The 44,603-nt window shown below is 69.3% G+C and carries 42 protein-coding genes, 1 tRNA gene and 1 pseudogene; 25 read left to right on the forward strand and 19 right to left on the reverse strand.

Features of this window, described 5'->3' with window-relative positions:
- The 3 genes from ON31_RS30605 to ON31_RS30615 form a co-directional block, all read right to left on the reverse strand.
- The coding region (locus tag ON31_RS30605; RefSeq protein WP_039818663.1) for an AMP-binding protein at window positions 1-789 on the reverse strand (789 nt) is incomplete at its 3' end.
- The gene (locus tag ON31_RS30610) at window positions 789-1,541 is read right to left on the reverse strand and encodes a 3-hydroxybutyrate dehydrogenase (RefSeq protein WP_039818632.1); all 753 of its coding nucleotides are present in this window, start codon (window positions 1,539-1,541) and stop codon (window positions 789-791) included. The genes ON31_RS30610 and ON31_RS30605, both read right to left, overlap by 1 nt.
- A 5-nt stretch (window positions 1,542-1,546) precedes the next feature.
- On the reverse strand, window positions 1,547-2,932 hold the full coding sequence (locus ON31_RS30615; RefSeq protein WP_039818633.1) for an MFS transporter: 1,386 nt from the start codon (window positions 2,930-2,932) through the stop codon (window positions 1,547-1,549).
- A 139-nt stretch (window positions 2,933-3,071) separates the two neighbouring features.
- Here ON31_RS30615 and ON31_RS30620 point away from each other — a divergent pair, with 139 nt between their 5' ends.
- The 4 genes from ON31_RS30620 (at window position 3,072) to ON31_RS30635 (ending at window position 5,365) form a co-directional block, all read left to right on the forward strand.
- Entirely contained in the window at window positions 3,072-4,001 is a 930-nt protein-coding gene (locus tag ON31_RS30620; protein ID WP_051038005.1) for a LysR family transcriptional regulator, read from the forward strand.
- 47 nt (window positions 4,002-4,048) lie between these two features.
- Entirely contained in the window at window positions 4,049-4,738 is a 690-nt protein-coding gene (locus ON31_RS30625; RefSeq protein ID WP_157533819.1) for a helix-turn-helix transcriptional regulator, read from the forward strand.
- 88 nt (window positions 4,739-4,826) lie between these two features.
- Window positions 4,827-5,180, forward strand: a complete 354-nt coding sequence (locus ON31_RS30630) for a DUF3703 domain-containing protein (protein ID WP_039818636.1) — start codon at window positions 4,827-4,829, stop codon at window positions 5,178-5,180.
- Between the two features lie 108 nt (window positions 5,181-5,288).
- Window positions 5,289-5,365, forward strand: a tRNA-Pro gene (locus ON31_RS30635).
- A gap of 244 nt (window positions 5,366-5,609) precedes the next feature.
- Here ON31_RS30635 and ON31_RS36015 read toward each other — a convergent pair.
- Entirely contained in the window at window positions 5,610-6,563 is a 954-nt protein-coding gene (locus tag ON31_RS36015) for an alpha/beta hydrolase (protein ID WP_147287207.1), read from the reverse strand.
- Between the two features lie 411 nt (window positions 6,564-6,974).
- Here ON31_RS36015 and ON31_RS30645 point away from each other — a divergent pair, with 411 nt between their 5' ends.
- On the forward strand, window positions 6,975-8,021 hold the full coding sequence (locus ON31_RS30645; RefSeq protein WP_081592859.1) for an SAM-dependent methyltransferase: 1,047 nt from the start codon (window positions 6,975-6,977) through the stop codon (window positions 8,019-8,021).
- Complete coding sequence (locus ON31_RS30650) at window positions 8,018-9,064, forward strand: terpene synthase family protein (protein ID WP_039818637.1); 1,047 nt, start codon at window positions 8,018-8,020, stop codon at window positions 9,062-9,064. Before ON31_RS30645 ends, ON31_RS30650 begins: the two co-directional genes overlap by 4 nt.
- 68 nt (window positions 9,065-9,132) lie before the next feature.
- Here the strand turns inward: ON31_RS30650 and ON31_RS30655 are convergent, their stop codons facing one another.
- On the reverse strand, window positions 9,133-10,011 hold the full coding sequence (locus tag ON31_RS30655) for an alpha/beta fold hydrolase (protein WP_039818638.1): 879 nt from the start codon (window positions 10,009-10,011) through the stop codon (window positions 9,133-9,135).
- 214 nt (window positions 10,012-10,225) lie between these two features.
- Between ON31_RS30655 and ON31_RS30660 the strand changes: the two genes are divergently transcribed.
- Window positions 10,226-10,618 carry a hypothetical protein gene (locus ON31_RS30660; protein WP_228811101.1) on the forward strand — a complete coding sequence of 131 codons (393 nt, stop codon included), beginning with the start codon at window positions 10,226-10,228 and terminating at the stop codon, window positions 10,616-10,618.
- Window positions 10,615-11,088, forward strand: coding sequence for a MerR family transcriptional regulator (locus ON31_RS30665; RefSeq protein ID WP_051038014.1), 474 nt, complete (start codon window positions 10,615-10,617; stop codon window positions 11,086-11,088). The genes ON31_RS30660 and ON31_RS30665 overlap by 4 nt, the downstream gene beginning before the upstream one ends.
- Window positions 11,089-11,114: 26 nt before the next feature.
- Here ON31_RS30665 and ON31_RS30670 read toward each other — a convergent pair whose 3' ends face one another.
- The 3 genes from ON31_RS30670 to ON31_RS30680 form a co-directional block, all read right to left on the reverse strand.
- Window positions 11,115-12,365 (reverse strand): MFS transporter, encoded by a 1,251-nt coding sequence (locus ON31_RS30670; RefSeq protein ID WP_039818639.1) that lies wholly within the window; start codon window positions 12,363-12,365, stop codon window positions 11,115-11,117.
- A gap of 64 nt (window positions 12,366-12,429) precedes the next feature.
- Window positions 12,430-13,605 carry an NAD(P)/FAD-dependent oxidoreductase gene (locus ON31_RS30675; protein ID WP_039818640.1) on the reverse strand — a complete coding sequence of 392 codons (1,176 nt, stop codon included), beginning with the start codon at window positions 13,603-13,605 and terminating at the stop codon, window positions 12,430-12,432.
- A 50-nt stretch (window positions 13,606-13,655) separates the two neighbouring features.
- Entirely contained in the window at window positions 13,656-14,003 is a 348-nt protein-coding gene (locus ON31_RS30680) for a DsrE/DsrF/TusD sulfur relay family protein (RefSeq protein ID WP_039818641.1), read from the reverse strand.
- 120 nt (window positions 14,004-14,123) lie between these two features.
- Between ON31_RS30680 and ON31_RS30685 the strand changes: the two genes are divergently transcribed.
- Window positions 14,124-14,786 carry an ArsR/SmtB family transcription factor gene (locus ON31_RS30685; protein ID WP_039818642.1) on the forward strand — a complete coding sequence of 221 codons (663 nt, stop codon included), beginning with the start codon at window positions 14,124-14,126 and terminating at the stop codon, window positions 14,784-14,786.
- A 205-nt stretch (window positions 14,787-14,991) separates the two neighbouring features.
- On the opposite strand, the gene ON31_RS30690 is transcribed toward ON31_RS30685, so the two are convergent.
- From ON31_RS30690 to ON31_RS30720, 7 genes are all read right to left on the reverse strand, one after another.
- Complete coding sequence (locus ON31_RS30690; RefSeq protein ID WP_039818643.1) at window positions 14,992-15,195, reverse strand: hypothetical protein; 204 nt, start codon at window positions 15,193-15,195, stop codon at window positions 14,992-14,994.
- Between the two features lie 136 nt (window positions 15,196-15,331).
- A complete protein-coding gene (locus ON31_RS30695; RefSeq protein WP_039818644.1) occupies window positions 15,332-15,646 on the reverse strand; it encodes a DUF1707 SHOCT-like domain-containing protein in 315 nt (104 codons plus the stop codon).
- Window positions 15,647-15,654: 8 nt separating this feature from the next.
- A complete protein-coding gene (locus ON31_RS30700) occupies window positions 15,655-16,227 on the reverse strand; it encodes an Rv1733c family protein (RefSeq protein WP_147287208.1) in 573 nt (190 codons plus the stop codon).
- A gap of 128 nt (window positions 16,228-16,355) precedes the next feature.
- Entirely contained in the window at window positions 16,356-17,345 is a 990-nt protein-coding gene (locus ON31_RS30705) for a TerC/Alx family metal homeostasis membrane protein (protein WP_039818645.1), read from the reverse strand.
- A 259-nt stretch (window positions 17,346-17,604) separates the two neighbouring features.
- On the reverse strand, window positions 17,605-17,922 hold the full coding sequence (locus tag ON31_RS30710; RefSeq protein WP_039818646.1) for a hypothetical protein: 318 nt from the start codon (window positions 17,920-17,922) through the stop codon (window positions 17,605-17,607).
- A 27-nt stretch (window positions 17,923-17,949) separates the two neighbouring features.
- The gene (locus ON31_RS30715) at window positions 17,950-19,191 is read right to left on the reverse strand and encodes an oxygenase MpaB family protein (RefSeq protein WP_039818647.1); all 1,242 of its coding nucleotides are present in this window, start codon (window positions 19,189-19,191) and stop codon (window positions 17,950-17,952) included.
- 312 nt (window positions 19,192-19,503) lie between these two features.
- Window positions 19,504-19,758: a hypothetical protein gene (locus ON31_RS30720; RefSeq protein WP_039818648.1), complete on the reverse strand. Its 255-nt coding sequence runs from the start codon at window positions 19,756-19,758 to the stop codon at window positions 19,504-19,506.
- Between the two features lie 343 nt (window positions 19,759-20,101).
- Here ON31_RS30720 and ON31_RS30725 point away from each other — a divergent pair, with 343 nt between their 5' ends.
- Window positions 20,102-21,178: an AraC family transcriptional regulator gene (locus tag ON31_RS30725; protein WP_051038018.1), complete on the forward strand. Its 1,077-nt coding sequence runs from the start codon at window positions 20,102-20,104 to the stop codon at window positions 21,176-21,178.
- 374 nt (window positions 21,179-21,552) lie between these two features.
- Here ON31_RS30725 and ON31_RS30730 read toward each other — a convergent pair whose 3' ends face one another.
- Window positions 21,553-21,960, reverse strand: coding sequence for a hypothetical protein (locus ON31_RS30730; protein WP_039818649.1), 408 nt, complete (start codon window positions 21,958-21,960; stop codon window positions 21,553-21,555).
- Window positions 21,961-22,153: 193 nt separating this feature from the next.
- Here ON31_RS30730 and ON31_RS30735 point away from each other — a divergent pair, with 193 nt between their 5' ends.
- The gene (locus tag ON31_RS30735; RefSeq protein ID WP_039818650.1) at window positions 22,154-27,622 is read left to right on the forward strand and encodes an ATP-binding protein; all 5,469 of its coding nucleotides are present in this window, start codon (window positions 22,154-22,156) and stop codon (window positions 27,620-27,622) included.
- 66 nt (window positions 27,623-27,688) lie between these two features.
- Here ON31_RS30735 and ON31_RS30740 read toward each other — a convergent pair whose 3' ends face one another.
- Window positions 27,689-28,114, reverse strand: coding sequence for a hypothetical protein (locus ON31_RS30740; protein WP_039818651.1), 426 nt, complete (start codon window positions 28,112-28,114; stop codon window positions 27,689-27,691).
- Window positions 28,115-28,329: 215 nt separating this feature from the next.
- Here ON31_RS30740 and ON31_RS30745 point away from each other — a divergent pair, with 215 nt between their 5' ends.
- The 5 genes from ON31_RS30745 to ON31_RS30765 all read left to right on the forward strand — a co-directional run bounded on the left by ON31_RS30745 (window position 28,330) and on the right by ON31_RS30765 (window position 33,570).
- Complete coding sequence (locus ON31_RS30745) at window positions 28,330-29,598, forward strand: family 2 encapsulin nanocompartment cargo protein terpene cyclase (RefSeq protein ID WP_051038020.1); 1,269 nt, start codon at window positions 28,330-28,332, stop codon at window positions 29,596-29,598.
- Window positions 29,599-29,645: 47 nt separating this feature from the next.
- Window positions 29,646-30,356: an LLM class flavin-dependent oxidoreductase gene (locus tag ON31_RS30750; protein WP_039818652.1), complete on the forward strand. Its 711-nt coding sequence runs from the start codon at window positions 29,646-29,648 to the stop codon at window positions 30,354-30,356.
- A 216-nt stretch (window positions 30,357-30,572) separates the two neighbouring features.
- The gene (locus ON31_RS30755) at window positions 30,573-30,884 is read left to right on the forward strand and encodes a hypothetical protein (RefSeq protein WP_039818653.1); all 312 of its coding nucleotides are present in this window, start codon (window positions 30,573-30,575) and stop codon (window positions 30,882-30,884) included.
- A 197-nt stretch (window positions 30,885-31,081) separates the two neighbouring features.
- Window positions 31,082-32,911: a sensor histidine kinase gene (locus ON31_RS30760; protein WP_039818655.1), complete on the forward strand. Its 1,830-nt coding sequence runs from the start codon at window positions 31,082-31,084 to the stop codon at window positions 32,909-32,911.
- The gene (locus ON31_RS30765; RefSeq protein ID WP_039818656.1) at window positions 32,908-33,570 is read left to right on the forward strand and encodes a response regulator transcription factor; all 663 of its coding nucleotides are present in this window, start codon (window positions 32,908-32,910) and stop codon (window positions 33,568-33,570) included. The genes ON31_RS30760 and ON31_RS30765 overlap by 4 nt, the downstream gene beginning before the upstream one ends.
- On the opposite strand, the gene ON31_RS30770 is transcribed toward ON31_RS30765, so the two are convergent.
- Window positions 33,485-34,222 (reverse strand): respiratory nitrate reductase subunit gamma, encoded by a 738-nt coding sequence (locus ON31_RS30770; protein ID WP_039818657.1) that lies wholly within the window; start codon window positions 34,220-34,222, stop codon window positions 33,485-33,487. The genes ON31_RS30765 and ON31_RS30770 overlap by 86 nt on opposite strands.
- A gap of 353 nt (window positions 34,223-34,575) precedes the next feature.
- Here ON31_RS30770 and ON31_RS30775 point away from each other — a divergent pair, with 353 nt between their 5' ends.
- The 9 genes and pseudogenes from ON31_RS30775 (at window position 34,576) to ON31_RS30810 (ending at window position 43,012) form a co-directional block, all read left to right on the forward strand.
- Window positions 34,576-35,568 carry a ScbA/BarX family gamma-butyrolactone biosynthesis protein gene (locus ON31_RS30775; RefSeq protein WP_081592861.1) on the forward strand — a complete coding sequence of 331 codons (993 nt, stop codon included), beginning with the start codon at window positions 34,576-34,578 and terminating at the stop codon, window positions 35,566-35,568.
- On the forward strand, window positions 35,565-36,239 hold the full coding sequence (locus ON31_RS30780) for an HAD family hydrolase (RefSeq protein WP_039818658.1): 675 nt from the start codon (window positions 35,565-35,567) through the stop codon (window positions 36,237-36,239). Before ON31_RS30775 ends, ON31_RS30780 begins: the two co-directional genes overlap by 4 nt.
- On the forward strand, window positions 36,236-37,768 hold the full coding sequence (locus ON31_RS30785) for an MFS transporter (RefSeq protein WP_051038023.1): 1,533 nt from the start codon (window positions 36,236-36,238) through the stop codon (window positions 37,766-37,768). Before ON31_RS30780 ends, ON31_RS30785 begins: the two co-directional genes overlap by 4 nt.
- Entirely contained in the window at window positions 37,765-38,979 is a 1,215-nt protein-coding gene (locus ON31_RS30790) for a cytochrome P450 (RefSeq protein WP_039818660.1), read from the forward strand. The genes ON31_RS30785 and ON31_RS30790 overlap by 4 nt, the downstream gene beginning before the upstream one ends.
- 42 nt (window positions 38,980-39,021) lie before the next feature.
- Window positions 39,022-40,563 (forward strand): FAD-dependent monooxygenase, encoded by a 1,542-nt coding sequence (locus tag ON31_RS30795; RefSeq protein WP_051038024.1) that lies wholly within the window; start codon window positions 39,022-39,024, stop codon window positions 40,561-40,563.
- A gap of 67 nt (window positions 40,564-40,630) precedes the next feature.
- Window positions 40,631-41,485 carry a GAF domain-containing protein gene (locus ON31_RS30800; protein WP_051038025.1) on the forward strand — a complete coding sequence of 285 codons (855 nt, stop codon included), beginning with the start codon at window positions 40,631-40,633 and terminating at the stop codon, window positions 41,483-41,485.
- A gap of 24 nt (window positions 41,486-41,509) precedes the next feature.
- A pseudogene (locus ON31_RS38650) lies at window positions 41,510-42,097 on the forward strand (MFS transporter); the annotation flags it as partial.
- A gap of 85 nt (window positions 42,098-42,182) precedes the next feature.
- Entirely contained in the window at window positions 42,183-42,776 is a 594-nt protein-coding gene (locus ON31_RS38290) for an MFS transporter (RefSeq protein WP_051038026.1), read from the forward strand.
- Window positions 42,773-43,012, forward strand: a complete 240-nt coding sequence (locus tag ON31_RS30810) for a hypothetical protein (protein WP_147287223.1) — start codon at window positions 42,773-42,775, stop codon at window positions 43,010-43,012. Before ON31_RS38290 ends, ON31_RS30810 begins: the two co-directional genes overlap by 4 nt.
- Window positions 43,013-43,060: 48 nt before the next feature.
- Here the strand turns inward: ON31_RS30810 and ON31_RS30815 are convergent, their stop codons facing one another.
- Window positions 43,061-44,455 carry an MFS transporter gene (locus ON31_RS30815; protein WP_039818662.1) on the reverse strand — a complete coding sequence of 465 codons (1,395 nt, stop codon included), beginning with the start codon at window positions 44,453-44,455 and terminating at the stop codon, window positions 43,061-43,063.
- Window positions 44,456-44,603: the final 148 nt, after the last annotated feature.

Below are 44,603 nucleotides of genomic sequence, written 5' to 3' on the forward strand. Positions count from 1 at the left end.
GAGCACCCACAGGGGGTGATCGAAAGCCACCGACTCCGTGGCGAATTCGGTCGTTCCGCCCGCCGACGCGTCCGCCCACGTCATCGCCCCCGGCACGGCGTATCCGAGCCGCGACACCGCGACCGTGGCCCGCACCGTCGGCAATCCCGCTCGGAGCGCCGCGATCTCGGCCCGCCGGTCGTGGTCCTTGCCGCCGTAGCGGTAGCCGTCGGCGGTCACCAGCACGACCGGCTCCAGCTGCCCCAGCCGATCCAGCGCCGCTTGCGGGGAGTAGTCCTGTCCGCAGGCGCTCCAGATGGCACCGATACTGGCCGTGGCCAGGAAGGCGATGACCGCCTCGGGGATGTTCGGCAGGTATCCGACGACCCGGTCCCCGGCCTGGACTCCCTGCGCGCGCAGGGTGCGGGCGAAAGCGTCTGTGCGCGTGAGCAGTTCGGTCCAGCTCAGTTCTCGCACCGGCGCGTCCTCGCCGATATCGAGAATGGCGGGCCGGTCGGTGCGCGCCTGCCGCACCACCTGGTCGACGTAGTTCAGTCGCGCCTCGGGGAACCAGCGCGCGCCGGGCATGGCCGCATCGGTGAGCACCGCGCCCGGTGCCGGACCGAGGCCGAAGTAATCCCACACCGCCCGCCAGAATCCGGTGATGTCGTCCACCGACCACCGCCACAGCGAGCGGTAGTCGGGCAGATCCATGCCGGTGCGGGCGGTCACGAAGCGTGCGAAGTCGGTGATGCGCGCCGCCTCGATATCGGTGTCGCTCGGCGTCCACTGCGCCACAGCGGTATCCATCATCGCGCGCTCCATCCGCCGTCCATGGTGTAGGACGCGCCGGTGACCATGCCCGCCGCGTTCGAGGTGAGCCAGCCGACCAGCTCGGCGACCTCTTCGGGTTCGATGAGCCGTTTGACCGCGCTCTCGGTCAACAGGATCCGCTCCACCACATCCTGTTCGGGAATGCCGTGCGCGGCTGCCTGATCGGCGATCTGCTTGTCCACCAGTGGAGTTCGCACATAGCCGGGGTTGACGCAATTGCTCGTCACTCCGTGCGGCCCGCCCTCGAGCGCGGTCACCTTGGACAGTCCCTCGAGGGCGTGTTTGGCGGTGACATACGCGGATTTGTACGCCGACGCGCGAATCCCGTGCACGGACGAGATATTTACGATCCGCCCGAATCCGCGCTCGTACATGGCGGGCAGTGCCGCGCGGACGAGCAGGAACGGGGCCTCCACCATGAGCGCGAGCATGGCGCGGAAGCGCTCGGGCGGGAAGTCCACCAGGGGGCTCACGGTCTGGACACCGGCATTGTTCACCAGGATGTCCACCTCGAGCCGCAGGTCCTCGAGTGCCGTGACGTCGCCGAGGTCGACTTCCCATGCGCTGCCGCCGATATCGGCGGCCAGATCCTTGGCCGCGACGCCGTCGATATCGGCGACGGTGACCGCGGCCCCGCGCCCGGCCAGCTGCCGGGCGCAGGCCGCGCCGATCCCACTCGCACCGCCGGTCACCAGTGCGGTGCGACCGGTCAGATCGCCGGTGGGCATGCCACTCACGCGCTCACCGCCTTGGCATCGGTCGAGGCGGCCAGGCTGCGAGCATCGGCGCGGTCGAGCTCGGCCAGGTCCGCGCCCGTGGTCTCGCGGGCGAAGTACACCGCGACGAGGGTGACCGTGCAGGCCAGGGCCAGGTAGATCGCGATCGGGACCGACGAGCCGAAGCTGTCCAGCAGCTTCACCGCGATGATCGGCGCGAGCGATCCGGCGACGATCGAGGTGACCTGATAGCCGAGGGACACACCGGAATACCGCATGCGGGTCGGGAACATCTCCGCCATGATCGCGGGCTGCGCCGAGTACATGAAGGCGTGGAACACCAGGCCGAGCACGATGGCGAACAGGATGACGGCATTGTGCTCGCTGTCCATCATGGGGAAGGCGAAGAATCCCCAGGTGGCCGCGGTGGCCGCGCCCACGAAATAGACCGGGCGCCTGCCGATTCGGTCGCTGAGCCGTCCCACCATGGGGATCACCGCGAAGTGCACCGCGTGCGCGGCCAGCAGCCACCACAGGATCACCGTGGTGTCGGCCCCGACCTGCACCTTCAGATAGGTGATGGAGAAGGTGACCACCAGGTAGTACATGATGTTCTCGCCGAACCGCAGCCCCATGGCGGTGAAAACCCCACGCGGGTAACGCTTCATCACCTCGACGGCGCTGAACCCGGTGGCCTTCTCCTGCTCGGCCTGCTGCTGCGCGGCCAGGAAGATCGGCGCGTCGGTGATCTTGGTGCGGATGTAGTAGCCGATCAGCACGACCACCGCCGACAGCCAGAAGGCGACCCGCCAGCCCCAGGACAGGAACGCGGCGTCCGACAGGGTCGTGGTGAGCACCAGCAGTACGACGGTGGCGAGCATATTGCCGATCGGCACCGCCGCCTGCGGCCACGCGGACCAGAAGGCGCGGCTGCGATTTGGACTGTGCTCGGCCACCAGCAGGACCGCGCCGCCCCATTCGCCGCCGACCGCGAAGCCCTGAATGAACCGCAGCGCCACCAGCAGCGCCGGGGCCCAGTACCCGATCTGTCCGAAGGTGGGCAGGCAGCCCATCAGGAAGGTGGCCGCGCCGACCAGCAGCAGGCTCAGCTGCAACAGCTTCTTGCGTCCGTACTTGTCCCCGAAATGTCCGAAGACCACGCCGCCCAGCGGTCGTGCCGCGAAGCCCACCGCGTAGGTGACGAAGGCCGCGAGGATCGCATCGAGTTCGCTGGTGTTCTCGGAGAAGAAGACCTTGTTGAACACCAGCGTGGCCGCGGTGCCGTAGAGGAAGAACTCGTACCATTCCACGACCGTCCCGGCCATGGAGGCCGCCACCACCCTTCGGAGTCCGGTGGGGGCGGGATCGGATCCCGGCCGCGGCCCGGCTACGCCGACGCTCATCGCACTTCTCCTTACCGTTCGGCCGCATCACCCCTCATCTGTGATGCGGCCCACAAGATTTGAACTGTTCAGAGTATTCGTGCAGATTTCTTCGCCTGCAATGCCCACTTTCGCACTGGGTATCTGCAAAGATGCAGAAATGGCCGTGACCTCCGCCACTCCCCGTCCCAATGCGGATGACCTGCTCGTACTCCTGGCCGTCGGTCGCACCGGGCGCTACGTCAGCGCGGCGGAGGAGCTGGGCATCAACCACACCACCATCTCCCGCCGCATCGCCGCGCTGGAACGGGCGCTGGGCGGTCGGGTGCTGACGCGCGGTGCCGGTGGCTGGGAGTTGACCGAGCTGGGCCGGGAGGCCCTCGACGCCGCCGAATCCATCGAATCCGCGGTGCGTTCGCTCTCGCCGGACGCCCGCGGCGAACGCGTCCTCGAAGGCGTCGTCCGCCTGTCGGCCACCGACGGTTTCAGCGCCTACCTGGCCGCTCCCGCGGTGGCCGACGTCCGACGCAAACATCCCGGGGTGGCCCTGGAAATCGTCGCCGCCACCCGCCGCGCCTCACTGCAACGCTCGGGTCTGGATATCGAAGTGGTGGTGGGCAAACCGCAGGTCCGCCGCGCCGAACTCATCCGTCTCGGCGACTACGCCCTCGGCCTCTACGGCTCCCGCGCCTACCTCGCCGAACACGGCGCTCCCGCCACTCTCGACGACCTGACCGGCCAGCCCTTCGTCTACTTCATCGACTCCATGCTGCAGGTCGACGAACTGGATCTGGCCTCCAGCTTCGCCCACGGCATGCGCGAATCCATCTCCTCCACCAACGTTTTCGTCCACGTCGAAGCCACCCGCGCCGCGGCCGGACTGGGCCTGCTGCCCTGCTTCATGGCCGACCGCCACGCCGACCTGGTCCGCGTCCTCCCCGACCGGGTGGGCATCCGGCTGTCCTACTGGCTCGTCACCCGCCCCGAAGCGCTGCGCCGCCCTGAGGTCGCCGAGGTCGTCGACGCCCTGCGCGCCCGCGTGCACGCCGAACGCGACATGCTGCTCGGCACCGTATTGCCCACGCGGTGAGGGGGATTCGCGACATGTGGTCGGGGACGGTCAGGGTGCGGACCGGGGTGCTCGAGCTGAACGGGACGATCGGCACCGCGGCTCCGCACGCGCACCGCACCGTGCAGGTCGTGATCGCGCGGGCGGGGGAGTTGGTGCTGGCCGACGCGCACGGCACCGAACGTCGCGCCCGTGCGGCGCTCATCCCACCGCATCGCGAGCACGCCATCGTCTCGGGTGCGCCCGACGGCACCCTCGTGCTGGTGGACCCGGACCTCGCCGCCGGACAGCGGCTCACCGAGCTCACGGCCGATGACATCGATTCCTGGATTCGCGCCGCGAACACGGTGGTTGGTGACCCGAAGTGGTTCCGGGACGGCCGATTTCACGGACTACCGGATTCCGGCCCAGCCCCGCGACGCCATCCGTCCGTGACCCGAGCGGTCGCGCTGTCGCGCACCCGCCTCGACTCCGGTCCACTGCGCCTGTCGGACGTGGCGCGCGCGGTCGATCTGTCGGAAAGCCGTCTGTCCCACCTGTTCACCGCCGAACTGGGCCTACCGTTCAGCCCCTACATCCGCTGGCTGCGCATACTGCGCGCCATCGACCTGGTCGCGGCCGGGCACACCCTCACCGCCGCCGCCCACGGCGCGGGCTTCGCCGACAGCTCGCACCTGAATCGCGTCTGCCACCGCATGTTCGGCATCGCCCCCTCGGACTTCCGCGGCGTCCGCTGGATCGTCGAACCGATCCCGTAGCAGGTTCGTTCAAGCCCTTCCGCCGCTCCTCGGATGAGGCTGGTCGGCGACAGAACCGCTGCCCTACAGGAGGAATTCCGTGGCCCCCATGCCGCCAGCCATCCGAGCCGCCTTCGAAGCCGAACTCACCACCGCCCGCCGCACCACCGACCCCGACAGCGGATGGCGCGCCCTGGAACGCGCCCACATCCTCTCCCAACCCTGGCCCTGGCCCCACACCCGCGCCCACTGGCACATGCTTCGCCTCGCCCTGCACACCCACAACCGCCCCGAAACCCGCGGCCAACTCATCCGCCTGGCGGTAGCCGCCATCGCCTCCGCTCTCGGCCGCGTCCCCCTCGGCAACACCGGCCGCACCTCCGTCGGCCTCACCACCCCCATGCCCCTCCCCACCGACCTCGCCCGCCTCCTCACCGACGCGGGCATCACCGCCACCCGCTGACCCGCAGGAAGCCCCGCACCCGCTCTCGAACACACCGCCCTCACCCCGATTAGGTGAATCCGCCCCTCCTCGAGGTAATCTCATCCGGCACCGCGACGGCGGTAGCCACGGGCTGTGGCGCAGCTTGGTAGCGCACTTGACTGGGGGTCAAGTGGTCGCAGGTTCAAATCCTGTCAGCCCGACCAGGTCGGAGGCGGTTTCCGCCTCCGACCGGTCACGTTTTATGGACTAGTTGTGGACCGCGGCGCCTACCCCGGGTGTACCGGGGCTGACGGGCACAGAGGTAGTCAACCGGTGCGTGGAGTTCTTCGGCGCTGTCTTCGGAAGCTGTCGCCGGGCGATCGGTGAACGAGCACGAAATGGTCGAGAGACTGTTCCCCACCGTGGAGTTGATGTGGCCGACCAACTTCCTCATCGCTACCGAACATCTCATCGTGAGTCTCGACGGCCGGTGTCTGCGCTGGTGTCGAGGAGTTCCTTGAAGTCGGAATACATCCGGGTGGCCGCGGCGTCGTTCGCCGGGACCGAGTCGAGGCCGAGGAAGGAATGGATCAGCCCCGGAAAAATGTGCAGTGTCACTGCTACTCCGGCGTCGGCGAGCCGCTCGCCGTATTCCACGCACATGTCCAGCAGGGGGTCGCAGTCACCTACTCCGATCACGGCCGGTGCGACGCCGCCGAGCTGACGGGCGTGGATGGGCGAGGCGGGAAACATGCGGGCTGCGTCGGGATCGTCACGTAGGTACGCGGCGGCGGCTTGACGTACCTCGACGAGATCGAACAGATATCCAGTCGCCGCGTTGTCGTCGAGTGATCTGTAGCCGGTCAGGGTCAGGTCGATCTCCGGATAGCCGAGCAGCTGTGCGGCAACCGATCTGCCCTCATCGCGCAGCGCCAACGCGACCGCCGCAGCCAGATTCCCTCCCGCGCTGTCGCCCGCGACAGCCATCGGTCCCCCGCCGAACTCGGCGACGTGGTCCGCGATATACCGGGCAACGGTCAGGCAATCGTCGTATGCGGCTGGAAAGGGGTGCTGCGGCGGCAAGCGGTAGTCGACGGCTATCACCACTGCCTCCACGTCCCGGCATATTCGGCGGCACATCGCGTCGCACATGTCGAGATCGCCATACGCGAACGCACCGGCATGAAAGAACACGACGACCGGTGCCGTGCCGTCTGGCTCCGGCTGAAATATGCGCACCGGGACTCCGGAAACAACCGCGTCATCCGCGCTTCGGACCGTGATCGGCGGCTGCGGAGCCAGGCCCAGGACGAGTTCGCGGATATAGGCGGCCCGCTCGGCAGTTGACTGGGCACTTACCGAATTCGCCCCTGGAATACCGAGATTCTCCATCAGGGCGAGCGTGTCTGCGTCGACGTGCATGAACCCACCTCCTATCGCGGGCAAGAATCATTGACTGCCGGGGGTCGATCCTCGAACATAACTTCGTCGATGTCCGAGAATTCAGCGCTCTGTCCCTTGGCGAATTTTCGCATTTGTCGAGATATCTGCACAGCTTGGACGATGACGACCGACCGCCGCTAGCGAAGTGTGACCGGATGCACCCACGGCGTCGAGACATGACACACGGCACTACTCGGTGGGCCGCCGGAAGGTCGCCCGGTGAGGAGGCTGAAGCGGCCCTCGAGCAACGGCGCTCCGGAAGGAGTGAGGTAGCACTGTGGCTCGATCGGTCACGTTGTGGCACAACCGGTCAGGCTGTCGGGGTCGCCGTCCGCGCTAGCCTGAGACCGGTATTCGCCTCGCTTACGCTCGACGAGATCGGAACCGGTGATGACAGTGAACGGAGCGCTCGGCAAGCTCGAACCTCACGACCAGCGAAGCGAAGACCTTGCGCCATCGCGATTTTCCGGGGGCACATTGCCGGTAGCCACGCGGTATTCCCCGGCTCCGGGGTCCGGAGGCACAGCGGGCTATACGGTTGTCGACAGTCCGCGAACCAACCCGTATCGGGACAAGGTTGTTCATACCTACGACGACTCCCCGGAGATCTGGCGGCGGGTGCTGGGGGACACGTGCCTGTTCGAATGGGGTGTCTACGAAGGTGCGACGCGGGCTTTGTCGCTGGGCGAGGCCGGTGTTCGGTTCTTCGATCGACAACTCGGACTGGCCGGACTGCTGGGGGCCGACCGTCCCCGCATCGGGAGGATGCTGGATCTGGGCTGCGGGTGGGGTTTTCTCTGCTACCTGCTGGCCCGGCGGTTCCCCGAGTGCCTCCGCATTGATGCCATCAATATCAGCCCTCGCCAATTGGATTACTGCGCACGGTATCTGAGTGATCACGACCTGTTCGACCGGGTGTCGCTGTATCTGTGCGACGGTCAGGACGTGGGTCTGCTGCCCGATCCCGAGCAGCCCTACGATCTGGTGATCGTTCGTGGTGTCTATACGCATTTCCCGAACGACGTCTACGAGGCGTCGGTCTCGGCATTGGCCGAGCGGGTCGCTCCGGGCGGAATCGTCATCATCTCCGACACTCTTTTTCGCGGTGATCCGACCGGAGGGCTGGATGCCTACGTCTCGGAGATTCCCGATGAGGTCGACCGGCTCGCATGTGGCAACCGAAAGACCCCGGAGTATTTCGCCGGTGTACTGGAAGCCAACTCCTTCGAGATTCGGGACATGCGCGTTCTACCGTCCAATGGCGATGTGGCGCACTGGTTTGGGGACGTCAAAGCGAATATCGAGCGGGCATTTCCGGAGGGCGTGTCGGGGCCGGTGGAGGAGCTGCGGGTGATGGCCGACAATATGTCGGCTGCCCTCGCCAAGGATCAGGTCTCCGCCTACAGCATCGTCCTGCGGCGGAAGGGCGACCGGTGATCGCACTGCCCACCAGTTTCCACCTACCGGAGGTCGTCACCCGGCTGCCGCACGGATGTCATCGTGACTGCGCCGACTTGGACGCGCGGTCGGCCGAATTCGCCCGCCCCTACCTGCGGGCGTACTTCGGTGATGCGGACCGGACCGAACGGTACCTGCAACAGCGTATCCCGCACTACGGCTGCCTGGCCTACCCGGATACGGTCGGCGACCGTACGTTCGATCTGGTCAATCTCATGATGGGCGTGACCATCTACGACGACACCTTCAGCAAACCGGGTATCCGAGCCGACCGAGCGGCGACCGCCCGGCTGCACGAACGGTGGTGCCAGGTCTTCGATGACGATCGACCGCCCGAGGGGCCGGCGCACCGGTTCGTGCACGACGTGATGGCGGCCGCCGCGGCGCGGATGACGCCGCACCTGGCGCGCAGATCCCGACAAGCGTGGCGGGACATGGCCGACAGTCATCTCGCCGAGGCGGTGCGACGGCAGGACGGCGTCACACTCGACCCGGACCGGTACATGAGTGAACGGCTCACCAATGTCTACGGTTGGTGGATCACCACCCACGTCGAGTACGCCCTGGGCATCGACCTGGGCGAGCTTGCCGACGCACCGGAGATCCGCACCGTCCGTGCCCGGGCCATCGCACATATCGCTCTGGTCAACGACCTGTACTCCTTCGCGAAGGAGCTCGATCTCGAGGAGGCGATGAACCTCATTCTGGTTCTGCTGCACCGCGATGGCCTGACCCTGCAGCACGCCGTCGATACGCTCGTCGAGCTGATCCACCGGGCGGAAGCCGACTTCGTCGCCGCTCGCGACGCGGTCCGCGCCGGTCCGCTGGGTTCGCGGGCCGACATCCGCGCCTACCTGGACGGGATCGCCTACACCATGACGGGCAACCTGCGCTGGTCTCAGCTGTCCACCCGCTATCACGGCGATCAGCACGACGGCAGTCTCGTCACCGGTGGAACCATCTCGCTCACCCCGCGACCCACCATCTACTCGCCCTCCCGAGCAGGCCGCGTCGACCGCTGAAGTCCCATGCGGCGATTGCGCTATTTGTGCGTATCGCGCGGGCGTCATCGTCGGGCGCGCCGAACCGGTCACGCCGCCGTGTGCGTGAGGATGGCGGTGGCGAGCTCCTCGTGTACCTGCGGTGGCAGGGTGTGGCCCATGCCCGCGATCACCGTCAACCGTGCGTCCGGGATGTGTTCGGCGATGATCGCGCCGTGCCCCCGTTTTACCGGTTCCTGGCTGCCCTCGATGACGAGCGTGGGGGCTTGTACCCGATGCAGGACGCCCACCGGTTCGAAGTTCGGTTCGGCCGCTGCCGCCAGCCGGTGATTGGCTGTCGCCGACAGGTCGCGGGCGCGGTCGTGGATTCGTTCCTGGAGTGCGCGGGCCGCGTGCTCGTCGAACGGCAGCTCGGTGCCGTGCAGGACGCGCTGCTCGGCGACCATGGTGTCGATGCGGGCTTGTCGAGTCTCCGGCGGCGCGGTGGCCAGCAGCGTGCGGTAGAAGTCCACGAACTCCGGGGACGGTTCGGGCAGGCTGCCTTCGGGTTGTGGCTGGCCCAGCAGTGCGCGCATGAGGACCTGACCTTCTCCGCCGCCGAGGGGTGAGGAGCCGATGACGGTCAGTGATCGCACGCGGTCGGGCCGCTCCACGGCGATGAACTGGCCGAGCAGCCCGCCCGCCGAATGACAGACCAGGTGGGCGCTGTCCACGCCGTGTGTGTCCAGCACCCGGTACACGTCGTTCTTGATGTCGTGCCAGGTGTACGGAGTCGTCGCGAAATCGACGGTGTCCGATCTCCCGGTGTCGCGGTGGTCGTATCGGATGACGCGGCGGCCCCCGTCGACCAAGCGGTCCACGAATGCGTCCGGCCACAGGATGCCCTGCGACATCGAACCCATGATCAGCAGGATCGGCGTGCCCGACGGGGAACCGAACTCTTCACTCCAGATGTTCACGTCGCGCATGAGGCTGTTCCTCCCCGGTCGACCGTGGCGGCGCCCCGGTATCTGACCGATCAAATTGTAGTACTCCAATTGAAGTGATTAGGAATGTAGTACTACGAGCGGAGTGGTGTCAAGGGTGTACGGCGCCGCCGAGGTTGCATCCGGTACCGGGGTACGGGCTTAGCCTCGGAGGAGAGTGCTCAGCAGTGTCTTCGCGCAGTAGGAGGTGCGGGTCATGGCCGATGAATCCCCGATGCACCGGATCGGTGACATGGATAGCGGCCCGGTGGTAAGCGCTTCGGATCGGGCCTGGGTGGCGGTGGACGCGTGCACGCTGCCGTCCGAGGGGCAGTTGTCGCGGGTCGCGGAGTTCGACGCGCTCTTCCGGGACGGTGTGCGCGGTGTGGAGCGGGTGTCGCCGACCCGGTTGCGGCTGGATCTGGACAGCGCCGCCGTATCCCGGGCGCGTGAGCTGGCTGCCGTGGAGTCGGACTGCTGCTCGTTCTTCGCCTTCGAATTCACCACTGTCGGAGAAGAATCGGTGTGCATGGACATCGAGGTGCCACCCGCGCGAGTCGACGTGCTGGACGGGCTGGCCGCCCGCGCGATCGCGGGTGGGTCGGAATGACCGGGCTGCGGAGCGGTCAGGTGGCGCGTGCGGCCGGGGTGAACATTCAGACGTTGCGCTACTACGAGCGGCGCGGCCTGCTGGTCGCACCGGAACGCTCCCTGGGCGGGCATCGGATCTATCCGGAGCAGACGGTGACCGTGCTGCGGTTGATCAAGGCCGCGCAGCGGCTGGGCTTCACCCTCGTCGAGGTCGCGGATCTGTTGGCCGCCATGCGGATCGGGGGTGAGCGGCGCCCCGGGGTGGGGCTGCGCGCGCGAACCGAGGCCAAGCTGGCCGAGATCGAGGCCGAACTTGCGGAGCTCACCGCCAGGCGTGACATGCTGCGCGCGGCGGTGGCGGCCGGGTGCGATGACCTGCTGGCGTGCAGCGAATCTCCCTCCTGCCCATTGCCTTTCTCGCACGATGGCGCAGCGGAGAACACTATGGCGGCCGATGACAGCCAGGTCGGCGCGGCACGGCGGGAGTAGCTCTCATGGCCGGGCGCGGTCCGGTATCACCGGTGTCGTCGTGCGGTGAGCGCGGCGGCTGGGACGACGGCCAACGCGAGCACACCGCCGACCAGTGTCAGGGTCGGATAGCTGGTGGCGGCGACCATGAGTCCGGAGCCCATACCGCCGGTGGCGCCCGCGACGGCAATGGAGACATCCACCGCGCCTTGGGTTTTGGCGCGCGTGGCCAGCGGCACGGTGTCGGTGATGATGGCGGTGCCTGCCACGAGACCGAGATTCCACCCCAGTCCGAGCAGGGCCAGCGCCAGTGCGAGCAGGGCGACGGAGTAGCCGGGGGCCAGAGCCGCCAGCATGCCCGCCGCCAGCAGGGTCACGCCGGACGCGGCGGCGACGGGTAGGCGGCCGAAGCGGTCGACGAGCCAGCCGGTCAGCGGGGAGGGCAGGTACATGGCGCCCACGTGGATGGCGATGACCAGTCCGGCGGCGGCGGTGCCGTGTCCGTGATGGAGCATGTGCACCGGCGTCATGGTCATGATCGCCACCATGACCAGTTGGGTCAGTGCCATCACGAATCCGCCAATCGCGATGCCTGTGCCGGAGCCCTCGGTGTCGGGTAGGCCGTCGGTCGCGGTGGTGACCGGATCGCTTCCGCCCAGTTCGCGGGCCAGCAGCAGCGGATCCGGCCGCAGCCACACCGCGAGTACGAGCGCGGCCAGCGTGTACGCCAGCGCGGCGAGCAGGAACGGCCCGGCCAGATAGGGAATGCCGACCGTCTCGGCGAGACTTCCGGTGGGAGCGGCGAGATTGGGGCCGACGACACCGCCGAGCGTCGTGGCCACCAGCACGGTGGACACGGCACGGCCGCGATGGGAGGCCGTGGCCAGATCGGCTCCGGCGTAGCGGGCCTGCAAATTGGTGGCGGTGCCCGCACCGTAGACGAACAGTGCGAGGAACAGCAGGACCGGATTGTCCACGACGGCGGCGGCGATGACACCGAGACTGCCGACCGCGCCGGTGAGATACCCGGCGGCCAGCCCGGGCCGCCGCCCCCGCGCCTGCGACAACCGCCCCACCACGATGGCGGCGAGTGCGGAGCCCGCCGTGAACAGCGCACTGGGCAGCCCGGCCAGACTGGTCGACCCGAGCATGTCCTGAGCCAGCAGCGCGCCGACCGTGATCCCCGCCGCCAGCCCCGCACCGCTGAGGATCTGCGCGGACACCAGCACGGTCAGGACGCGGCGCTGCGCGAGTGCGAGATCGGGGGAGGAGGAGAGGTCGGTGGTGCTGTGCGACACGAGAGCGTTCTTTCCGAAGCGTTGTGCGCCCGGGCGCACCCTCACGGGCGTCCCGGGCGGTGGATCATGAACGGATATTCCAGCGAGCCAACCAGTCTCGCTCCTGCCGCTCCTTCTCCCGGTGGTAGGCCGTCGACGGTTCCCGCAGGCTCACCCGTGGCGCGGGCCGGGCCAGGAAATCGCCTTCGCCCTTGGCCGCGAGTTCACCGCCGAGCTCCACATAGCATGCGCCCTCGCCGGTGAAGCGGGAATCGGGTGCGTCGCAGCCGAGATAGCGCGCCACCTGATGGGCGGCCACCGTGGCCTCGGCCTCGGCGAAAACGGCCGCCTTCGGCAATGGTTTGCCATTGAGCAGCGGCAGTGCGGTGCAGTCCCCGACGGCGTACACACCGGGTGCGCTGGTGGCCAGGGTGGCGGGGTCGACGGAGATCCAGCCGCCGAGGCCGAGTCCGGTCGACGCTACCGCCGCGCCCGGTGCGTGCGGCGGCACGACCACGAGCAGATCGAAGGGTTCGGTTGTGCCATCGGTGAATTCGACCGTCCGAGTACGTGCGTCGATACCTGCGGCGGACTTGCCGCCGTGGAAACCGATGCCCCGCGCACCCATCATGTCCACCAGGGCGTTGCCGACCGCGGGTCCGGCGACCGGCATCGGGAGCGCGTCCGGAGTGAAGACATCGATGCGCACCGTACCGCTGGTGAATCTCTCACCGAGTTGGTCGGCGATCAGGAACGCCCCCTCGAACGGGGCCGCCGGGCATTTGAACGGCACCGCCGCGACCAGCACCAGCACCCGGCCGGACGTGAGGGCTTCGACCCGGTCGTGCAGGGCGACGGCCCCGTCGACGGTGTAGAACTCACCCGCCACCCCATCGCCGAGTGCCGATGCGAGACCCGGCAGCCGGTCGGAGTCCAGGTTCGCGCCCAACGCGATCACCAGGGCGTCGTAGCCGATACTTCCCGCCGGCCCGCAGTCGACGGTTCGCGCCTCGAGGTCGATGCGCTCGACGGCACCGGTGCGCAGGTCGATCCCGGGCAGTGCGGCCTCGGTGAGGCGCACGGTGATCTGCTCGGGAGTGCGCCAGCCACGCAGCACCCACAGCAGCGAGAGGCCGAGACCGCCGGTGAAGGAACGGTCGACCAGGACTATTCGATCGGTGGCGGGCAGGATCTCACGCAGTGTGGCGGCGGCGGTCAACCCGCCCACACCCGCGCCGAGCACGGCGACGGTTCTGCTCATGGCTCCTCGTTCCTCAACTGCTCGAAGGATTTGTGCTGATCGAAGGACTGTCAGACGTTGACGACCTGGTCGGCCCAGGTGGTCCACTCGGCCAGTTCCGCCATGGAGGAGCGGTGCGCACCGTCGATCAGTTGGCCCTCGCTCATGCCGCGAGCGTCCATGCACGCACCGCAGTTGCCGATCCGCCCGCCCTTCGCGGTCAGCGCGGTGGTCATCTTGGCGAGGTTGTAGAAGCCGTGGGGCACCTGCTGCCCGGCGGTGACGGAGATGACCGCGTCGGCGAAGTTGAACACGCGCACCGCGTGCCCGGCGTCGAGCATCTGCCGCGCCCAGCGGATGCCGTTGTAGGTGCGTTCGGTGCCATAGGGCGGGTCGTGCAGGACGAAGAGGTAGTTCACGGCTGCTCCCGAGTCGGTGCCGTCGCGGCCGGTTCGGCGGGCGACGAACTACAATCAGCTCTGACGTTGTTCCAAAGAACTATGGAATAATCTATTCCAAAGAGTATTGGAGAAGCAAGCGTGACTGAGCCGACCGGCCGCAAGGCGGCCCTGTTCGACGAGATCGCCCGCGTCGGCAAGGCGCTGGGCAATGGCCGCAGGCTGCAGATCCTCGACCTGCTCGCCCAGGGGGAGCGGTCCGTCGAGGCCATCGCCACCGCGACCGGCATGAACCTGACCACCGCCTCGGCGAACCTGCAGGCGCTCAAGGCGGGCGGCCTGGTGCAGGCCCGCCGGGACGGGACCCGTCAGTACTACCGGCTGGCCGGAACCGACGTCGCCCGCCTGTTCGCCCTGGTGCAGACCGTGGCAGAAGCCCATCTGGCCGATGTCGCCGCCGCCGCGGCGGCCGTGCTCGGTGCGCCCGAAGACGCCGTCACCCGCGACGAACTGATCCGCCGCCGCGAGGCCGGGGAGATCACCCTCATCGACGTGCGCCCCCACGAGGAATACCGGGCGGGCCACATCCCCGGCGCGATCAATATCCCGCTGTCCGAACTGGCCACCCGCCTCGCCGAACTCCCCGCCGACCGCGACATCGTCGCCTACTGCCGCGGGGCCTACTGCGTCATGGCACCCGACGCCGTCCACATCGCCCAGCAATCCGGACGGGAGGTCAAACGCCTCGAGGAAGGGATGCTCGAGTGGGCGTTGGCGGGCCTGCCGGTGGAACGCATGTCGTGATGGCGGGTGTCACTCCAAGGGGGGAGAACGCGGTTGAGGGCAACACGCGTGTCCGCCCATCGATGCCGCGCCGCCGGATGGTGGCGCAGAGACCGGTCGACGCCCCACCTCCGACTGCGGGGGCCATGGGTGCCCGGTCGTTGACGCGTTACCGCGTGACCACGGCAGGAGCGAGGTCGAGACGGCGGCGGGTGCGTCGGCGGGGTCAGGAAGGGCAGCCGACCGCCGCCGAGGATCCGGTGGTGAGTGCGGCGACCAATCCGGCGAGCAGCCCGGCCGCGCATTCGGCCGACCAGCTCATCGCATTGGTGGAGGCCGGTGTGACGGCGGGATCGGCGTGTGCGGCGGCACCGCTGGTCAGGGCCGCGGCGACGAACAGGACGAGAATCGGGCGAGACAGTGTGCGCATGAGTTGCTGGCCTCCGCTGTGGTCGAGCGCCGGGTACCGGTCACTTGCGGCCGGACGCTATCAGCGGCATCGGGCTGAACACAGCCCTGGATTTCCGGGGCACCGGTGTTCGGATCACCGCACCGGTCTGCCGCCGTCAGCCGCCCAGCATCGCGCCGATTCCCAGCACCGCGACCACCGCGACGAATACGAGCAGGAAGGCGGCGACGGCGACGAGAGCGCCGATGACCAAGGGGCGCAGTGGATTTCGTATCGTTGTCGGCACCGTGACGGCGGGGAGGTCGCGGGTCAGGCGGTCGAGGTCGGTACGGCGGCGGGCGTGGGCGGCGGCTTCGGCGCGGGCGGAGAACTCCTCGGGGGTCAGGGCGCCGGCCGCGAGTTGGGTGCGGAGCAGGCCGATGACCCGCTCGCGGTCGGCGTCGGTGGCGCGGAGGGAGGGGCCGATGGGCATGGACGCCCTCACTGTCTGGTCGGATGATTCAACTGTTGCCATGCGGCGGCCCAGGCGGTGTCGCGCCGGTGATCGATGGCGGCTCGCCCGGCCCAGATCAGCAGTCCGGCGGTAGACCAGACCGAGAACAGCACCACTATGCCGGCTCCGATGCCGTCGAGGACGGCGTCGCCGGTGCGCCGGGGCGGGTCGACCGGGGCGCCGTCCGTGCCGATCCACACCGGGACCTCGTCGCCGCGACCGGTGTTGAAGGGGACGGGTGCGGTGAGGGTGTGCTCACGTCCCTCCTCGCGCCACGACACGGTGGCCTGGAATCGGCGCTCCGATTTCTGGTGCGTCGGATCATCGGTGATGGTGGCGGTGACGAGAGTCCTGCCGGCGTTGTCGGCCAGAATACGGTCGCTCGTGCGACTGTAGGCTTCGGTGCCGACCGCGCCCGCGATCGGAACGACGAGCAGGCTGAGTGCCAGCAGTGTTGCGAGGGCGACGGTTTCGAAGCGCAGGGATGCGGGCATCAGAGGGTTGGCATTCCACGGTCGCATCCGCCAGAGCCGGACCGAGAGCGGCGGGTAGCCAGACATCGCAGTCACCCACTTCCGGCGAACTGGCTGTCGTCATGCACGCGCGATTGGTCGCACCTGCGATTATCCCATGGTGGCGGGTGAAAGTCAGACGATCCGTCGATGGCGCTGCGGCCGTGGGCATTCCATCAGTCGGGTTTGTCGGTGGTGTCCAGCGAACCGGTGTTCGGGGACGGGGCCGGTTCCTCCGGCAGCGGTCGGCGGATACTCACCACCACCGAGATCGTGAGTACCACTACCACCACCGCCAGGCTCACCGGTGATGGGATCTCGGGGACAGCGGGTGTGATCGTCTTGTGCGCGGCCTGGAGGATGAGCTTCACGGCGATGAATCCGAGGATGATCGCCAAACCCGTCGACAGATGGTGGAAGCGTGCGAGCATTCCGGAGAGCAGGAAGTACAGGGCGCGCAGGCCGAGAATGGCGAACGCGTTGCTGGAGTAGACGATCAGTGGTTCCTGGCTGACGGCCAGCACCGCGGGCACGCTGTCGACGGCGAAGACGATATCGGCCGCCTCGATGGCCACGACCACCACCAGCAGGGGCGTGGCGACCCACCGGCCCGCCGAGCGGACGAAGAAGTGCGCGCCCGCGTACTCGTGCTGGATCGGCATGACCCGGCGCACCAACCGCACCGCCGTGCTGCTGCCGGGGTCGAAGGCGTTGTCGTCGTCGGCGAGCAGTTTGTAGGTGCTGTAGAGCAGGATCGCGGCGAAGACGAACAGCACGGCGGTGAACTGCTGCACCACGGCGACGCCGAGGAGCAGGAAGATGCCTCGGAAGACGAGCGCGCCCAGGACGCCGAGGAACAGTACGCGGTGCTGGTACTCGCGAGGCACCTGGAAGTAGCCGAAGATCAGCGCGAATACGAAGAGATTGTCCACCGACAGGCTCTTCTCGAGCAGCCACGCGGTCGTGAAGTCCACCGACGCGGTCGGGCCGACGACGACGGCGACGAGTACCGCGAAGGCCAGTGACAGAGCGACCCAGAGAATGCTCCAGCGCAGCGCTTCCTTGAAACCGATGACATGCGGACCGCGGTGCGCGACGAGGTCGACGACGAGACCGACGACCAGGACAGTGCCGAACACCACCCACAGCCAGATGGGGACGTCCATTTTCCGCCGCTCCTCGGATGTTGGCCCGGTGTGGAGTTGGTCGCGCCGCACGGTGGAGTGGCGCCTCGCCTCGGAGAACCGGCGCGTCGCCGGGACAGCCGCGACGACGCCTAAGTGCTTTCGGTTCTCGGTGTTTCGCGTCCGACCGGTCTTGTTTCGGTACGGCCGCCCTATCGACAAATGTACCGGAGCCGGGTGCCGTGCCCGGGTCGTCCGGCTGCCACCACCGCTCTCGCCACCGGCGTCGGACGGTCGGTGTTCAGTAGACCCGGGGCGCGCAGGGGCTGGGCAAGGCCGACATGGTGGCCATATCGCAGATGGTGCCGGTCATGATGTGCAGCGGTGCGGCGACCAAGAGGGCGAGGATGCCGATGACATTGCCCTGCTGGGCGAACAGGGCGAGGGAGTCCGCCGCGGCCGAACCGGAGTCCAGGGCCGAGGAGCCGGTGCCGGTACCGTCGGCGACGGTGACCGCGGGAATCGGGGCGGGGGCTGGTTCGGCGGAGGAGTGCGCGGCGGTTGCGACGAGGGTGATAGCCGCGATCGAGGCGAAGGCGAGGTGCAGGGGGGTACGCATGGGGGAAGCTCCTGAGAATGGGGGTCGTCAGCGCGGGGGCTGGCTGAGATCGCGGTTCATGGTGGGGATTTCGATGCTGATGGGCATGCGCAGGTCGGCCAGGTAGATCAGGGCGGCCTGGCGTAGGAACTCGTCGAACATCCAGTACGCCTCCTGGGTCGGCGGGACCGCGGCGAGGACGCCCTCGCGGACGGCGATGAACGGTCCCCAGCTCACACGCAGCAGCGGATCCCAGATGGGTTCGCGGGGGATGCCCAGGCCGTCGGCGATCCGGTCGCCGAGCAGGAAGCGGGTGAACGCGCCGAGCACCGGTCGGGTGACGATGGACAGATCGAGCTGGTTGCCGAGGCCGAGCAGCCGGTCGGCGAGTTTCGTGCCCTCCGGGGTCACCGCGATGATCGGGTCGAGTACCTGCGCGGCTTGGGAATCGGCCTCCGCCCAGGAGTTGGGGATGTACTCGTCGCGGATGCCGAGCATATGCGCGGCCACCTGCCAGGAGTGCAGGAAGGCGTCGGATTCGTTGCCCGGGATCGGTACCCGCCAGGCGGTGAGGTGTTTCATGACCGTGGTCGGGAGGCTGTGCCAGGTCACCATCATGTCGTTCTGGCTGATCGGAATCTCCTCGGTGGCCATGGCTTTCCAGTGCGGCGACCGCGGCAGCAGATGCCGCACCCCGGCGTGGGCGAGCCGGGTCTTGACGCAGGTCACCACCATTTCGCCGGCGGGGGCGTAGGCATTGTGGGTGCCGATGTCGTAACCGAGTTTGGCGGTTTTGGAGATGCGGTCGCGCAGGTCGTGTCCGCCCTTGGAGTAGTAGACCGCGCGGGCCTCCTTGGGGATGACCGTGCTCATCATGCCGCTGGCCAGTCCGTACAGCACACCGAGGTAGAGGCCGCGCTTCTTGTTGAAGTCCACCGCGGTGGCCAGTTTCGCCGGGTCGGTCCAGTGCGGCAGCTGCCGGGCGTACTCCATGAAGTCGCGCAGTTCCGTCGGCAGTCCCGCGGGCAGGGGTTGTCCGTTGCGGGTCCAGGTTCGCAGCAGTTCGTTGACGCGAGGCACTTCGCCGCTGTCGATGAGACGGGCGATCACAGGATCGGCTTCGGCGTCCCAGACATACATCGGATCGGTTCCGCTCCCGGTTCCGGCCACCGACCCCTCCGGTGACCAGGTCCACGGTTGCGCCCGCGCGGGTGCGATGGCGGCCAGCGCACCGAAAGCACCTAGAGCCCCACCGGCTTTCAGCGCGAACCGCCTGTTGAGATTGTCCATGTCCACTGCTCCTCATCGAGACTTTCACAGAAGGTGAGGCACTGAAACGCTCACCGTGTCTGCGTACCATTGATGAGAGCACAGAGTGGCGGCCATCACAAGGTGGTGCCCGTGATCGGCCGGACTATCGGCCGGAGCTCGAGCTGTCCCAGTAGGTGGTGGCGGCATCGCCGGATCGCTTGTTTCCAGGTCCGGTGGGTGCGGGGTACGCGGGTGCTGGACATGGCCCCGTGACCGCAACCTCGCCGGGTCTCGCGGCCGGTCCGAAGGCGGCGTGCGCCTGGGGATTCGAGCGTTCGAACGGCGGTAGTGCTACGTCTGCCAGCGGGACGGGGGCCGCGTGTCGCGGCGCGCGTGGCGACCCGTGCCGCCGATCGAGATGCGGGGGATCGGCGGCCGGGACGGCTTCGGTGTGGGCGCGGTGTCCGGATCGATGCGGGGCAGGATCTGGGTGGGGCCGTCGAGCTCGTGGTGGAGTTGGGCGAGGAAGGCGTCGAGGCTGTCGAAGTGGGTGAGGATCGTCGACAGCAGGCGCAGGGCGCTGCCGTCGGTATCGGCCGTCGTCATACGTCTCCGCCGGAGGTTGGGCCCGGGGGTCGGGCGGTGGGGGAGTGCGCGGCCCACCGGTGGGCCGATAGGGTTGTCGCGGTTGGGTTCCGCGCCCACCGGTGGGGTTGTGCGTGCGGCATCGATCCCGCGTGTCGGTGGGACCGTGGGGGCCGCCAAGGGGCGGGCGGCCCACCGGGCATCAGGTTAGTGCGGGCGCGGTGCGCTCCGGAGCTGGTGCGCGGCCATGCTTCTGCGGATTTCGGCCAAAACCGCGGGTACGACACGCCCGGATGTTCTTGAATTAGCTACATAATTGCTGAACTGCGTCACGCTCGCTGTCCGATGGGAGATCATCTGCGGCATGCTCGTCGACTCATGGTGTGTGCGTTCGATACACAGCGCGGCGGTACTCGTCGACTACGCGGGTAACCGGTCGATGACCGCCGCGCAGGCGCTGGCCGGGACCGGGCTCGCGACCGCGGATCTGGAGGATCCGGAGGTCGAGATCGACATCGCGCAGGAGTTCCGGATCGTCGACAACATCCTCACCGCGACGGGCGACGAACCCGGTCTGGGACTGCTGGCCGGATTCTCCGTGCACCTGCCGATGCTCGGCAGCCTGGGCATCGCGTTGAGCAGCTGCTCGACCGTACGCGAGATGGCCGAATTGTGGGCCCGCTATGCCGATCTCTCCTTCGCCTACACCCGCTTCAGCCTCGCCGACGCGGGGGATCGGGTGCTGGTGCGGCTGGACTCCGAGACCGTGCCCGCGCGGGTGCGGCGTTTCGCGATCGAGCGCGATCTCGCACTGGTGCGCACGGTGCAGCGGGAGCTGTTGAGCTGGGACGTGCCCGTGGAACGGCTCGAGGTGACGCTGCCCTACGCGCCGGTGTACGAGGCGGTCGGCGTGCTGCTCGGTATCGCCGACATCGTCTACGACCGACCCGCCGACGTACTCGTCCTGCGCGGCGCGGATCTGCAGCGGCCCATGCCGCAGGCGAACGCGGTGCTGCGCCGCCAGTACGAGCGGATGTGCGAGCGGTTGGTCGAGCGCCGCCGCGCGCGCATCGGACTCGCCGGACAGGTGCGCGCCCTGCTGGTCCGGCGCGGCGGCGCGGTCGACCAGGCTGCCGTCGCCGCGGATCTGCACATGAGTGTGCGCACGCTGCGCCGCCGCCTCGCCGACGAAGGCACCACCTTCCGCGAACTGGTCTGTGAGACAACGGGAATGCTCGCCGAGGAACTGCTCGCCGCGGGCTTCACGGTCGACACCGTCGCCAACCGCCTGGGCTACGCCAGCCCGTCCGCCTTCACGGCCGCGTTCCGGGAGTGGACGGGACAGACCCCGGGCCGCTTCGCCCGCGCCGAGCAGATCGCGCCCCGCCGCAACGGCTCCGGGCCGGATAGGGCGAAAAGTCCGAATCCACACCGGGACTGAGCCCGCCACGGACCGAACCCGCCGCCGAGCCGAGAATGCCGCCGCGTCCCGCGCAGCACCCTCGCCACCGGGGAAACTCGTACCCCGCGGACCGACCTCCGACACCGAATTGTCCTCGCGGGTGACCCGGAACCCGCGCTACCGAGAATGCCGCCGCTGCCACCGAGCGCTGACCTCCGCTCGAACCGGCTGGCTGTCGCGAATGACGGCGGCGGAGTGGAACTGGTGAGGATGACACCGTCGGCCGCGTCGCCGACCAACCGGAGGGCTCGTTCGAGCCCGTGCGAATCCGGGCCGTTCGAACGCAGGGGTCCCGGCCGTGCGTAGGCGGTGCGTTCGGGTGCGGTGGCCTACCGGCCTCTCGGGGACGGAGGTCAGCGCACCGCGTCGTCGCCGTGCGGGTGCGCGGCGGCGAGTCGTTCGGCGGCGACGCGGGCGATGGTGTGGACCTGGCGGGTGCGGGCCTCCGGGTGGGCGGTGCGTTGTTCGAGGGCGGTGGTGATGCGGGTGAGTGCCGTGGTCGCGTCCTGGACGGTCTGGTTGATCAGGCTGTGGCGGGCGGTGAGGTCGCGGTGGGCGTGGACGAGGTCGGTGTGGTGGCGCCGCAGCTCGGTGATGCGGTTGAGCAGATCGGCGACCTCCCGGGTGGTGAGGGTGACGGTCGGGTGGTCCTCGCCGCGCAGGATCGCCTCGGCGGAGATTTCGGCACAGCGGGCGTGCAGTAGGTCGAGAATGTCGGTCAGGGGGTCCACCTCCCACGGTGCGGCGGGGTTGTCGGGCACCCCGTCGGTCGGTTTCGGCGCGCCGCCAGGGCGGCCCGGACGTCGTGCTCACCGTCGAGTCGGAGACGATACGCGCGGGTAACACGGACTCGCATGTACATATGTGTGGGGTAAGGGTGCAGACTACCCGGGACAGCCAGTCGCACATCTCGCCCGATCGGGCCAACGTAGTGGAGTGGGAAGGAGTCGGCGAGTGTTCAGCCGTGTCGCCATCGTGAACCGGGGTGAGGCCGCCATGCGTCTCATCCATGCTGTTCGGGACCTGGCTGCGGAGACCGGATCGACGATCGAGACCGTCGCGTTGCATACCGACGTCGATCGGAATTCGACCTTCGTACGCGAGGCCGATATCGCATACGACCTGGGTCCCGCGTCCTCCCGCCCGTATCTGGACCTGAAGGCGCTGAAGCAGGCCCTGATCGCGACGAAGGCCGACTCCGCTTGGGTCGGTTGGGGTTTCGTGGCCGAGGATCCGGCCTTCGCGGAACTGTGTGAGCAGATCGGCGTCACCTTCATCGGCCCGAGCCCCGAGGCCATGCGCAAGCTCGGCGACAAGATCGGCGCCAAGCTGATCGCCGAGGAGGTCGGCGTGCCGGTCGCGCCGTGGAGCCGCGGCGGAGTCGAGACGGTGGAGGACGCGGTCGCCGCGGCCGAGCAGATCGGCTACCCGCTGATGCTGAAGGCCACCGCCGGTGGCGGCGGGCGCGGCATCCGGAAGATCACCAGCGAGGCCGAACTCGTCGATGCCTATGAACGCACCCGGCAGGAAGCCGCGCGCGCGTTCGGCAGCGGCGTGGTCTTCCTGGAGCGCCTCGTCACCGGCGCGCGGCACGTCGAGGTGCAGGTGATCGCGGACGGTCAGGGCACCGCGTGGGCGCTGGGCGTGCGCGACTGCTCGGTGCAGCGGCGCAACCAGAAGATCATCGAGGAGTCGGCCTCGCCGGTGCTGCGGCCCGATCAGGCGGCCGAGTTGAAGGCGTCGGCGGAACGGCTGGCCGTCGCGGTGGGCTACCGCGGCGCGGCCACCGTCGAATTCCTCTACCACCCCGGCGACGAGCTGTTCGCCTTCCTCGAGGTCAATACCCGCCTGCAGGTCGAGCATCCGATCACCGAGTGCACCACCGGATTCGATCTGGTGCGCGCGCAGCTGCTGGTGGCCTCGGGCGGCAAGCTGGAGGGTGAGCCCCCGGCCGAACGCGGCCACGCCATCGAGGCGCGGCTCAACGCCGAGGATCCCGACCGCGACTTCGCGCCCGCCCCGGGCCGCATCGCCCGGCTGAATCTGCCCGCCGGACCGGGCATCCGGGTCGACACCGGGGTCAGCGAGGGCGACACCATCCCCGCCGACTTCGACTCCATGATCGCCAAGATCATCGCCTACGGCCGCAATCGTGACGAGGCGCTGGGCCGCCTGCGCCGCGCGCTGACCGAGACCCGGGTCGTCATCGAGGGCGGTGCCACCAACAAGAGTTTCGTGCTCGAGCTGCTGAACCAGCCCGAGGTGATCGACGCCAGCGCCGACACCGGCTGGATCGACCGGGTGCGCGGCGAGGGCCGCCTGGTCTCCGACCGCCACTCCGCCATCGCCCTGGCCGCGGCCGCCATCGACGCCTACGAGGAGGACGAGCGGGTCGAGCGGCACCGCCTGCTGTCCACGGCGGCGGGCGGACGCCCGCAGGTGCAGCATCAGAGCGGCCGCCCCTGCGACCTGAAGCTGCGCGGCGTCGGCTACCGGGTGCGCGTGGCCCGGATCGGCGCGCACCGCTTCCGCATCGGCATCGAGTCCGGCGGCGATATCCGCACCGCCGACGTCGATCTGGAGCGTTTCGACAGCCACGCCGGGCAGATCGTGGTGAACGGCACCCGCTATCGCCTGATCACCGGCACGCACGGGCCGATCCACCTGGTCGAACTCGACGGCGTCACGCACCGCATCAGCCGCGACGAGGGCGGTGTCGTCCGCTCGCCCGCCCCCGCGCTGGTGGTCGCCACCCCGCTGGCCGTCGGCGACGAGGTCGAGGCGGGCGCACCGGTGCTGGTGCTGGAGAGCATGAAGATGGAAACGGTGCTGCGCGCGCCGTTCCGCGCCCGGCTCAAGGAATGCGCGGTCTCGGTCGGCACCCAGGTGGAGACCGGCGCGCCGCTGCTGCGGCTGGAGCCGCTGGTCGAGGACGGCGAGGAGGCCGAGACCGGTACCGCCGCCGCGGTCGACCTGGACCTGCCCGGCGAGGCCGCGCCGGTGCTGCCGCACGAGCGGCTGGCGCGCGGCATGCAGGATCTGCGCAGCCTGCTGCTCGGTTTCGACGTCGACCCGCACGATGAACGCCGGGTGGTCGAGGACTACCTGACCGCGCGCCGGGCCGCCATCGCGGACAACCGCCGCCCGCTCGCCGAGGAACTGGAACTGCTGGAGGTCTTCGCCGATCTCGCCGAACTGAGCCACAACCGCTCCGGTGACGAGGACGGCGGCCACGGGCACGTGCACAGCGCCCGCGAGTACTTTCACAGCTATCTGCAGAGCCTGGACGCGGAGCGGGCGGGTCTGCCGGATTCCTACCGCGCCAAGCTGTCCCAGGCGCTGAGCCACTACGGCGTCACCGAGTTGGACCGGACGCCCGACCTCGAGGGTGCGGTGTTCCGCGTCTTCCTGGCCCAGCAGCGCCCGTCCGACACCGTCACCGTCATCACCACCCTGTTGCGCGAATGGCTGCGGGAGCCGGTGCCGGATCAGGCGCTGCGCGAACCGGTCGGGCTGGTGCTGGAGCGACTGGTGGTCGCCACCCAGGTGCGCTTCCCGGTGATCGCGGATCTGGCGCGCGGCGTGGTGTACGCCTGGTTCGGTCTGCCGCTGCTGCGGCGCAACCGCGCCCGCGTGTACACCAATGTGCGCAAACAGCTCAGCTACCTCGACGCGCACCCGGACACCCCGGATCGCGCCGACCGCATCGCGGAGATGGTGCGCAGCACCGAGCCGCTGGTGAAGCTGCTCGGCCAGCGTCTGGTGCGCGGCAGCGTGGACAACACCGTCATGCTCGAGGTACTGACCCGCCGCTACTACGGCAACAAGGACCTCATCGGGGTGCGCGCCGAGGAGGTCGGCGGCTGCCGCTACGTCGTCGCCGAACGCCGCGGTCTGACCCTGGTCTCGGCGGCGGTGCGCTTCGACGCGCTCGACACCGCGCTGCGCGGGCTGGCCGAGCTGTCCGGCGGCGCGGCCTCCATCGAGGCGGATATCTACCTCAGCTGGGAGAACCAGCCGGAGGACTTCGAGGCCATGGCCGCGGCGTTGCAGGAAAAGCTTGCCGCGCAATCGCTTCCGAACCAGGTGCACCGCATCACCACCACCGTCGCGGGCAGCGGCGGCGCGGTCATGCACCATCACTTCACCTTCCGGCCGTCGGCGACCGGGATGGCGGAGGAGCGGCTCATCCGCGGCCTGCACCCGTTCATCGCGCAGCGCATGCAGATGAAGCGGCTGCGCAAGTTCGACCTCACCCGGCTGCCGTCCTCGGACAACGACGAGGTGTACCTGTTCCGCGCGGTCGCCAAGGAGAACCCCTCCGACGAACGGCTCATCGCCTTCGCGCAGGTGCGCGACCTGGCCGCGCTGCGCGAGCACGACGGCCGCCTGCTGGCGCTGCCGACGGCCGAGATCGCGGTGGCCACCTGCCTGGATTCGATTCGGCGGGCGCAGGCCCAGCGGCCGTCGGCCAAGCGCTTCAACACCAACCGCATCGTCATGTACATCTGGCCTCCGGTGGATGTCACCCGCGAGGAGTTGGAGACCGTGATCGGCGGGCACGTGCTGCCGATGACGGTGGGCGCGAATCTCGAGGAGATCCTGCTCATCGCCCGGCAGCGCGATCCGCGCAGCGGTGAGCTGACCAAGGTCGCGGTCCGCATCTCCTTCGACGCCACCGGCACCCCGCAGGTGAGCGTGGGCGAACGCACCGACGAGCCGGTCGAGCCGATCGACGCGTACCGGCAGAAGGTGCTGCGCGCCAGCAGCCGCAATACCGTCTACCCGTACGAGCTGACCGGTCTGCTCGGGGAATTCACCGAGTACGACCTCGACGCCGACCACGCCCTGGTGCCGGTGGATCGGCCCAAGGGGCGCAATACCGCGGCCATGGTCGCCGGTGTGGTCACCACCCCGACCGAACTGCACCCGCAGGGCGTCACCCGCGTGGTGCTGCTCGGCGATCCGACGAAATCCCTCGGCGCGCTGTCGGAACCGGAATGCCGCCGGGTGATCGCGGCACTGGATCTGGCCGACCGGATGCGGGTGCCGCTGGAGTGGTACGCGCTGTCCTCCGGTGCGCGCATCTCCATGGAGTCGGGTACCGAGAACATGGACTGGGTGGCGGCCGCGCTCAAGCGCATCGTCGAGTTCACCCAGGACGGCGGCGAGATCAATATCGTGGTCGCGGGCATCAATGTCGGCGCGCAGCCGTACTGGAACGCCGAGGCCACCATGCTCATGCACACCAAGGGCATTCTGGTGATGACCCCGGATTCGGCCATGGTGCTCACCGGCAAGCAGTCCCTCGACTTCTCCGGCGGCGTCTCGGCCGAGGACAACTTCGGCATCGGCGGCTACGACCGCGTGATGGGTCCGAACGGGCAGGCGCAGTACTGGGTGCCGAACCTGACCGCGGCCCGCGATGTGCTCATGTCGCACTACGAGCACACCTATGTGGCCCCGGGCGAGCAGGCGCCGCGCCGGGCGCAAACCACCGACCCGGTCGACCGCGACGTCTCCTCCTTCCCGCACACGCTGGCGGGCAGCGATTTCACCACCGTGGGTGAGATCTTCTCCGCCACCGCCAATCCGGATCGCAAGAAGCCCTTCGACATTCGGACCGTCATGCGGGCGCTGGCCGACCAGGACCACCCGGTGCTGGAGCGCTGGGCCGGGATGGCCGACGCCGAGACCGCGGTGGTGCAGGACGCGCACCTGGGCGGAATTCCGGTGTGCCTGCTCGGTATCGAGTCCCGTGGTGTGCCGCGCCGCGGCTTCCCGGCCACCGACGGACCCGACACCTACACGGCGGGAACGCTGTTCCCGCGCTCGTCGAAGAAGGCCGCGCGCGCGATCAACACCGCCAGCGGGAACCGGCCGCTGGTGGTGCTGGCGAATCTGTCGGGCTTCGACGGCTCCCCGGAGTCCATGCGCAAGTTGCAGCTCGAGTACGGCGCCGAGATCGGCCGGGCGATCGTGAACTTCGACGGGCCGATCGTGTTCTGCGTCATCTCGCGGTATCACGGCGGTGCGTTCGTGGTGTTCTCCAAGGCACTCAACCCGAATATGACCGTGCTCGCCATCGAGGGCTCCTACGCCTCGGTGCTGGGCGGCGCGCCCGCCGCGGCGGTGGTGTTCTCCGGTGAGGTGAACGCCCGCACGGCGGGCGATGCGCGGGTGCGGGAATTGCAGGAGCGGGCCGCCAATGCCATCGGCGCCGATCGCGCGGCGCTGACGGCGGAACTCGACGAGCTGCGGGCCTCGGTCCGCGCGGAGAAGCTCGGCGAGGTGGCCGCGGAATTCGACGGCGTGCACGACATCCAGCGCGCCGTCGACGTCGGCTCGGTGGACGCCATCATCCGCGCCGCCGAACTGCGGCCGCGCATTATCGAGGCCATCGAGGCCGGTCTGTCCGCCTGATCACGCACCGACGGGTCCGGCACGCCGCGCGGGCGGTGTGCCGGACCTCGTCCGTTCCGGGACGGTTCAGGGGGTCGCGGCGATGGCCAGCCCGATGAGCGTGACCACCTTCCCGACCTCCAGGCCGACATACCAGTAGTGCGCCCCGGAGCGGGGGAGCGTCTCGCCCGCCAGCACGCGGTCGGAGCGGCGGGTGAGCACCGGCCGCACGATGACGAGTTGACCGAGCAGGACGACGACCGCGCCGCCGAGCCACCACCAGGTGGCCGGGGTCGGGCCCACCGCCCCGGCGGCGGCGAGCAGCAGCGCCGCGATCATCGCCTCGGCGGTGTTCAGTGCCCGGAAGACGATGCGGCCGATACCCAGGCCGAGCGGAATGGTGATGCCCGGCGCGCGGAATTTCAGCGGGGCCTCCAGGAACGAGATCGCCAGCACCATGCCGAGCCAGAGCATCGGCAGGAACCAGAGCAGGTGCTGCGCAACAGCCTTCATGATCGTCGACGCTACCCGCCGGGACGGCGCGCACCAGGGGCTTTGGTCCCGTCCTGCGGCCCGGAAGGACGATTCGATGTCGATGGGCGGTCATCCGGGTTCCGGAGAGAATCACGCAATCGTCTGCGGCGTCGGCCGCGAGGCCGGATAGTCGATGGTGTTCTCCATCTACGCATTGCCTCCACCTGATGACCCCTCGTGGCAGGAGCAGCACGATGACGACATTCGACAACGACAGCGGTGCACTCGGCGCGGGTGAACTCGGCGCGGTGCGGTCCCCGGTACTCGGTGGGCCCCGCGGGCTGGGAACCGAACTCGCCAGGATCTTCTCCACCACGCGGCCGGACGTGACACCGGCTCCACCGGAACCGAATGGGACGAACCGATGCGCGCCCGCCGGGCGGGACTCGATCGCCACCGCCGTCCCGAACCCCGCACATCTCGCGGAACGGTTGGGCGAGAGCGCGTTTCGGATACCGGTTCGGCGGCTGGCCGATGCCGAACCCTATCGCGAATTCGAATGGGGCGACGGCTCCGCGTCGCCGGTCTACTGTCCACCCGCCGCCCGCGTTGACGACAATCTGGCCGCGGCGATCGACGACCGCCTGGTGGTGTGGGCCGAATCCATCGGCTGCACCGACGATGAACTCGACAAGCTGCGCGAGACCGGCTACGGGCGGCTGGTCATGTTGACCCACACCGATTCCGACGATCCCGACCGCCTGCTGATCGCCGCCCAGATGAACACCGCGTGGTGGATGGCCGATGACTACTATGCCGACGATTCGGCGTTGGGCGCGGATCCGACCCGGCTGCCGCAGCGCCTGACCATGGCAATGGCCGCACTGGACCCGGTGCCCGACGCGGGCGAATTCAGTATGCCGCTGGAGGAGACGCTGCGCACCGACAAGGTACTGCGCGCCTTCGGTTCGGCGGTCTCGAATCTGCGCCGCCACGCGACCCCGGATCAGGTGCAGCGCGCCTGCTACGCCACCTTCTCCATGTTCGTGTCCTGGACCACCTACGCGGCGTGGCGGCACACCGGGGAGGCGCCGTCCGCGTGGGAGTATCTCGCCGCCCGCCAACATGATTCGTTCTACACCTCGATGACCTTGATCGATCCGGTGGCGGGCTACGAGGTGCCCGCGAATCTGTTCTACGACGAGCGGGTGCGCCGGGCCGCGTTCCGGGCGGGCACGGCCTGCGTGCTCGTCAATGATCTGCTCTCGGTCAAGAAGGACGCCGCCGACGCGAATCCGGTCTGCAATATGGTGTTGCAGATCGCCGCGGATCGCGGCTGCTCGCTGGCCGAGGCCACCGAGATCACCGTCGACCTGCACAATCGCACGGTGCGGGAGTTCGAGGCCGAACATCGTGCGCTGCGGGCGATTCCATCGCCCGAATTACAGCTGTTCCTTCGCGGGGTCCGGGATTGGATCGGTGGCTCGTTCGAATGGCACAACACCAATCCCCGCTATCGGTAGCGCGCTGAACAGCGCTGCGGCACAACACAATCTCCAGGAGGGCTGCGATGTCGGACGCGCGGAAATCCTTCGCGGTCGGTACCCTCGCCGGGATCAACCCGCCGCTGGGGGCGGCACGATTCGTGGTGCGCATGGCACGGCTCGGGCGGCTGGACTCGGTACTGGCCACCGATCATCTCATCAGCGTGTTCCCCAGGGCCGCTTGGGATGCCGACTTCACGCCGCAGGCGAAGTCGGTGCGCAGCCCGGATGAGCAGTTCGACTTCGCCCCGCTGCTCGCGCATCTGGCCGCGAGTGCGGGGCGGGTGCAACCCGAGGCCATCGTGCCCGCCGCGATGATCACCATGCTCACCGCCCGCACGCCCGCGGGCCTGCGCCGCATCCTGCGCGCCCCGGCCGTCCGCTACCTGGGTCTGTTCGCCCCGGCGGCGGTCTGGACCCGCTGCGGCGCGAAACACCCCTTCGGACCGGACTTCCGCGGCCTGATCGACCTGATGCCACACCACCTCACCGCGACCGACGTACGCGAGGCCATCGCCGAGGTACCCGAGGAGGTCCTGCACGAGTGGCTGGTCATCGGCACCCCCGGCGACATCCTGAACCGGCTGCGCGCCCTGGCCGACGCGGGTCTGCGCCACGCCATCGTCTTCCCCAGCTCCGCCCTGGTCTCCGCCGCCGACGCCGCCTTCGGCTACGGCGTGGTGCTCTGGCTGGCCGCCCAACTCCGCCGCGGCGCGGGTTCCCGACCGACCGGCTAGCGCGTCCCGGTGAGCTGGTGGCCCCGGACCTCTCGGTCACCGATCGGACCGCGTTGGCACGGAGCCGTCTCCGGGTGAGCACGGAGGTGGGAGGCGGTGGGGAAGGCATACCTTCGAGATGGGCGGTCGCCGACCGGGAAGGACGGATCGGCAGCGGCTTACAGTTCGCACCGAGTCGGCGAAATATGCTGCGGTGCACGATAATCGGAGGGAATCATGAAGATTCGAGCGCTGTGGACAGCGGCCGCCGTCGCGTTGATGACCGTTCTCGGGTGCGGGGTCGCCTCGGCCTTCCCGTATATCCATCCGGACCCGGTCACACCCGGAGCGCAGGGGATCGTCACCACCACCGATCCGCTGGATCAATCGTCCACCTGTCTGCTGTACGGGCTGCCCGGCGTCGGTGTCGCGACCACACCGGGCGGCGGTGTCGGCGGACCCGCTGTGCCGTTTCTGGCGCCGGGGTCGGTGAACGGGGTGTGCCTGGGGGGCGACGGCATCGCGTTTCCCAGCGGATTCGTGGGCTGACCGGGGTCGCTGACGAGATCCCACGGGTGATTCGGGCTCGCATCCGCCCGCCACGGGTGCGCAGGGGTTGCCGGGGGTCGGTCGGAGAACCGGCTCCCGGTCGCCCACCGGACCGCGGTGCATGACCACCGGCCCTGGTTTCGGGGCGGTGGACGGCGCATGCTGTGAGCGGTCGGGATGGCGCTTCGGGGTGTGCGGTGAATTGTCGGGCGGCCTTCGCCGTGGTGTTGGCGACCGCGCTGGTGGTCGGCGCGGTCGTCGTCGCGATGGACTGGTCGACGGCGGCCATGCACGATCCGGCGCGAACATTACTGCTGGGTCCGCGGGAGTCGTTCGTGGCGGCGCGGGGGCCGTACCCGCCGGTGTTCGGGGTGTGGGAGTTGGTGCTGTTCCTGGGTGCCGGAACGGCGTTCGTGGCGGCGGGCTTCATCGCGTGGCGGGCGCGGCCGCGGGAGTGGACGGGTCCGCTGATCATCGTGGCGGGCCTGCTGTGGCTGCTCGGGGGACTGCGGCGATCCAGTGATCCGGCGCTGTTCACGATCGCGGCCGTGGTGACGAACCTGTATTTGCCGGTATTGATTCAGGTGCTGCTCGGTTTTCCGACCGGTCGGCTGCGATATCGCTGGGAGCGCTGGTTCGTGGGTGCGTGCTGGGTTCTGGCCACCGTCGGGGTGGCTGCGGAATGGATGTTCTTCGATCCGCGTGCGGTGGCGACGACGCATCCGTCGACATCGGTGAATCTGTTGCTGGTGCACCATGATCCGACGATCGCCACGGTCGTTCAGCTGACCGTCGGCGGGCTGGCCGCGGTCTGCGGTCTCGTGGTGACGGTGGTGATCGCCCGGCGCTGGCGCGTCGGGTCTCCCGCCTATCGGTCGGCCTTCCTGCCGTTGGGTGCGGCCGGATTGGTGGCGATCGTGGTCACCGTCGGCATTCTGGCCTCCGCCGTGCGCTTTCCCGGATCGCAGCATGCCTGGTTGCTGGAACTGCGCTATCCGACCTCGGCGGTGCTGCCGGTCGCGGTGGCGTTCGGGGTGATCCGCTATCAGCTGGCGCGGGTGGCCGTCGGCAGCGCCGTCACCGCCATCGGCTCCGCGCCGCCCGCCGGGGCTTTCGTGACGGCCCTGCGGCGCGCGGTCCGCGACCCCACCCTCGCGCTGTGGACCTACGCAGCGGAGCACGAGTGCTTCGTGGACGCCGAGGGGCGGCGGCGCGCGCTGCCCGTCCCGGGTGGACCGCAATCGGCCACGGTGCTCGAACGCGGTGGAGTTCCGGTGGGGGCCTTGGTCTTCGACACCGCACTGCCGGCCGCCGATCCGGAGTTGCTGGCCGCCGTCCGCGCCGCCGCGGCCTTGGCGCTCGAGCACGACCGATTGCGCGCCGACCTCCAGGAGCAGCTGGGTGAGGTGCGCCGCTCCCGGGAGCGGCTCGCGACCGCCGCCGATACCGCGCGCCGTCGCGTCGAACGCGACCTGCACGACGGTGCGCAGCAGCGTCTGGTGGCCGCCGCGATTCTGCTCGGTCGGGCTCGGCGCGCGGGCGACATCACGACCCGCGACACGTTGCTCGCCGAGGGCGTCGGTGAGCTGGACACCGCGCTGGCGGAATTGCGGGAGTTCGCGCGTGGCGTCTTCCCGCCGATGCTCGCGGCGCGAGGCCTGCCCGCGGCGTTGGACTCGCTCGCGCAGCGGGCCGTCCTGCCGGTGCGTGTCACGGGCGAGCCAGCGTCCCGCCCACCGGCCGTCATCGAGGCCGCCGCGTACTTCGTCGCCGCCGAGGCGGTCACCAACGCCACCAGGTACGCGGACGCCAGAACTATCCAGATCCGTTGCGAGACAGATGATGACGAGCTTCGCCTGTGTGTCGTCGACGACGGGTGCGGCGGGGCGGTGGTGTCACCCGGCGGCGGGCTCGACGGGCTGGCCGATCGGGTGGCGGCACTCGGCGGGACCTTCGAGTTGCACAGCCCGCCCGGCGCGGGAACCACGGTGACCGCGACCTTCCCCCTGCGGAGCGTGACGGCATGACCCTCACCGTCGCCGTCGCCGACGATTCGGCCCTGCTGTGCCGTGGTATCGCGCTCCTGCTCCGCGAGGAGGGGCTCGAGGTGGTGGGTACGGCCGCGGACGCCACGGCATTGCTGCGCATCGTGGCCACCGAACATCCGGCGGTGGCAGTGGTGGATATCCGCCTCCCTCCGACGCACACCCTGGAAGGCGTGCACGCGGCCCGGGCGATCCGCACCCGCTACCCGGCCACCGCCGTCCTGCTGCTGTCGCACTACGTGGAAACCGAGCACGTGATGGATCTGTTCGCCGACAGCGCCGCCGGTCTGGGCTATCTGCTGAAGGAGCGCGTCTCCCACATCGACGAGTTCCTGGAGGCGCTGCGCCGGGTCGCGGCGGGCGGCAGCGCCATCGACCCCGGCCTCATCAGCCGCATGATGGCCCGCCCGCACCACCGCCGCCTGCCCATCGACGATCTGTCCCCCCGGGAACGAGAAGTGTTGGCGCTCATGGCCGAAGGCAAATCCAACCGCGGTATCGCGGCGGCGCTGTTCCTCGGCGAGCGCACGGTGGAGACGCACGTCGGCGCGATCTTCACCAAGTTGGCTCTCCCGCCGGGGCCCGACGACCACCGACGCGTGCTGGCGGTGCTGCGCCACCTCGACGCCGGCAAGCGGTGATCCGAGGCCGTCGCGCGGCGGCGAGGCGACCGGCCAGGTGCAGGGCCGGGATGGTGAAGATTCCGGCGAGGCGGGTGTAGGGCCAGATCGCGATCAGCACCATGATGACGAGTGCGCGGGCCTGGTAGACGGCGGGGGCGTGGTGCATGACCTCGGGGGCGGGGTGCAGTGTAGCCAGGGAACGTGCCCAGGTGAACAGGGTTTCGGCGGTGCGGTATCGGTTGTCGGTGGATCCGGTGTCGAAGGTGACCAGGATGCCCGTGGTCATGGTGGCGACCAGGACCGGCAGGGTGATGCGGTCCACCGGGGTGACGCGGGAGCGGATGTCGGCGGAGATCAGCGGCGGGACCAGGAGCAGGCCCGCGCCGGCCAGCGCCAGCGGGACGGCCACCAGTTGGAGTGCCAGGAGGATGGCGCCGAGGGAGCCCTGCGGGCGTGAATGTGGCCCGGCGGCGAGGGCTTCGGCGACTCGTACCGCGAACAGCAGGGGGACGCCGATGCGGAAGGCGCGAATACCGAAGCGCTGGGCGCGGTCCAGACGCGGGCCGTAGAGGTGGGAGCGGAAGCCGTCGTGGCGGTAGCGCCAGACATGGCCGATGACGAACGAGAGCGCGGCGGCGCAGGGTAGCCACACCCAGAGCGCGACCATCATGGCTGACGTCCTTGCTGTCCGTGTCCTGCTGTGTCGCGATCACAGTGGCATGCCGGTGGCTGCTGGAAAAGTGCCGAAAGGCCCGAGGAGCGGAACCGCGCCGAGCCGACGGCGCGACGCCGCGCATGATACGCACGCTGTCCAGAGTTGTACGTCACATGAGCACAACTTGAACACCGTCGCGGGTGCGGTAGCGTGAACGACACCGATCGCGAGTCGCTGGACGGCCCTTCTCCTGCCCTCCATGCCCGAGGCCGTTGGTTGGTTTTCCGCTGTTTCGGCTGGATGTTCGCTGCTGCCCGGCAATGGGGCCGTTGGCCGGCGCGACACCGTGAAACCACCTCGGAGCACCCATGTCCCGTGTGATCGAGCCACAACTGTCGTATTCCACCGTCGTACCTCGCGAGCATGTGCATCGCAGCGCCATCAGCGAGGTGTTCCTGACCGACATCATCTGCGAGAAGTACCCCCGGTTCCGACTGGGGATTCAGTTGCCGCGCCAGCACAGCTACTACAGCGAGCACGTGGCGGAGGCGGCGACCTACGATCCGCTGCTGCTGCTGGAATGCTCCCGGCAGGCGTCGATCCTGATCGCGCACCGCTACGTGGGCGCGGGCATGGATCAGAAGTTCATCTTCAATACCGGCAATCTACGCATTTCCCACCTGGCCGGGCTGGTGGTGCGACCGCATCCCGGGTACGGCATCCTCGACGCCACCATCGTCGAGGAGAAGCAGCGCGACGACGTCGTCATCGGCATCACCCTGGCCATCGACATCCAACTCGACGGCACCTCGGTCGCCACCATGGAGATGGCCATCCAGTGGATGCCGGGCGCGGCCTGGGACAAGGTGCGCACCCGCGGGCGGGCGGCACTGGACCTGACCGCCGCCCGCCCCTATCCGCTGGAACGCCGGGCGGCACCGGAACTGGTGGGACGGCGCAGCATCGACAATGTGGTCCTCGGCGAATTCACCGCCGACACCTCGGTGCTGGACGCGGAAATCGTGGTGGACCAACACCATCCGAGCCTGTTCGACCATCCGCTGGACCACATTCCGGGCGCGGTGATCTTCGAGGCGTTCCGGCAGACCGCGGTGGTGGCCGCGCACGAGCTCTTCGGCCTCTCCCCGCAGCGCCTGGTGCTCACCACCGTGCGAGCCACCTTCCTGCGCTTCGGCGAGCTCGAACTGGCCACCCGCGCCCGCGCGCAACCGCTGCCGGTCACCGGCGACCACACCGTCGAGTTCAGCATCGAGATGGTGCAGGGCGACGCCGTGATCACCGAGGGGTTGGTGGCGCTGCGGCGGCCGGGCCGCGCGCCGATGCCGGGGGTGCGCGCATGAGCATGGTGTATCTCGACTTCGGAGGCGTGCTCTCGCCGCCCATCACGGAGCTGTTCGAGGCGTACGAACGCAAGACCGGCATCGCCCCGGCGGCGCTGCGATGGGCCATGGCCCGTGTGGCCGCCGACCTGGGTGTGGCGCCGCTGGCCCCGATCGAACTGGCCATGCTGCCGGAGGCCGAATGGGTGGATCGACTGCACGCCGCCCTGCGCGAGCGCGATCCCGGCATCGACCTCTCCCGCAGCGAACGCGAGTTCGGCGCGCAGTGGTTCGCCGGTCACGACGTGAATCCGCCTGTGCGGCAACTGGTGTTCGACCTGCGTGCGCGCGGTCACCGGGTCGGCATCCTCACCAACAATGTGGTCGAGTGGGAGCCGGTCTGGCGGCGCATGGTCGATCTCGACGACGCGGTCGACCACATCGTGGACTCGTGCCGGGTCGGGGTGCGCAAACCGGATCCCGCCATCTTCGACCTCGCGCGGGAACGCGCCGGGGTGCCCGCCGAAGAGTGCGTGCTGGTGGACGATCTCGCCGAGAACTGTGCCGCCGCCATCGCGGCGGGCTGGCGCGCGGTGCGCTTCGTCGACGCGGCGCAGGCGATCGCGGAGCTGAACGCCCGGCTCGATGAGCGGTCGCCGGTGTCCGTGGCGGTCACGGGGGAGCGGGCATGACCGAGTCGATGGTGAAACCAGGTGTCGCGCAGCACCTTCCGGTGGAGCGGCGGGGTCTGCTGCTGGCCGCGGTGCTGGTGGCCGTGCTGGTGGTGCCCACCGGAGTCTCCGGCACCGGTGTCGCACTGCCCCGCATCGCCGAGGACCTCGGCAATGCCCCCGCCCAGCTGCAATGGGTGGTCAACGGTTTCAATCTTACCTTCGCGGCCTTCAGCCTGGTGGCCGGATCGCTCGCCGACCATCTCGGACTGCGCCGCGGTTTCCTGGTCGGCTCGGCCCTGTTCTTCCTGGCCTCGGTGGTGAGCGCGGTGGCCCCGACCATCCTGGTGCTCGATATCGCCCGCGCGCTGGCCGGGGTCGGTGCGGCCACCATCTTCGCCTGCGGCGGCGCGCTGCTGTCGTCGAAATTCGACGGAGCGGAGCGGACCCGGGTGTTCGCCCTGTTCGGCACGGTGGCCGGGGTGGGGCTCGGCTTCGGGCCGTCGATTTCCGCGGCGGCCATCGGGCTGGTCGGTTGGCCGGGCATGTTCGCGGTGAACGCGCTGCTGATCCTGCTGGCCTTCGCGCTGGCGGCGGTCTGCGGCATTCGCGACGTGGCGCACGCCGAGCGGCCGCCCATCGACTATCGGGGTGCGGCGCTGTTCGCCTCCGGTCTGGCGCTGGTGATCGCGGGCATCGTGCAGTCCAACACCTGGGGTTGGGCCGGGCCGGGCACCCTCGCGCTGCTGGTCGCCGGTGTGCTCGTGCTGGCGGGATTCGCCGCGGCGCAACGGCGTACGGCCAATCCGCTGTTGGATCTGTCCCTGCTGCGCAACCCCACCCTGGTCGGACTGCTGCTGGTGCCGGTGGCGGGTGCGGTCGGTTTCGTGGCGCTGCTGACCTACTTCCCGACCTTCCTGACCGTGGTCTGGGATATGCCGACCACCACCGTCGGCGCGGTCATGCTCATTATGACGGTGCCGGTGGTCGTCGCCCCGATCATCGCCGGACGCCTTGCCCACCAGGGTGTTTCGCCACGGGTGATCCTCACGGTGAGTGTCGCGCTGTACGTGCTGGGCGCGGCCTGGCTGACCGTGGTCGGCGTGGATCGGAACATCGCGCTCATCGTCGGCCCGCTGGTGCTGCTCGGGGCGGGATTCGGACTGGGGGTGGGCCTCGTCGACGGCCAGGCCATCGGTTCGGTGCCGCCCGCCCGGGCGGGCATGGTGTCGGGTCTGGTCTCCACGGTGCGGCTCGGCAGCGAGGCCGTGGTGGTGGCCGTGTACGGCTCGGTGCTGGCCACCGTGGTCGGCGGCCGGGTGCGTGAACTGCTGCCCGACACACTCGGTCCGGCGGTCGTCGACCAGGCCGCCGCCGCCACCGCCGCCGGCGATCTGTCCGCCGTCGATCCCGCCGTGGACACCGCCGTGCTGGCCTCCGCCTACAACAGCGCCATCCACCCCGTGCTGTGGGTGCTGGCGGCGCTCTCCCTGCTGTTCGTCCTACTGGTCGCGGTGCTGCTGCGACCCGAATCCGAGGACCCGCGATGACTCTCAGCCTGCCCGACACCCGTATCCGCGTCACCGACATCCCCCACCTGGACACCCCCGAGCCGTTCGTGCGGCGACTGCCGGACGAACCGGACGGATTCGACCGCATCGAACTGCCCAGCGGCCACACCGCCGTCTGCCTGAGCTCCTACCACGATGTGCGAACCCTGTTGCTGGACAGCACATCCAGCCGCGAACTGTGCAATGTGGACGGCGGTCCGTCCTTCATGCCGACCAACTGGGCTCCGGAGGTGCTGATCAATCTGGACGCACCCGTGCACGGGGTGGTGCGCCGCTTCGTCTCGCACGAATTCAGTGCCCGCGCGTTGTCGGCCTGGGAACCGACGGTGGCCCGGTTCGCCGCCGCGGCCTTCGACCGACTCGCCGCCGCGGCCGATCCCGACCTGGTCCGCGATGTGTTCCGCGTCGTTCCGGCGCAGACCGCCTTGGCGCTGCTCGGCGTTCCGCTCGAACACGCCGCCTGGATGAACGAGCGCGGTCGCATCGTGCAGTACGCCGATCGCGACGATATCGCCGGTATCGAGACGGCGTGGATCGAACTGTGGAGCTGGGTCGGTCGCCTGCTCGCCGACGACAGCCTGCACGACGACACCGGCCTGCTGGCCGTCTACAAGCGCCGCGCGGCCGAACCGGAGTTCGCCGCCGTGGACACCGGACTGTTGCAGGGCACTGTGATGGGCATCGTGCTGGGCGGCGACAACAATATCGCCACCATGCTCGCCAAGACCGCCTACGCCGCGTTGGCGCATCCGCCGCTGTACCGGCGGGTCGCCGCCGATCCGGTGCGTTACGTGCCGCGCCTGGTGGACGAGATCCTGCGCCTGATGCCGCTCGGCACCCCGGGCGCGTTCCCGCGCATGCTGACCAATCCGCTGGTCACCGCCGCGGGCGCGCTGCCGGCGGGCAGCATCGTCTACCCGTGGGTCACGGCCGCCAACCGTGACCCGGAGGTGTTCCCCGACCCGCTGGTCATCGATCTGGAGCGACCCGCGCGCCAGCATCTGCAATACGGGTACGGCATGCACCGCTGCATGGGGTCGGCGCTGTCGCAGATGGAACTGATCGCGGTGCTGACCGAGCTGTTCCGGCGCTGTCCCGATGCCGAACTCGCCGTCGATCCCGCGGCGGTGCCGTGGGATTTCGGGATCGGACTGCGGCGGCCCGCGGCGCTGCCGATCCGGCCCCGGTAGCCGATCGACGTGACGGATGTGACCGACAGGAAGGAGCCGAGGATGACGCAGCACTGTGAGGTGGCCGTGGTCGGTGGCGGCCCGGTGGGCATGCTGGTGGCCGGGGAGCTCGCGCTGCACGGTGTTTCGGTCGTGGTGCTGGAGACCCGCACCGAGGTGAGCGAACAGCCCAAGGCGGGCACCTATCACGCGCGGGCCATTCAGACCCTGGCGCGGCGCGGCATCCTGCGCTTCCCGCGAGTGGACGCCGACTATCGGGACATCGTGCGGGAGCCCTTCCAGTTCGCCGGATATCCGTGGCTCACGCTGCGCACCCGGGCCATCGAGGGCCCGGTCATGATCGGGCTCGCCCAGGCCGACCTGGAGCGGGCGCTGGGAGAGCGCGCGGGGAATCTGGGCGCGCTCATCCGGCGCGGTCACACCGTCACCGCGGTCCGGCAGGATTCCGGCCGCGTCACGCTCTCCGTTCGTGAGGGGACGGAGAGCTACACGCTCACAGCGGATTACGCGATCGGCTGCGACGGCCCACGCGGTATCGTCCGCGAATCCGGGGACTTCCCCACGGTCGAGTATCCGCCCACCCTGCGCGCCATGCTCGGCATGGCGCGGCTGCCCCATCCGGAGCAGCTGCGGCCGGGCTGGCAGCCCACCCCGCGCGGGTGGACGCTGTTGAACCTGAACCGATTCGGTTCCAGCCGCATCATCACCTTCGAATTCGACGGGCCGGAACCCGATCGGCGGCGGCCGATCACGGAGGCGGAGTTCGCGGCGGCGGTCGAGCGCATCACCGGTCGGCCGGTGGAATTGCGGGATCTGGAGTACACCAGCAGATTCAGCGACTTCACCCGCTTGGTCACCGACTACCGGGCCGGGCGGCTGTTCGTGGCCGGAGACGCCGCCCACGTGCACTACCCGCTGGGTGGGCAGGGGCTCAACACCGGTTTGCAGGATGCGGTGAATCTGGGCTGGAAGCTGGTCTCGGTACTGCGTGGCGGTGCGAATCCCGCGATGCTGGACAGCTATTCGACCGAACGGCAGCCGGTGGCGGCCCGGCTGGTGGAGAACACGCGCGTGCAGGCGATGCTCATGAATCCCGCACCCGACCATGATCCGCTGCGCGGATTCGTGCGGGAGCTGCTCAGCAATCCGGACGCCCACGACCGGCTCGCCGACACCGTCAACGGTGAATCGGTGAGCTACCCGGGAGCGCCCGACGACGGTGCGTGGGCGGGTGAGTTCTTCCCGAATCTCACCGTCGAGGTGCCGGGCGCGGGTGCGCGCACCATCGGCGATCTGCTCACGGCCGGACGCGCGGTGCTGCTGACCGCCGAACCGGCCGTCGACCGCGCCGCGCTCGCCCACCCGCTCGTCGACGTGGTCGCGGTGGACCGGCTGCCGGAGGGCATACCGCCGGTCGTGCTCATTCGCCCGGACGGCTATGTCGCCTGGTCCGGCGACGGTATCCGTGATACCGGCGGTGCGCTGCCCCCCGGTTTCGCCGCCACGCTCGCCTTCTGGTTCGGCACCGCGACGACCGCGGATCCGGTGGGCTCGGGCGGGAGCCGAGGTGAGTTTGCTGGCTGATCTCTGGACTGCGGACCTTGCCCATGTTCGTTACCATCGGCAACCATGGAGGGCCGGGGGTATCGCGGTGGGTGATGGTGAGTGGCTGGTCATCGAGACACTGTCGGATGCCCCGACAGTGGTTGCCGCTGGTTCGCGTGCGCGCAAATGGCGGCCGCTGAGCAATGTGTTCAGGGGCAGCTCGCTGGCCATGGTGCACAAGCTGGTGGGCGTGGTGGTCGACAATCTCAAGGATTCGCAGACGCTGGTCGATCTCACCCCCGGTACCCGGCTCGCCTACGCCCGGCCGATTCTCGGCCCCGGCCGCCAGGTGCACGCGGTCATGGTGTGGCTGGGCAGCCGCGATGAGAACCCGCCACCGCCGCCCGGTGCGCTCGGCTGGACCTGGGATGTGACCGACCCCGGCCGACCGCGGGCGGTGCCCCATCCGGGTACGGCGGCGTTCTACGGATTCCCGGACGCCAGCGAACCGTCCATCACCGAGGTGCTGTCCACCCTGATCGGGCTGCCCGAGATCGCCGAGGCGCTGGCCGCCATCGATACCGCGGCAGCCGATGCCACCGGAACGGGGGAGTGGCTCATACGTCGACCGGACGGCCGAATCATGAAGGTGCGGTATGCCTTTCGCGGTGCTCATCGGGAAGGACGACTGCTGCTGCACGGAATCAGCCAGGAGTTGCCGGACCAACCGCCCACACCGGCGGAGCTGCTGAGCGCCGACGTGCTGGCGGCGGTGGCGGCGGACGCCCGCCCCGCGCTGGTGCACACCGCCTCGGGGCGGGTGCGGGCCTGGCTCACCGCCCCACCGGATTTCCTGCCCGCGGCGGTGGTGCGCGGCGAGGCGTCCGCACCCGCCGGACCCTCGACCCGGCTGCCCGGACTGCCCGAATCGACTGCGCTGCGGGTGATCTCACCGCCGTAGTCCCGAATCGACGGGGGAGACACCATGGCCCGTGTTCGCACACCCCGCCTGGGTGTCATCTGCGCCGGTATCGCGCTGGAAAGCTACGACTGGGTGCTGTACGCACTGCTGGTGGCCTACTTCGCGCCGGTCTTCTTCGCCGGCGACCTGCGGCGGTCGCTGCTCTTCGGATTCGGTGTCTTCGCCGCTGGGTTCGTGGCGCGCCCGCTCGGCGGCGTGCTGCTGGGCCGGTTGGCGGATCGGCGCGGGCGGCGGATCGCCATGCTGGTCTGCGTCGCGGGCGCAGGGACGGCCGCGTACGGTATGGCGCTGACACCGGGGACGGCGGTGATCGGTCCGGCCGCACCCGTGCTGGTGCTGGTGTGGCGGCTGCTGCTCGGGCTGTCCCAGGGCGGTGAACTGCCGGTGGCGCAGACCTATCTCTACGAGTGCGCGCCGCCCGCCCGGACCGGCCTGTTCACCAGCATGTTCTATGTCTTCGCCGCCGCGGGCAAGCTGGCCGCGAGTGTGCTCGCGGCCGTGCTGGTATCGGTCCTGGGCAGGCAGGCGATGCTGGACGGCTGGTGGCGGTTGCCATTCCTGCTGGGCGGGATCGCGGCCACCGCGTTCTTCCTGCTGCGGGCGGCTCCCGGATACTCGGGCGACCACGGCACCCGAGCCCCGGCCGCCACGCGACCGGCGTGCGCTGCTGGGCCCGATGGCCGTGGTGGCGGGGCTGACGGTCGGCGTCACCTCCGCGTACTACCTGTGGACCGCCGCGCCCACCGCCTACGCCCTGACCGTGCTGGGCCTGGACGACGACGGGGTGCTGTGGGCCGGTGTCGGCGCGACCGTGGTCTTCGCGCTGGCCCTGCCCGCGTTCGGTCTGCTCGGCGACCGGATCGGCGTGCGGCGCACGCTCTTCGGCGGCACCCTCGCCATGGCCGCCGCGACCGTTCCACTGCACCTGCTGCTGGAGCACGCCACCCCGGTGACCTACTGGGCGGTCATCCTCGTCGCCACCGTGCTGCTGGCCTGCCTGTGCGCCACCCTGCCCGCCAGTATGTCGGCGCTGTTCCCCGCCCGGCACCGCGCGCTCGGCCAGGCGTTGCCCTATGGCGTCACGGTCGCCGTATTCGGTGGTACCACACCGTTCTTCGAGCAGTTGACCGCCACCTCCGACCTGGTACTTCCCGTCTACGTGGTGGTATTGCTGCTGGTGAGCGCCTGGACCAATCTGGCCTCCGCGCGGCGAGATCGCCAGGCGCGGGGTTCCGTTGCTGAAAATTTGCCGATAGTGTGGTCCAGGTGAACGTGACACGAGAGGCGCTGCGCGCCGCCAGAGCCAGATACACCGCGGCCGTCCACGAGTACGCCGCTGCGGGCCAGGATCGTCTGGAACTGTTCTCCAATGCCGTTGCCGCAGGTTGGGATTCCTTGGAGGCAGCCACCGAACTCGGCATTCCCGGTCTGTTCACCCCGGACGAAACCGATGTGCCCGCGTCCGGCACGGATACGCCCGGCTCACCCGCGCGCGATTTGCTGTGAGGTGGTCGGGCGCCCGGATATTCCGGGCGCCCACCGTATTCGACGTGGTCAGGCCGCCAGCGCCGGTCGCGGTGTGCGGCCCGCCGCCGTAGGCCAACGGGGATGGTCGGCGTCGATGACATAGGGGTGGGTGTGCCGGTAGTGCCGATCTCCCACGCGCACGGCGTCGGCGAGGCGGGCCGGGTCGATGCTGCCGACCTCGTGCAGGTGGGTGATCACCTCCGGGTCGTGGCGCGGCCACATCCGCGCGGCCACCGCGATGCCCGCGAGCGCGAGGACGCCGAGGACGGTCCAGGTGGGTGTGAAACCGGCGGCGGTGGTGAGCCATCCGGCGATGGGGTACGTGATCAGCCAGGCCAGGTGGGAGAGCGAGAACTGGGCGGCGAAGAGGGCGGGGCGGTCCGCCGGCCGCGAGGAGCGCCGCAGGACCTGACCGGTGGGGGTCAGAACGGCGGCGGTGCCCGCGCCGACGACGGCCCAGATCACGGCGGCCGCGGTCCACCGCCATGCGCCCGTGCCCGCCAGGGAGAGCGTGACGGCGGCGGCGAGTGCCGTGGCCAGGGTGGCGGCGCCGGTCAGCATGACCGGCCGTGCGCCGAGACGGTCGAGTACGCGCGGCAGTGCCAGTGCGACGAGCATGGTGCCGAAACCATTGGCGGCCAGCAGCAGTGCCACGCCGGACTGGGTGCCGCCGAGGGTGTCGCGCACGTAGTTGACGGTATTGACCATGATCATCGACCCGGCGGCGGCCACCACCAGATTCAGGCCGAGTAGCCCGCGCAGCCGGGGCGTCGCGGCGAAGATGCGCATCCCGACCGCGATCCGGTCGGCGAATCCGCCCGAGGTCGCGCCGGTGGCGTTCGGAACGCGGGTGCCGAGCACCAGGGCGGCCGAGACGGCGAAACCGACGGCGGTGCCGACGAACAGCCAGTGGTAACTGATCACGGCCAGGGCCGCGGCGGCGAGTACGGGGCTCAGCAGCGTCTCCATGGTGGCGGCCAGCTGGGCGGCGGACAGTGCGCGGGTGTACTCGCGCTCGTCGGGCAGGATGTCGGGAATGATCGCCTGATAGGTCGGAGTGAAGGCGGCCGAAGCGGTTTGGAGCACCGCGATCAGCGCGTAGATCTGCCAGACCTGGTCGATGAACGGCAGGGCCAGCACCACCGCGGCGCGAACGGCGTTGAGCGACACCAGGAACGCGCGACGCGGGAACCGATCGGCATAGGCGGCGACGATCGGCGCGACCGTCACGTAGACGAGCATCTTGATGGTCAGTGCGGTGCCGAGTACGGCGGCGGCGTCACCACCGGCGAGCTCGTAGGCGAGCAATCCCAGTGCGACGGTGGTCAGTCCGGTGCCGAACAGCGCCGACAGCTGCGCGACGAAGAGTCGGAGATAGTCGTGATGGGCGAACAGGGTGGCGGTCGAGGGCGTGGTACGCATCGGGGCACTTCCTGGGAGTGGGCTGGGGTGGCGGTTCGCGGGCATGGGGACATCGGCGCTCGCACATGGCGGTCTCCTCTCGGTCGTCGTCGTGACACGGGAAACATATACCCCTTGGGGGTATATGGCAAGCAAGGTTGTGGTGATG

It is taken from the genome of Nocardia otitidiscaviarum NBRC 14405 (genome assembly GCF_000308635.1).
In the GTDB taxonomy this organism is placed as follows: Bacteria; Actinomycetota; Actinomycetes; order Mycobacteriales; family Mycobacteriaceae; genus Nocardia; species Nocardia otitidiscaviarum.

What these genes read in the sequence shown, in the direction of transcription:
- ON31_RS30765 (WP_039818656.1), top strand. Translation starts at nt 32,908, where the DNA reads ATGACCCTCACCGTCGCCGTCGCCGACGATTCGGCCCTGCTGTGCCGT.
- ON31_RS30770 (WP_039818657.1), bottom strand. Translation starts at nt 34,222, where the DNA reads ATGATGGTCGCGCTCTGGGTGTGGCTACCCTGCGCCGCCGCGCTCTCG.
- ON31_RS30780 (WP_039818658.1), top strand. Translation starts at nt 35,565, where the DNA reads ATGAGCATGGTGTATCTCGACTTCGGAGGCGTGCTCTCGCCGCCCATC.
- ON31_RS30675 (WP_039818640.1), bottom strand. Translation starts at nt 13,605, where the DNA reads ATGAGCAGAACCGTCGCCGTGCTCGGCGCGGGTGTGGGCGGGTTGACC.
- ON31_RS30740 (WP_039818651.1), bottom strand. Translation starts at nt 28,114, where the DNA reads ATGAAGGCTGTTGCGCAGCACCTGCTCTGGTTCCTGCCGATGCTCTGG.
- ON31_RS30715 (WP_039818647.1), bottom strand. Translation starts at nt 19,191, where the DNA reads ATGGACAATCTCAACAGGCGGTTCGCGCTGAAAGCCGGTGGGGCTCTA.
- ON31_RS30785 (WP_051038023.1), top strand. Translation starts at nt 36,236, where the DNA reads ATGACCGAGTCGATGGTGAAACCAGGTGTCGCGCAGCACCTTCCGGTG.
- ON31_RS30620 (WP_051038005.1), top strand. Translation starts at nt 3,072, where the DNA reads ATGGCCGTGACCTCCGCCACTCCCCGTCCCAATGCGGATGACCTGCTC.
- ON31_RS30630 (WP_039818636.1), top strand. Translation starts at nt 4,827, where the DNA reads ATGCCGCCAGCCATCCGAGCCGCCTTCGAAGCCGAACTCACCACCGCC.
- ON31_RS36015 (WP_147287207.1), bottom strand. Translation starts at nt 6,563, where the DNA reads ATGCACGTCGACGCAGACACGCTCGCCCTGATGGAGAATCTCGGTATT.
- ON31_RS30705 (WP_039818645.1), bottom strand. Translation starts at nt 17,345, where the DNA reads ATGGACGTCCCCATCTGGCTGTGGGTGGTGTTCGGCACTGTCCTGGTC.
- ON31_RS30745 (WP_051038020.1), top strand. Translation starts at nt 28,330, where the DNA reads ATGACGACATTCGACAACGACAGCGGTGCACTCGGCGCGGGTGAACTC.
- ON31_RS30725 (WP_051038018.1), top strand. Translation starts at nt 20,102, where the DNA reads ATGCTCGTCGACTCATGGTGTGTGCGTTCGATACACAGCGCGGCGGTA.
- ON31_RS30720 (WP_039818648.1), bottom strand. Translation starts at nt 19,758, where the DNA reads ATGACGACGGCCGATACCGACGGCAGCGCCCTGCGCCTGCTGTCGACG.
- ON31_RS30615 (WP_039818633.1), bottom strand. Translation starts at nt 2,932, where the DNA reads ATGAGCGTCGGCGTAGCCGGGCCGCGGCCGGGATCCGATCCCGCCCCC.
- ON31_RS30795 (WP_051038024.1), top strand. Translation starts at nt 39,022, where the DNA reads ATGACGCAGCACTGTGAGGTGGCCGTGGTCGGTGGCGGCCCGGTGGGC.
- ON31_RS30695 (WP_039818644.1), bottom strand. Translation starts at nt 15,646, where the DNA reads ATGCCCATCGGCCCCTCCCTCCGCGCCACCGACGCCGACCGCGAGCGG.
- ON31_RS30815 (WP_039818662.1), bottom strand. Translation starts at nt 44,455, where the DNA reads ATGCGTACCACGCCCTCGACCGCCACCCTGTTCGCCCATCACGACTAT.
- ON31_RS30655 (WP_039818638.1), bottom strand. Translation starts at nt 10,011, where the DNA reads ATGCGCGACGTGAACATCTGGAGTGAAGAGTTCGGTTCCCCGTCGGGC.
- ON31_RS38290 (WP_051038026.1), top strand. Translation starts at nt 42,183, where the DNA reads ATGGCCGTGGTGGCGGGGCTGACGGTCGGCGTCACCTCCGCGTACTAC.
- ON31_RS30700 (WP_147287208.1), bottom strand. Translation starts at nt 16,227, where the DNA reads ATGTCTGGCTACCCGCCGCTCTCGGTCCGGCTCTGGCGGATGCGACCG.
- ON31_RS30775 (WP_081592861.1), top strand. Translation starts at nt 34,576, where the DNA reads ATGTCCCGTGTGATCGAGCCACAACTGTCGTATTCCACCGTCGTACCT.
- ON31_RS30755 (WP_039818653.1), top strand. Translation starts at nt 30,573, where the DNA reads ATGAAGATTCGAGCGCTGTGGACAGCGGCCGCCGTCGCGTTGATGACC.
- ON31_RS30660 (WP_228811101.1), top strand. Translation starts at nt 10,226, where the DNA reads ATGGCCGATGAATCCCCGATGCACCGGATCGGTGACATGGATAGCGGC.
- ON31_RS30710 (WP_039818646.1), bottom strand. Translation starts at nt 17,922, where the DNA reads ATGCGTACCCCCCTGCACCTCGCCTTCGCCTCGATCGCGGCTATCACC.
- ON31_RS30610 (WP_039818632.1), bottom strand. Translation starts at nt 1,541, where the DNA reads ATGCCCACCGGCGATCTGACCGGTCGCACCGCACTGGTGACCGGCGGT.
- ON31_RS30690 (WP_039818643.1), bottom strand. Translation starts at nt 15,195, where the DNA reads ATGCGCACACTGTCTCGCCCGATTCTCGTCCTGTTCGTCGCCGCGGCC.
- ON31_RS30645 (WP_081592859.1), top strand. Translation starts at nt 6,975, where the DNA reads ATGACAGTGAACGGAGCGCTCGGCAAGCTCGAACCTCACGACCAGCGA.
- ON31_RS30750 (WP_039818652.1), top strand. Translation starts at nt 29,646, where the DNA reads ATGTCGGACGCGCGGAAATCCTTCGCGGTCGGTACCCTCGCCGGGATC.
- ON31_RS30790 (WP_039818660.1), top strand. Translation starts at nt 37,765, where the DNA reads ATGACTCTCAGCCTGCCCGACACCCGTATCCGCGTCACCGACATCCCC.
- ON31_RS30665 (WP_051038014.1), top strand. Translation starts at nt 10,615, where the DNA reads ATGACCGGGCTGCGGAGCGGTCAGGTGGCGCGTGCGGCCGGGGTGAAC.